This is a genomic window from Massilia glaciei (assembly GCF_003011895.2).
Lineage (GTDB): Bacteria > Pseudomonadota > Gammaproteobacteria > Burkholderiales > Burkholderiaceae_D > Telluria_A > Telluria_A glaciei.
In genome coordinates, this window is sequence record NZ_PXWF02000122.1 from 1 (window position 1) to 57,406 (window position 57,406).

53 protein-coding genes (1 of these 53 cut by a window edge) are annotated in these 57,406 nt (G+C 63.4%); 9 read left to right on the top strand and 44 right to left on the bottom strand.

The features are described from left to right. Positions 1–127: 127 nt before the first annotated feature. Entirely contained in the window at positions 128–1,135 is a 1,008-nt protein-coding gene (locus C7C56_RS09205) for a M35 family metalloendopeptidase (protein WP_229458466.1), read from the top strand. A gap of 60 nt (positions 1,136–1,195) precedes the next feature. Here the strand turns inward: C7C56_RS09205 and C7C56_RS09210 are convergent, their stop codons facing one another. From C7C56_RS09210 to flhF, 6 genes are all read right to left on the bottom strand, one after another. After that, the gene (locus tag C7C56_RS09210; RefSeq protein ID WP_106757141.1) at positions 1,196–1,690 is read right to left on the bottom strand and encodes a hypothetical protein; all 495 of its coding nucleotides are present in this window, start codon (positions 1,688–1,690) and stop codon (positions 1,196–1,198) included. A gap of 99 nt (positions 1,691–1,789) precedes the next feature. Further along, positions 1,790–2,557 carry a flagellar motor protein MotD gene (motD, locus tag C7C56_RS09215; protein ID WP_106757142.1) on the bottom strand — a complete coding sequence of 256 codons (768 nt, stop codon included), beginning with the start codon at positions 2,555–2,557 and terminating at the stop codon, positions 1,790–1,792. Between the two features lie 11 nt (positions 2,558–2,568). Beyond that, positions 2,569–3,315 (bottom strand): flagellar motor protein, encoded by a 747-nt coding sequence (locus tag C7C56_RS09220; RefSeq protein ID WP_106757143.1) that lies wholly within the window; start codon positions 3,313–3,315, stop codon positions 2,569–2,571. After that, positions 3,297–4,025, bottom strand: a complete 729-nt coding sequence (locus tag C7C56_RS09225) for an RNA polymerase sigma factor FliA (protein ID WP_106757144.1) — start codon at positions 4,023–4,025, stop codon at positions 3,297–3,299. The genes C7C56_RS09220 and C7C56_RS09225 overlap by 19 nt, the downstream gene beginning before the upstream one ends. A 52-nt stretch (positions 4,026–4,077) precedes the next feature. Then, positions 4,078–4,887, bottom strand: a complete 810-nt coding sequence (locus tag C7C56_RS09230) for a MinD/ParA family ATP-binding protein (RefSeq protein WP_106757145.1) — start codon at positions 4,885–4,887, stop codon at positions 4,078–4,080. Next, positions 4,880–6,358 carry a flagellar biosynthesis GTPase FlhF gene (flhF, locus tag C7C56_RS09235; RefSeq protein WP_106757190.1) on the bottom strand — a complete coding sequence of 493 codons (1,479 nt, stop codon included), beginning with the start codon at positions 6,356–6,358 and terminating at the stop codon, positions 4,880–4,882. The genes C7C56_RS09230 and flhF overlap by 8 nt, the downstream gene beginning before the upstream one ends. A 255-nt stretch (positions 6,359–6,613) precedes the next feature. Between flhF and C7C56_RS09240 the strand changes: the two genes are divergently transcribed. Then, positions 6,614–6,844, top strand: coding sequence for a hypothetical protein (locus tag C7C56_RS09240; protein WP_106757146.1), 231 nt, complete (start codon positions 6,614–6,616; stop codon positions 6,842–6,844). A 144-nt stretch (positions 6,845–6,988) separates the two neighbouring features. Here C7C56_RS09240 and flhA read toward each other — a convergent pair whose 3' ends face one another. Together flhA and flhB are read right to left on the bottom strand one after the other, a co-directional pair. Continuing rightward, positions 6,989–9,070, bottom strand: coding sequence for a flagellar biosynthesis protein FlhA (gene flhA, locus C7C56_RS09245; protein ID WP_106757147.1), 2,082 nt, complete (start codon positions 9,068–9,070; stop codon positions 6,989–6,991). 319 nt (positions 9,071–9,389) lie between these two features. Continuing rightward, on the bottom strand, positions 9,390–10,562 hold the full coding sequence (gene flhB, locus C7C56_RS09250) for a flagellar biosynthesis protein FlhB (RefSeq protein ID WP_106757148.1): 1,173 nt from the start codon (positions 10,560–10,562) through the stop codon (positions 9,390–9,392). Positions 10,563–11,118: 556 nt separating this feature from the next. Here flhB and C7C56_RS09255 point away from each other — a divergent pair. Next, a complete protein-coding gene (locus tag C7C56_RS09255; protein ID WP_106757149.1) occupies positions 11,119–13,065 on the top strand; it encodes a polysaccharide biosynthesis protein in 1,947 nt (648 codons plus the stop codon). Positions 13,066–13,259: 194 nt separating this feature from the next. On the opposite strand, the gene C7C56_RS09260 is transcribed toward C7C56_RS09255, so the two are convergent. From C7C56_RS09260 to C7C56_RS09360, 21 genes are all read right to left on the bottom strand, one after another. Next, on the bottom strand, positions 13,260–13,973 hold the full coding sequence (locus C7C56_RS09260) for a formyl transferase (protein WP_106757191.1): 714 nt from the start codon (positions 13,971–13,973) through the stop codon (positions 13,260–13,262). 49 nt (positions 13,974–14,022) lie between these two features. Then, the gene (locus C7C56_RS09265; protein ID WP_219933129.1) at positions 14,023–15,009 is read right to left on the bottom strand and encodes a polysaccharide deacetylase family protein; all 987 of its coding nucleotides are present in this window, start codon (positions 15,007–15,009) and stop codon (positions 14,023–14,025) included. Between the two features lie 113 nt (positions 15,010–15,122). After that, entirely contained in the window at positions 15,123–15,683 is a 561-nt protein-coding gene (locus C7C56_RS09270) for a sugar transferase (RefSeq protein WP_370660191.1), read from the bottom strand. After that, complete coding sequence (locus C7C56_RS09275; RefSeq protein WP_106757151.1) at positions 15,683–16,627, bottom strand: UDP-glucose 4-epimerase family protein; 945 nt, start codon at positions 16,625–16,627, stop codon at positions 15,683–15,685. The genes C7C56_RS09270 and C7C56_RS09275 overlap by 1 nt, the downstream gene beginning before the upstream one ends. Before the next feature lie 39 nt (positions 16,628–16,666). Further along, a complete protein-coding gene (locus C7C56_RS09280; protein ID WP_106757152.1) occupies positions 16,667–17,854 on the bottom strand; it encodes a glycosyltransferase family 4 protein in 1,188 nt (395 codons plus the stop codon). Between the two features lie 174 nt (positions 17,855–18,028). After that, positions 18,029–20,011 carry an asparagine synthase (glutamine-hydrolyzing) gene (gene asnB / locus C7C56_RS09285; RefSeq protein WP_106757153.1) on the bottom strand — a complete coding sequence of 661 codons (1,983 nt, stop codon included), beginning with the start codon at positions 20,009–20,011 and terminating at the stop codon, positions 18,029–18,031. Further along, a complete protein-coding gene (locus tag C7C56_RS09290; RefSeq protein WP_106757154.1) occupies positions 20,011–21,153 on the bottom strand; it encodes a glycosyltransferase family 4 protein in 1,143 nt (380 codons plus the stop codon). The genes asnB and C7C56_RS09290 overlap by 1 nt, the downstream gene beginning before the upstream one ends. Further along, complete coding sequence (locus C7C56_RS09295; RefSeq protein ID WP_106757155.1) at positions 21,150–22,253, bottom strand: glycosyltransferase family 4 protein; 1,104 nt, start codon at positions 22,251–22,253, stop codon at positions 21,150–21,152. Before C7C56_RS09295 ends, C7C56_RS09290 begins: the two co-directional genes overlap by 4 nt. Before the next feature lies 1 nt (position 22,254). After that, positions 22,255–23,481, bottom strand: coding sequence for a hypothetical protein (locus tag C7C56_RS09300; protein WP_146204372.1), 1,227 nt, complete (start codon positions 23,479–23,481; stop codon positions 22,255–22,257). Positions 23,482–23,494: 13 nt separating this feature from the next. Beyond that, entirely contained in the window at positions 23,495–23,767 is a 273-nt protein-coding gene (locus tag C7C56_RS09305; protein ID WP_106757157.1) for a hypothetical protein, read from the bottom strand. A 79-nt stretch (positions 23,768–23,846) separates the two neighbouring features. Beyond that, on the bottom strand, positions 23,847–24,788 hold the full coding sequence (locus tag C7C56_RS09310) for a glycosyltransferase family 2 protein (RefSeq protein ID WP_106757158.1): 942 nt from the start codon (positions 24,786–24,788) through the stop codon (positions 23,847–23,849). Next, positions 24,788–26,305 (bottom strand): oligosaccharide flippase family protein, encoded by a 1,518-nt coding sequence (locus tag C7C56_RS09315; protein WP_106757159.1) that lies wholly within the window; start codon positions 26,303–26,305, stop codon positions 24,788–24,790. The genes C7C56_RS09310 and C7C56_RS09315 overlap by 1 nt, the downstream gene beginning before the upstream one ends. Positions 26,306–26,307: 2 nt before the next feature. Beyond that, positions 26,308–26,847, bottom strand: coding sequence for a GNAT family N-acetyltransferase (locus C7C56_RS09320; RefSeq protein WP_106757160.1), 540 nt, complete (start codon positions 26,845–26,847; stop codon positions 26,308–26,310). A gap of 12 nt (positions 26,848–26,859) precedes the next feature. Further along, a complete protein-coding gene (locus C7C56_RS09325) occupies positions 26,860–27,834 on the bottom strand; it encodes a hypothetical protein (RefSeq protein WP_146204373.1) in 975 nt (324 codons plus the stop codon). Next, positions 27,827–28,528, bottom strand: a complete 702-nt coding sequence (locus tag C7C56_RS09330; RefSeq protein ID WP_106757162.1) for a WbqC family protein — start codon at positions 28,526–28,528, stop codon at positions 27,827–27,829. The genes C7C56_RS09325 and C7C56_RS09330 overlap by 8 nt, the downstream gene beginning before the upstream one ends. After that, positions 28,525–29,643, bottom strand: a complete 1,119-nt coding sequence (locus C7C56_RS09335; protein WP_106757163.1) for a DegT/DnrJ/EryC1/StrS family aminotransferase — start codon at positions 29,641–29,643, stop codon at positions 28,525–28,527. The genes C7C56_RS09330 and C7C56_RS09335 overlap by 4 nt, the downstream gene beginning before the upstream one ends. A 75-nt stretch (positions 29,644–29,718) precedes the next feature. Then, positions 29,719–30,738, bottom strand: coding sequence for an NAD-dependent epimerase/dehydratase family protein (locus tag C7C56_RS09340; RefSeq protein WP_106757193.1), 1,020 nt, complete (start codon positions 30,736–30,738; stop codon positions 29,719–29,721). A gap of 27 nt (positions 30,739–30,765) precedes the next feature. Beyond that, positions 30,766–32,043, bottom strand: a complete 1,278-nt coding sequence (gene tviB, locus C7C56_RS09345; protein ID WP_106757164.1) for a Vi polysaccharide biosynthesis UDP-N-acetylglucosamine C-6 dehydrogenase TviB — start codon at positions 32,041–32,043, stop codon at positions 30,766–30,768. A gap of 342 nt (positions 32,044–32,385) precedes the next feature. Next, on the bottom strand, positions 32,386–34,617 hold the full coding sequence (locus tag C7C56_RS09350; RefSeq protein WP_106757165.1) for a polysaccharide biosynthesis tyrosine autokinase: 2,232 nt from the start codon (positions 34,615–34,617) through the stop codon (positions 32,386–32,388). A 76-nt stretch (positions 34,618–34,693) separates the two neighbouring features. After that, positions 34,694–35,131, bottom strand: coding sequence for a low molecular weight protein-tyrosine-phosphatase (locus C7C56_RS09355; protein WP_181373097.1), 438 nt, complete (start codon positions 35,129–35,131; stop codon positions 34,694–34,696). Further along, positions 35,128–36,249 carry a polysaccharide biosynthesis/export family protein gene (locus C7C56_RS09360; RefSeq protein ID WP_106757166.1) on the bottom strand — a complete coding sequence of 374 codons (1,122 nt, stop codon included), beginning with the start codon at positions 36,247–36,249 and terminating at the stop codon, positions 35,128–35,130. The genes C7C56_RS09355 and C7C56_RS09360 overlap by 4 nt, the downstream gene beginning before the upstream one ends. A gap of 295 nt (positions 36,250–36,544) precedes the next feature. Here C7C56_RS09360 and C7C56_RS30285 point away from each other — a divergent pair, with 295 nt between their 5' ends. The 6 genes from C7C56_RS30285 to rfbD all read left to right on the top strand — a co-directional run bounded on the left by C7C56_RS30285 (position 36,545) and on the right by rfbD (position 41,215). Continuing rightward, positions 36,545–37,042 (top strand): ISAs1 family transposase, encoded by a 498-nt coding sequence (locus C7C56_RS30285; RefSeq protein WP_267874676.1) that lies wholly within the window; start codon positions 36,545–36,547, stop codon positions 37,040–37,042. Then, complete coding sequence (locus C7C56_RS30290; RefSeq protein ID WP_267874677.1) at positions 37,015–37,407, top strand: ISAs1 family transposase; 393 nt, start codon at positions 37,015–37,017, stop codon at positions 37,405–37,407. The genes C7C56_RS30285 and C7C56_RS30290 overlap by 28 nt, the downstream gene beginning before the upstream one ends. Before the next feature lie 293 nt (positions 37,408–37,700). Further along, positions 37,701–38,780: a dTDP-glucose 4,6-dehydratase gene (gene rfbB, locus C7C56_RS09370; protein ID WP_106757167.1), complete on the top strand. Its 1,080-nt coding sequence runs from the start codon at positions 37,701–37,703 to the stop codon at positions 38,778–38,780. Beyond that, positions 38,777–39,691 (top strand): glucose-1-phosphate thymidylyltransferase RfbA, encoded by a 915-nt coding sequence (gene rfbA, locus C7C56_RS09375; RefSeq protein WP_106757168.1) that lies wholly within the window; start codon positions 38,777–38,779, stop codon positions 39,689–39,691. The genes rfbB and rfbA overlap by 4 nt, the downstream gene beginning before the upstream one ends. A gap of 14 nt (positions 39,692–39,705) precedes the next feature. Beyond that, positions 39,706–40,251 (top strand): dTDP-4-dehydrorhamnose 3,5-epimerase, encoded by a 546-nt coding sequence (rfbC, locus tag C7C56_RS09380; RefSeq protein ID WP_106757169.1) that lies wholly within the window; start codon positions 39,706–39,708, stop codon positions 40,249–40,251. A gap of 37 nt (positions 40,252–40,288) precedes the next feature. After that, on the top strand, positions 40,289–41,215 hold the full coding sequence (gene rfbD / locus C7C56_RS09385) for a dTDP-4-dehydrorhamnose reductase (protein ID WP_106757170.1): 927 nt from the start codon (positions 40,289–40,291) through the stop codon (positions 41,213–41,215). Between the two features lie 49 nt (positions 41,216–41,264). Here the strand turns inward: rfbD and C7C56_RS09390 are convergent, their stop codons facing one another. The 15 genes from C7C56_RS09390 to C7C56_RS09460 all read right to left on the bottom strand — a co-directional run. Continuing rightward, the gene (locus tag C7C56_RS09390; RefSeq protein ID WP_106757171.1) at positions 41,265–42,515 is read right to left on the bottom strand and encodes a glycosyltransferase family 4 protein; all 1,251 of its coding nucleotides are present in this window, start codon (positions 42,513–42,515) and stop codon (positions 41,265–41,267) included. Between the two features lie 8 nt (positions 42,516–42,523). After that, a complete protein-coding gene (wecB, locus tag C7C56_RS09395; protein WP_106757172.1) occupies positions 42,524–43,654 on the bottom strand; it encodes a non-hydrolyzing UDP-N-acetylglucosamine 2-epimerase in 1,131 nt (376 codons plus the stop codon). 2 nt (positions 43,655–43,656) lie between these two features. Beyond that, positions 43,657–44,763 (bottom strand): UDP-2-acetamido-2,6-beta-L-arabino-hexul-4-ose reductase, encoded by a 1,107-nt coding sequence (gene wbjC, locus C7C56_RS09400; RefSeq protein ID WP_106757173.1) that lies wholly within the window; start codon positions 44,761–44,763, stop codon positions 43,657–43,659. A 4-nt stretch (positions 44,764–44,767) separates the two neighbouring features. Beyond that, entirely contained in the window at positions 44,768–45,802 is a 1,035-nt protein-coding gene (locus C7C56_RS09405; protein WP_106757174.1) for a polysaccharide biosynthesis protein, read from the bottom strand. A 22-nt stretch (positions 45,803–45,824) separates the two neighbouring features. Further along, positions 45,825–46,625, bottom strand: a complete 801-nt coding sequence (locus C7C56_RS09410) for an AglZ/HisF2 family acetamidino modification protein (RefSeq protein WP_106757175.1) — start codon at positions 46,623–46,625, stop codon at positions 45,825–45,827. A 1-nt stretch (position 46,626) separates the two neighbouring features. After that, positions 46,627–47,241, bottom strand: a complete 615-nt coding sequence (hisH, locus tag C7C56_RS09415) for an imidazole glycerol phosphate synthase subunit HisH (protein ID WP_106757176.1) — start codon at positions 47,239–47,241, stop codon at positions 46,627–46,629. Beyond that, positions 47,238–48,389, bottom strand: a complete 1,152-nt coding sequence (locus tag C7C56_RS09420) for an N-acetyl sugar amidotransferase (protein ID WP_106757177.1) — start codon at positions 48,387–48,389, stop codon at positions 47,238–47,240. Before C7C56_RS09420 ends, hisH begins: the two co-directional genes overlap by 4 nt. 251 nt (positions 48,390–48,640) lie before the next feature. Then, entirely contained in the window at positions 48,641–49,291 is a 651-nt protein-coding gene (locus C7C56_RS09425; protein ID WP_219933130.1) for a PIG-L deacetylase family protein, read from the bottom strand. Between the two features lie 51 nt (positions 49,292–49,342). Beyond that, a complete protein-coding gene (locus C7C56_RS09430; protein WP_106757179.1) occupies positions 49,343–50,278 on the bottom strand; it encodes a GNAT family N-acetyltransferase in 936 nt (311 codons plus the stop codon). Continuing rightward, the gene (neuC, locus tag C7C56_RS09435; RefSeq protein WP_106757180.1) at positions 50,275–51,453 is read right to left on the bottom strand and encodes a UDP-N-acetylglucosamine 2-epimerase; all 1,179 of its coding nucleotides are present in this window, start codon (positions 51,451–51,453) and stop codon (positions 50,275–50,277) included. Before neuC ends, C7C56_RS09430 begins: the two co-directional genes overlap by 4 nt. 164 nt (positions 51,454–51,617) lie before the next feature. Next, complete coding sequence (locus tag C7C56_RS09440; protein WP_106757181.1) at positions 51,618–53,036, bottom strand: hypothetical protein; 1,419 nt, start codon at positions 53,034–53,036, stop codon at positions 51,618–51,620. A 149-nt stretch (positions 53,037–53,185) separates the two neighbouring features. Then, positions 53,186–54,448 (bottom strand): RNA-binding protein, encoded by a 1,263-nt coding sequence (locus C7C56_RS09445; protein ID WP_146204374.1) that lies wholly within the window; start codon positions 54,446–54,448, stop codon positions 53,186–53,188. Between the two features lie 13 nt (positions 54,449–54,461). After that, positions 54,462–55,514, bottom strand: coding sequence for a nucleotidyltransferase family protein (locus tag C7C56_RS09450; protein ID WP_106757183.1), 1,053 nt, complete (start codon positions 55,512–55,514; stop codon positions 54,462–54,464). An 86-nt stretch (positions 55,515–55,600) separates the two neighbouring features. Next, positions 55,601–56,854 carry a lipopolysaccharide biosynthesis protein gene (locus C7C56_RS09455; RefSeq protein ID WP_106757184.1) on the bottom strand — a complete coding sequence of 418 codons (1,254 nt, stop codon included), beginning with the start codon at positions 56,852–56,854 and terminating at the stop codon, positions 55,601–55,603. Between the two features lie 239 nt (positions 56,855–57,093). After that, positions 57,094–57,406: the 3' portion of an oxidoreductase gene (locus C7C56_RS09460; RefSeq protein ID WP_106757185.1), read on the bottom strand. Its footprint extends 461 nt past the window's final position; only the last 313 of its 774 coding nucleotides appear in the window; the start codon falls outside the window, past its right edge; the stop codon is at positions 57,094–57,096.

Below are 57,406 nucleotides of genomic sequence, written 5' to 3' on the forward strand. Positions count from 1 at the left end.
CAAAATCTGAATTGAGAATTGCTGTAAAAAAACGGAGAAAACAATGAATTGGAATCACTTGGTAAAAGCGGGTGTCACAGCGGTTGCGGCAACGGTTTGTTTCGGCGCCCAGGCGGAGGCGAACGGCGTGAGCGTGAGCATCGCGGCGGAAAAGATCAAGCTCAACAAAAACGACGATGTCGTCCTGAAGGTTACCTTTACCAATACTTCCGCAACCCCCCAACTGGTGCTCAAATGGCACACGCCATTCGCGGGCGTCGAAGAATCCCTGTTCGACGTGACCCGCGACGGCACCGCCGTGCCTTACCTGGGCGCCCACTACAAGCGGCCGGCCCCGAAGGCGGGCGACTATTTCCTGCTCAAGCCGGGCGCGTCCCATTCGACCAAGGTAGAACTATCTGGCCTGTACGATATGAGCGTGACGGGTGATTACGCGGTGCGCTATCGGACCAGTTCGTTCAGCATGTTCACCCCGAACCCGCGTGCGCACAGCGCCGCCAGCACCCGCGCGGCGACGGAAATCAGCTCGGCGCCGGTGTCGCTGTGGATCGACGGACGCTTGCCGCGCGGTTCCGCGCCCGACCTGTCCGCGGCCAAGCGCCCCGGCGGCGGTGGCGGCGGCACGGCCGGGCTCAGCTTCACCGGCTGCACCTCGAGCCAGGCAAGCACGATCACCTCGGCCGTGAACGCGGCCAAGAACATGGCCTCGGGTTCGAGCAGCTACCTCGGCACCGGCAACGCGGGCGCGCGCTACACCAAATGGTTCGGCACCTATGACGCGTCGCGCTACGCCACCGTGCGCAGCAACTTCGCCGCCATCGGGGACGCGTTCGCGACCAAGCCGGTGGTCGTCGACTGCAGCTGCAACCAGTCGTACTACGCCTATGTGTATCCAACCCAGCCATACAAAATCTACGTCTGCAAGGCATTCTGGTCGGCCCCGCTGACGGGCACGGACTCGAAAGGCGGCACCATGATCCACGAGATGAGCCACTTCAACGCCGTCGCCGGCACCGACGACGTGGTCTATGGCCAGAGCGGCGCGGCCAGCCTGGCGATCAGCAATCCATCGAAGGCAATCACCAACGCCGACTCGCACGAGTACTTTGCCGAGAACACCCCATCGCTGCAGTGATAGCCGGGGAGGTGAAAAAGCGGGCCGCGGCCCGCTTTTTTCATGCGCCGGCGCCGCGCCTCACCTGCCCGTGTAGGTGAACTGCACCGGCGCGAGCGCGAGCGTGCTTAGCTTGCCGAGCTGGTGCGGGTCGCTCAGATAACTGCCCACGTAGGTGAGCTCGTAATGGTGGGTGCCCTTCTTGAAGTCGTAGCTGTCGGTGATGTCGATCTTGTTGCGGTGGCGCATGCGCGCCCTGATCTCGGTGAAATCGTCGGCGCCCAGGGCCTTGCGCTTGACGACGGGGCCGGTGTAGGCGACCGGGTCGCCGCCGCCGCTGCGGATCTCGAACACCTGCGCAGACAGCTCCTTGTCGCTGGCGACCGCTTTGGGCACGAACACATTGGCCTCGGTGCGGTTGTTGACGGTGAACTGCACCACCACTCGGCCGGCGCGCGTGTCGACGCTGACCGACTGGCTCACCAGTTTCATCGGTTTGCCCTGGGCCCAGGCGTTGTGGGAGAAGGCGAGCAGCAGGGCGGCGCCGGCGAGCGCGCCGGGAAGCGGTTTGAACATGGTCGGTCTCCATCTGGTCTGTGGGCCGATTTTGCTACTTTTTTGCCAATTTGCCTAGAGCAATATTTTTTCGGCGCGTGGGCGCTGTTGTTTTGGCGGTCACGGGATCGCGATTTCCTCGGCCGTCCCGGGCAGCTTCGAGACGATCGTGACGGCCACCCGGCGGTTGCGCGCGCGCCCCTCGGGCGCCCCGTTCGGGGCCACCGGCATGTTGGCGCCGTGCCCGAGCACGGTCAGGCGCCGTTCGTCGACGCCGCTGTCGATGAACAGGCGCACAACGCTGGCCGCGCGCACGGCCGACAATTCCCAGTTCGAGGCGAACTGGGCGTTGCTGATCGGGGTCGGGTCGGTGTGGCCCTCGACCTGCAGCAGGTGGGGGTCGTCGCGCAGCAGCAGCGCCACCGCGCCCAGCGCCTGGCGCGACCGCGCCGTCAGCGCCGCCTGGCCCGGCTCGAACAGGACGCTGGCGTTGATCTCGATGCTGACCCCGATGCCGCTCTGGGTGACCCTGACCTTACCCTCGCGCACGAGCGGGCCGAGCGTCGCCTTGAGCCCCTGGGCCAGCCTGGTGAGCGCCTCCCGTTCGCGCCGCAGCGCCTCCTGGCGGCGCTTGCGCACCAGGTCCGGCAGCGAGAACGCGGGCGGCGCGTTGGCCGCGCCGCCCGCGCCGGCCTCGGCGCCGTGCTTGCCGAAGGCGTCGCCGAGCGACGCCGACAGCACCTTGACCTTGCCCTCGTTGACCGAGGAGATCGCGTACATGACGACGAAAAAGGCGAACAACAGGGTGATGAAGTCGGCGTACGAGATCAGCCAGCGCTCGTGGTTCTCGGCGTTCTCGGCGTCCTCGGCGTAGCGTTTGCGGGCCATCCGGCAGGCGCCTAGGGGCGCGCCAGCATGCCGGCCACGCGCTCGTCGATCACGCGCGAATGGTCGCCGCTGGCGATGTCGTAGAACACCTCGACCAGGATGTCGTACTGGGCCACGGTCTCGGCGACGATGGTCTTGAGCTTGTTGGCGACCGGGTAGAAGAACATGTTGGCCAGCCCCACCCCGTACACGGTCGAGACGAACGCGACGGCGATGCCGCCGCCCAGCTTGGCCGGCTCGCTCAGGTTCTCCATCACGTGGATCAGGCCCAGAACAGCGCCCAGGATCCCGATCGTGGGCGAGTAGCCGGCCGCCGCCTCCCACACCTTGATCGCCTGGCGCTGGCCGAATTCGTAGGCGCTCACCTCGGCCTCGAGCAGGCCGCGCAGCTTGGCCGGCTCGATGCCGTCGACGATCAGGCGCAGCCCCTTCTTGATGAACGGGTCGGTGGCGCCGGCCATCTGGCGCTCGAGCGAGAGCAGGCCGTCGCGGCGCGCCTGCTGGCTCCACAGGCCGATCTCGCGCGCCAGCTTGGCGCGCTGGCTCGGCGGCGGCCGGAACACCCAGGCCAGCATGCGCAGGCCGCGCACGAAGGTCGGGCGCTCGGTCTGCAGCAGCACCGCGCCGGCGGTGCCGACGACGACGATCAGGAACGCGGCCGGCTGCAGCAGCGAATCGACCTTGCCGCCCTCGAGGCTGTGGCCGATGAACAGGCCGGCCAGCGCCAGCGCGACGCCCGCTACGCTGGACCAGTCCATGCCTGCTCCTTGAGTGTGGCGCGCAGGCGCACCACGGCCTGCGTGTGCAGCTGCGACACGCGCGATTCGGACACGCCCATGACGGCCCCGATCTCCTTGAGGTTGAGCTCCTCCTCGTAGTACAGGCCCATGAGCAGTTTCTCACGCGGCGGCAGCGCCTCGATGGCGTCGACCACTGCTTGGCGGAAGTCGCCGTCCATGAGCGTGCGCAGCGGGTCGGCGTCGTCGACCGCGTAGCGGTCAAGGAAGCTGTCGTTGCCCTCGGTGTCGTGGAAATCCTCGTAGTAGAGCAACTGGTGGCCGCCGCCGTCGCCCAGCATGTCCTGGTAGTCAGCCAGCGACAGCTTGAGCTGTTTGGCGACCTCGGACTCGCTCGGCGGGTGGCCCAGGCGCTGCTGCAGGGTGCTCATCGCGGTCTCGATCTTGCGCATGTTCTGGCGCATCGAGCGCGGCAGCCAGTCGCTGCTGCGCAGCTCGTCGAGCATGGCGCCGCGGATGCGCAGCACCGCGTAGGTCTCGAACTGGGCGCCGTGGGTCTCCTCGTAGCGGCTGATCGCGTCGAGCAGGCCCATCATGCCGGCCTGCACCAGGTCGTCGACCTCGACGCTGGCGGGCAGCTTGGCCTTCATGTGGTGGGCCAGGCGCTTGACCAACGGCATGTGCTCCGTCAGCAGGTGGTCCTTGTCCGTTTTGCCTTTGACCGTGTACATGGTTATTCTTGTCGTTGTTGGGCCAAAATGGCGGTTTTTCCCCAGCCCCCCTTCAGCGCGGGCCGAGCGCCACCTGTCCGTCCGAGAGGCGCCCGGCCAAGCGCCGGAACGCCACCGAGGCCCCGGCCAGCGGGAACGCGTCGACCACGGCGCGCCCCAGGCGCGCGGCGCGGTGCAGGTATTCGTCGGCCGGCACCGAGCCCATCGACGTCAACTGGACGGCCAGGTAGCGGCTTGCCGCCGAGCACATATTATCGTATACCATCTTTGCCTCGGTTTCGGAAGCCCCGGTCACGAGAATGCCGAACGGGCGCCGCCCCAGTTGCTGCGAGAGCCGCTTGACGAGGGTGTAGGCGGCCGTGATCGATTCGGCGCCGGTCGAAACCTGGACCACGATCTCGGCGCTGCCCATGACCGCCAGCGGGAACCGGTCGTCGGCGCCGAACTCGCCGTCGACGAGTACGATGCCGCTCTGGCGCGCCAGCACGTCGAACGCCTTGGCCAGGCGGCGCGCGTCGTCGGCGCCCGGGCGCTGCGCCGCGCCGGCCGGCGCCAGGCTGGCCACCCCGAAGCCCTGCGGCACCTGGCGCACCACCTGGTCGAGCGCGCACTGCTGGCGCGCCACCGCCAGCAGCGAGCGCTCCTGGTCGAGGCCGAGCCGGCGCGCCACCCCGTAGCCGCGTTCGCAGGCGTCGAGCACCAGCACCTCGTTGCCGGCGCGCGCGAGCGAGGCGCCCAGGTTGACCAGCATGGCGCCCTTGTCGTCGCGCTCGAGGGCCGACAGGAAGCTGACCACGCGCGGGCGCGGCCCGGCCAGCATGCGGCGCAGGCCCTCCGCCTGGTCGAAATCGAAACTAGCCAAGGGACACCTCGGCGGCGCGTGCCACGCGCCCGGCGCCGCGCGCCATCAGCAGCGACAGCTCGGCGTCCGCGTACTCGTTGGCGTCGTCGCGCTCGAGGCTGAAGGCGTGCTCGATCAGCGCCGCCGGGTCGGGCAACTGCAGGTCCTCGGGCACGCGCTGGCCGTTCGAGATGTAGTACAGCATGAGCTTGTGGCGGATCACGACGTCGAGCACGTTGCCGACCGAGGCCGCCTCGTCGAGCTTGGTCATGATGGCGCCGGCCAGGCCGCTGCCCTGGTAGGCCCGCACCACCTCGGCCAGCGTCTCGTTGGTCGAGGTCGCGTTCAGGCACAGCAGGCGGCGCACGTCGGCGCCCGACTGCGACAGCATCGCCACCTGCTCGCCGACCATCTGGTCGCGCTGGGACACGCCGACCGTGTCGATGAGCACGATGTGCTTGTTGCGCATCTCGCGCAGCGCGATGCGCAGGTCGGCCTCGTCCTTGACCGAATGGACCATCACGCCGAGGATCTTGCCGTAGATGCGCAGTTGCTCGTGGCCGCCGATACGATAGGCGTCGGTGGTGATCAGGGCGACCTTGTCGGCGCCGTGGCGCATGACGCAGCGCGCGGCCAGCTTGGCGGTGGTGGTGGTCTTGCCGACCCCGGTCGGGCCGACCAGCGCGAACACGCCGCCGCCGCCGAGCAGCGCGTCCTCGTCGGGCATGCAGGCGAGGTTGCGCGCCATCACGGTCTTGATCCATTGCCAGCCGGCCTCGCCGGTTTTGCCCTCGGGCAGCTTGTCGCTCAAAAAGCGCGCCAGGCTGGCGCTGAAGCCGGCCGCGAGCAGTTCGCGCAGCACCGCCGTGCGTGGCGCGTCGCGCCCTGGGGCGGCGCCCGCCGACGCGCTTGAGAGGCGGTCCTCCATCAGGCCGCGCATGGCGCGCATCTCGTCGCGCATGCCCGACATCTCGGCCGCGGCGCTGTCGCGCGCCTGGGCGATCGCGACCGCCATCAGGGCGCTCATCTCGGAGATCGGGAACGAGGCGGCCAGCGCCGGCTGGGGCGCGGACGCGCCCTGCCCTCCGACCGGGGCTGCGGCGGCGGCGACAGGCTCCGGGCGCCGGTCGAGGGGGGCATCAAGGCGCGCGTTCTGGAGAGCGTTCTGGCGCGCGTCCATGTCCGCGTCGAGCCGCGCGGCCATCAGCGCCTCGAGCGGGGGCGTCTGCGGGGCGGGCTGCTGCTGCGCGCCCAGGTTGGCGTAGGATTCGAGCGGATAATCAAGGTGCGCGAGGTCCAGGCGCGGCTGCGCCATCTCGGTGCCGGCCGCCGGCGCGGCGATCGAGGCGACGTCGTCGCCACCGAGCGCGAGCACCTCGACGGCGCCGTCGACCACCCGGTTCGACAGGATCACGGCGTCGGCGCCGAGCGCGTCGCGCACCTTGCGCAGGGCCTCGCGGGCGGTGCGGGCGGTAAATTTTTGGACATTCATCGTCGACTCCTGGGTTCGGCGTGCCGCGCGCGGGGCGGCGGCATTGATCACAGTGTCATTATTGACGACGGCCGGGCGCGGCCATCAAGGGAGAAGGCGGGCGTTTACCCCCTTTTCCTAAGTGCAAGAAACCGTTTGGATGCCGCGCCGGACCACCAAAAAACATGATATTTATTGCCTTGCAACATCAAAAAAATGGTACATGATACAGAAACACAAGCACAAGCCTGTATCAATAGATTGGAGGAAAATAAAATGAAAATGACCACAAACCTGCAATACTTTCAACACAATAAGCATAACTTACTCGCAAGCAGCAAGCATTTCCAGCGCTTCGACCGGTTGATCGCCCCGATCGGCAGCATCTGCCTCGTGCTCGGCGCCGGCGCCGCGCTTGCAGGTTCAAGCCAGGCAGCCACCTACGCAATCCCCGCCGGGCTGCTGCTGCACTTCGCGAATGCGTTCGCGCGATGGTGGCAGGACTAACAGTCCAGCCGGCGCAGGCAAGCGCCCAGAACGCCCGCGTGGCCGCACAACCGCCCGCTCCCTTGCCTTCCCCACCCTGCCGCCCCCACCCACGCCGGCATCTTTTCCCCAGCCCCTCCTTTTGCCCCCACGCAGCCGCGGGACTCATCCTGCACCAACCAGGCTGGTGACCCTGATCGTCTTAGTTTCCGGAATCTCCGCGTGCGACAGCACCTTTAGCTGCGGCAACGCGCGCCGCAAGAAGCGCGACAGCAGCGGGCGCAACGGCCCCGGCACCAGCAGCACCGGGGTCAGTCCCATCTGCTCCTGCAAGGCGGCGGCGGCGCCGGCTTGGCTGGCGATGGTGTCGGCCAGGCCCGGCTCGATGCCGGCGCCGTCGCCGCCGGCGCCGAGCGCCTGCATCAGCAGCCGCTCGAGGCGGTTGTCGAGCGTCATCACCGACAACTCGTTCGCGCCCGGGAACAACTGCTGCACGATGGCCCGCCCGAGCGCGATGCGCACCTGCGCCGTGAGCTCGTTCGGGTCCTGGCCATGCACCGCGTGCTCGGACAAGGTCTCGACCACCGAGCGCATGTCGCGGATGTGGACGCCCTCGACGAGCAGGTTCTGCAGCACCTTCTGCAGGGTCGACAGCGACACCAGCTTGGGCACCAGGTCCTCGACCAGCTTGGGGCTGTCCTTGACCAGGTGGTCGAGCAGCGCCTGCACCTCGGCGCGCCCGAGCAGCTCCGAGGCGTGGCTCGTGATCAGGTGGTTCAGGTGGGTCGCCACCACGGTGCCGGCGTCGACCACGGTGAAACCCATGTTCTGGGCCTCCTCGCGCAGGTTGGCGTCGATCCACGTGGCCGGCAGCCCGAACGCGGGGTCGGTGGTGGGCGCGCCCGGCAGCGTGCCGCTCGCCATGCCCGGGTTGATCGCCAGGAACTGGCCGTTGAAGGCCTCGCCCGCGCCCACCTCGACGCCCTTGAGCGTGATGCGGTAGGACGAGGGCTTGAGCTCGAGGTTGTCGCGGATGTGCACCGGCGGCGCCAAAAAGCCGACCTCCTGGGCGAACTTCTTGCGGATGCCCTTGATGCGCTTGAGCAGCTCGCCGCCCTGGGTCTTGTCGACCAGCGGGATCAGGCGGTAGCCGACCTCGAGCCCGAGCGTGTCGACCGGCAGCACGTCCTGCCAGCTGGCCTCCTCCTGCTCGGGCGCGGCGGGCGGCGCCGGCGGCGCGTCCTTCTCGGGGGCGGCGGCGCGGCGCCGGTCGACCGCGTAGGCGATCCCGGCCAGGCAGGCGGCCAGCAGCAGGAACACCAGGTTCGGCATGCCGGGGATCACGCCCATGGCGCCGATGATGGCGGCAGTGATGTAGAGCACCTGCGGCTTGGCGAACAACTGGTGCACCAGCTGGCCGCCGATGTCCTGGTCGCTCGAGACGCGCGAGACCACGATGCCGGCCGCCGTCGAGATGATCAGCGACGGGATCTGGGCCACCAGGCCGTCGCCGATGGCCAGCAGGGTGTAGGTCTCGAGCGCGGCGGCAAAGCCGAGCTCGTGCTGGAGCATGCCCACCAGCAGGCCGCCGACGATGTTGATGACGGTGATGATGATGCCGGCCACGGCGTCGCCGCGCACGTATTTGGAGGCGCCGTCCATGGCGCCGTAGAACTCGGCCTCCTGGCCGACCTCGGCGCGCCGCCGGCGCGCCTCGTCCTCGCCGATCAAGCCGGCGTTGAGGTCGGCGTCGATCGCCATTTGCTTGCCCGGCATGGCGTCGAGCGCGAAGCGCGCGCCGACCTCGGCGATGCGCCCGGCCCCCTTGGTCACGACGGTGAAGTTGATGATGGTGAGGATCACGAAGACGACGATGCCGACCGCGTAGTTGCCGCCGATGAGGAAGTGGCCGAAGGCCTCGATCACCTTGCCGGCGGCGGCGCCGCCGTTGTGTCCCTCGGTCAGCACCACGCGCGTCGAGGCCACGTTGAGCGACAGGCGCAGCATGGTCGACACCAGCAGGATGGTCGGGAAGGCCAGGAAGTCGAGCGGCTTGACCGTGTACAGGGCCGTGAGCAGCACGATGATCGACAGCGCGATGTTAAAGCTGAAGAACACGTCGAGCGCGAAGGCCGGCAGCGGCAGCACCATCATCGCCAGCAGCAGCACGATGATGACCGGCGCGGCCACCTGGCCGCCCTTGCCCCCGAGGTTGCTCAGCCATGCAGGCAGGCGCAGGTTGTCCATATGGTGCTTCCCTTATTATTCTGGCGGCCCGGCGCGCGTGTCGCGGCCCATGGCACCACCATTATCGGGCCCGGGGGCGGCGCGCGATCGGTCGAACAGCCGGCGAAAGGGGGCGCTGTTCGGAGCAGCCCCCAACCCGTCATCCCCGCCTCCACCAACCCGTCATCCCCGCGAAAGCGGGGACCCATGCTGAGCACGCCGCTATGCGAAGTAAGAATATTCGACCGCGTTGTTGACGGCTCTAAACGCTCGCGCCGGACGTACAGGCAAGTTCAGCATTGGAATCCGCCCGCCGCACGCCGGCGATATCGCGTCGGCTTTAGTGTGGCGTAGGCGGGTCGGGCTTTTTCTGCGAGGCCGGTTCAAGCGGATCGAGCTCTGGCGGCACCGGCAGCCGGCCCGGGCGCTCGGGATATGCCGCCCCGCCCTTGCCGTACGCACGCAGCTGGAACACATAGGCGAGCACCTCGGCCACCGCCGCGTACAAGGCCTCGGGGATCTCGTCGCCGATCTCGGTGTGCTGGTGCAGCGCGCGCGCCAGCGCCGGCGCCTCGAGCAGCGGCACCTTGTGCTCGGCGGCCAGCGCGCGGATCTTGGCGGCGACCGCGTCGCTGCCCTTGGCCACGACCTGGGGCGCGCCGCCCCCGCCGTCGGCGTATTTAAGCGCGACCGCGTAGTGGGTCGGGTTGGTGATGACAACGTCGGCCGTGGGCACCGCCGACATCATGCGCCGGCGCGACATCTCGCGCTGCATCTGGCGCACCTTGGCCTTGATCTCGGGGTTGCCGTCGGACTCCTTGGCCTCCTGCCTGACCTCCTGGCGCGTCATCTTGAGCTTGTGGGCGTAATGCCACATCTGGTACGGGCCGTCGATCGCGGCGATCAGGCCGAGACCGCCGACGATGAACAGGAAGGCGGCGCCGACCAGGTCGAGCATGTGCGCGCTGCCGGCGCGCAGCGGCTCGAGCGCGAGGCCGAACACGGCCTCCTTCTGGTACTGCACGACCTGCCAGGCCACGGCGCCGACCACGACCGTCTTGCCGACCGCCTTGAGCAGCTCGACCAGCGCGTTGGTCGAGAACATGCGGCCGATGCCGGCGACCGGGTCGAGCTTGGAGAATTTGGGCGCGAACGCCTTGGCGCTGAACAGCCAGCCGCCGATCAGCAGCGGCGATGCCAGCGCCACGAGCATGACCGCCAGCGCGAGCGGCAGGCAGGCCAGCATGACCATGCCGATGTCGTGGGCGATGCGCAGGATCAGCACGTCGGCGTTGAACGCCTGCTCGCGCGTGAGCGACAGGCCCGACACCATGGCCGCGTCGAGCTGGCGCACGATCGAGCCGCCCGTGAGCCACAGGCCGGCGCCGGCGGCCATGAGCACGGTGAAGGTGGCCAGCTCGCGCGAGCGCGCCACGTCGCCGTCCTCGCGCGCCTGCTCGATCCGCTTGGGTGAGGCCGGTTCCGTTTTTTCCGCGTCGCTGTCATTGGCCATGCCCGCCCCCTTGTTGCCGAGCGCCCTCGCGCAGGCCCGATGCGCCCATTATCGCCCGGTCCGCGCTTTTGCGATCGCACAAGCTAGGCGGCAAACCGGTCGCAGTTCCGGCAGCGTCCATCGGCGCGCGCTGGCCAAGCGCCCGACCGTTGCGGCCATACAACAACATTGCCGCCGACCCACCGCCGGCATCGGCGCATCCCCCCGCTCGAATCGCCTGAGAAAAAGGTTTCCTATCGAATCATACGTGCAATTTGGCCACTGATAAGTTACCATCAGGCTCAGGTCCTTCAACGCACTTCCCAAACACGCTTAGCTGATAACCATGTTGTTTGCGTCCGCTCGCTCAACGCATTGTGATATTTCGTTAGATTCACACCGCCTGTTTGCGTCCGCCCGCTCAACGCATTGTGATGTTTCGTTAGATTCACACCACCTTGCCCCCTGTCACCCCAAGGGGCGGCGGGGGCCGGCCCGCAAGAAAGCGGGCGGCAACGAACGGCCGCTCTAATTTGCGTCAACGCAAGCAAAAAAAACGATTCCGACTGCGATAACAATGAAGAACATCTTCCTCAATCTGCCACGCCAATCCAAACAACTCATCGCCACGGTCGCCGACGGCGTCTTCCTTCCGCTGGTATTTTGTGTCGCGATGGTGTTGCACCTCGACAGCAGCACGGCGACACTGCTGCATCCATCGCTGTGGATGGCGGTGCTGGCGCCGCTGTTTTGCATTCCCGTGTTTATCAAGGCGGGCTTGTACCGCGCCGTGATCCGCTACATCGACCAAAAAATCGTCACCACCGTTCTCGTCGGCGCCTCGGTGTCGATCCTAATGCTAGCGCTGACGGCCGTGCTCCTGCTGGGCAGCGAATTGACGCCAACCTTCTTCACCATCTTGTGGCTCAACACAATTTTGTACGTGCTGACCAGCCGCTTCCTCGCGCGCGGCCTGCTGCAGGGACCGCGCGAACGGAGCAGCAGGATCCGGGTCGCCATCTATGGCGCCGGCGATGCCGGCATGCAACTGGCCAACGCCTTGCGGCCGGGCTCCGAATATCTGCCGGTCATCTTTATCGACGACAACAAGCAGCTGCAGAAAGCGACCATCGCCGGCATCGCGGTCCACCCGTCGTCGGCGCTGCCGCGCCTGGTGGGCGAACTCGGCATCAACACCGTGCTGCTGGCGATGCCGCTCATCAGCCCGCAACAGCAGAAATTGATCATCGACAAGCTCGAGCCGCTCAAACTGGTCATCAAGATCACCCCCCAGATCAAGAACCTCGTCAACGGCATCGTCCGGGTCGAGGATGTGCGCCAGATCGAGATCGAGGACTTGCTCAGCCGCGAACAGGTGGCGCCGAACAACGCCCTGCTGTCGGTCTGCATCCGCAACAAATCGGTCTGCGTCAGCGGCGCGGGCGGCTCGATCGGCTCGGAGTTGTGCCGCCAGATCCTGAACCTGTCGCCGCGCACCCTCGTGCTGCTCGACATTTCAGAGTATTCGCTGTACGCGATCGAGCAGGAGTTGCGCTCCCACATCAACAGCCACGGCCTCGACATCGAATTGGTGCCCTTCCTGGGCTCGGTGCTCGACTACGAGAAGTGCAAGGACATTTTCGTCGCGTTCAAGGTCGATACCGTCTACCACGCGGCGGCCTACAAACACGTCCCCTTGGTCGAGCACAACCCGATCGAGGGGATCCGCAACAACGCCTTCGGCACGCTCAGCTTCGCGCGCGCGGCCAGTGCCGCCAAGGTCAAGTTCTTCGTCCTGATCTCGACCGACAAGGCGGTGCGGCCCACCAACGTGATGGGATCGACCAAGCGCCTGGCCGAGCTGATCTTGCAGGCGTTCGCGCGGCAGGGTTCCAACACCAAGTTCTGCATGGTCCGGTTCGGCAACGTGCTCGGCTCGTCCGGCTCGGTGGTGCCGCTGTTCCGGCGCCAGATCTCGTCCGGCGGCCCGATCACCCTGACCCACCCCGACATCACACGCTACTTCATGACCATCCCGGAAGCGGCCCAACTGGTGATACAGGCCGGCGCGATGGGGCAAGGCGGCGACGTGTTCGTGCTTGACATGGGCCAGCCCGTGCGCATCGCCGACCTGGCGGTGCGGATGGTGCATCTGAGCGGACAGGAGGTGAAGACCGCTGCGACCCCGAAAGGGACCATCGAAATCAAGTACGTGGGCTTGCGGCCGGGCGAGAAGCTCTACGAGGAGCTGCTCATAGGCACCAACGTGACAGGCACCGACCACCCCCTGATCATGCGCGCCGAGGAAAGCGAGATCAATTGGCCGTTTCTGGAAATCATGCTCAAGCACCTGGACGAGGCCTGCGTCCGCAAGGACCACGGGGCGATCCGCACCCATCTGCTCAAGATCGTGAGCGAGTACCAGCCATCATCGGAGATCGTCGATTTCATCTGGCTCGAGGGGCGCAAGAAATCGTCCGAGATGGTCGTCGACGAACAGGCGCTGACCGAGACCTCGGTCTAGGAGCCTGTCGGACTTAGGATCGTCGGCTGCAAAAAGTGCTGGACGGTCCATATTTCGCCGCTTTCCCGGCCAATAGCTCGCTATTGGCACTGCGAAATCGTCAAAATCTGTCCTCGCCCAGCACTTTTTTCGCTTCGACTCCCTAAGTCCGACAGGCTCCTGGCCCGGGGGGCGCCCTGCCCCCCTATCTGCCGTTATTTGACGCCCTTCCGCAGCCACTTGCCCAGATAGCCAATCAATGTCGGGTGGTGCCACAGGACCGAGGGCGCAACGCCGTTTTTGACACTGATCCGGCGCTGCCTCACATCCTCGAGGGCGGCGCGCATGAGCGGGATGGCCTTGGCCATCTGATGCAGCGGGTAGGTATTGAAATTGTCGTTGTCCTGCGGCCGGATGATGTCCTGGTACAGGACCCCGCCCGTGTCGATGCCCTGATCGACCAGATGGACCGTGACCCCGCAGTTTTCCGGATCGCCGTTGGCCAGCGCCCAGTAGGCACCGTGGACGCCCCTGTATTTCGGCGTAATCCCCATATGCGTATTGATGAACGGCGCATCGACGGCCGCCAGCACATCCTTCGAAATGATACGGGTGCCGTTGACCACGATCGCGTCGGGACCGATCTGGCGCAGCAGCGCGATCACCTCCGGGCTATTGACGGTCTCGACCTTTCTGGTGATCGCGTGCGGCGCTTCGCGGTCGACCAGCTGGTAGTCGGCGATGAGCTGTCGGACGCGCGGCTGGAACGCCGGTTTGAGCAGCCGGTTGGCGACCTGGAACAGCAATTGCCCGGCCACCTTGGCCAGTCCGAGGCGCTTGATGCGCCGCTCGATCAATGTCCTGCCCGACGGTTTGTTTTCCAGCACGACGCATGCCACCTCGACCTCCGCGGCGATGCCGTGGTACATGAAGCGCGCCGATTGTCCGTTCCCGCAAAGCATGACGACGCGTATCTTTCTATTGTCCATCGGCGCCCCCGGCAAGCTGGCACAGCTCGCCCATATTCAGCGACAGCATGCCGTGTTCCCGCCTTAGCACCGCCTGGTACGCGATGACGCGCTCGAGGAACGCCATATTGCTTTGCAAATTGACGCCGAAATTGTGCGGATGCCACCAGAGATGGAAGATGCGCTTGTTCACGGCCGCGTCGCGCATGGCGTTCTTGATCCGTCTCAAACGCAGCCCTTCGAGGACGCCGAGTTTTTCCGAATAGGGCCGCAGGAAGCGGCTCGCGGCGAAATTGTACGGCGCCTCCCTGGTGCAGTCGGCGAGCGCGTGCGTGTTGTGGCCCGACAGGTTGAAATAGGTGTCGACCAGGCGCGCCGCCCTTTGCAGCCGGCTTTGGCCGTCGCCGTTGGATGCCTTGTACATCCAATTGCTCTCGTTGCCCCTGTAGCATCGCACCCCCAGTTCCGCGAGCGCCGAAAGATATTGCCCATTCCACTGGTTTCTTGGGAACACGAGGCTCTTGACCGAAAACCCTTTTCGGGCGGCGACGCCGATGGCCGCGCCGATGTCGTCTTTGAACTGGGCAAGCGTCTGCCCGTCTTCGAGGCAATAATAATGGGAGAACGTGTGGGTCGCTATCTCCTGTCCTTCGGTCGCGGCGATCTGCTCGATCAGCGCCGGCGCAAAGTGGTAGTCGGCCTCGAGCCCGGGCGCGTCCGCCATGTAGTCGTACGGCGAAAGATTCGCGCTGCCGTAGGTGGGCAGCGACGCGGGCAGGTGCTGGCGCAACTCGTCGGCATCCTTGAAAAAGATGAATCCCACCGTGGCCCAGGTGGCGTGGATGCCGTTGGCGCCGAACAGGCGCAACATCGCGGGAATCGCGCGCGAAACGCCCAACAGGTTGTCCCGGTACTGTGCGATGCTGCGCTTGTCACGCACGCCCCAATACATCTCGAAGTCGAGGGACACGGTGAAAACGCCATGCTTGAGTGACATATACAATCCTTATTGTGGCGAGCGCATCGCCGCGGTTAATTGCAGCGAATCGTCCGCGGGGGCTGGTTCGCCGTTGCTCTGCACTACTCGGGGACGGCTGCCCGCGCCGTTCCCTAGTGCGTCACGCCGTCGCGCCGCACCACCTTGAGGATGGTCAGCAGGATCACTTTCATGTCGAACACGAGGGACTGCCGCTTGACGTAGTCCACGTCGAGCTTGACCTTCTCGGGTATCGGCAGCTCGTCGCGGCCATTGACCTGGGCCCAACCGGTGAGGCCAGGGCGGATCTTGTGCACGCCCTGCTCCGTCCGCATGGAAATGAGATTGTGCTGGTTGAACAAGGCGGGTCGGGGACCGACGACGCTCATGTCACCGCGCAGGATGCACCAAAGCTGCGGCAATTCATCTAGGCTGGATTTGCGCAGGAAGCCGCCGATCGGCGTCAGGAACTGGTCGGGGTCTTGCAGCAGGTGGGTGGCGACCACCGGCGTCTCGACCTGCATGGTGCGTAGCTTCGGCATCGAAAACAGCGCATTGTCGCGTCCGACCCGGTTCGACCAGTACAACACCGGCCCTTTGGAGGTCAGTTTGACGAGCAGGGATACCACGAGCAGCGGCAGCAGGAACAACATCGCCGCCAGCAGCGCCATGCAGAAGTCTAAAATACGTTTAATCATTTGTTTTGTGCGTCCGCCATCAAAAAATTGGAAACCGTTTGATCGATCGCCGCTTGCGTGCCGATCACCGGCGTCCATTCTAACGTAACTTGAGTGCTGGCAATATCGACTTGCAGCGATCCCAGCACCCGCTCCGCCACCGCGCCCTTGCCAAGCATGCGCGCGCCGGCGTCGAGCAGCGCAACCGGCAACGGGATCAGGCGCGGGCGCCGCCCCATCGCCTTCGCGATCATCCCGACCAGCTCCGCGACGCTCACATCATTGCCATCTGACACCATGAATATGCCGCCGGCGGCCCTGGGGTGGGTGCAGCAGACGATGAGCAGGTCGACCAGATTGTCGAGCGCGACCATGCTGCGCCGGTTGCGCACGCTGCCCAGCGGCAGCGGCAGGCCGCGCCGCACCAGCCGCATCAGGCTCAGGAAGTTGGCCTTCACCCCGGGGCCGTAGACCAGCGGCGGGCGCACGATCACCACCTCGAGCCCGGTTTCGCGCGCCAGCGCCAGCAGTGCGCGCTCGGCCTCCATCTTCGACTGGCCGTAGGGGTCGCAGGGGCCGGGCTCGTCGAGCGCGCTGAACGGGGCCGCGGCCGTCGCCTCGCCGTTGACCTTGACGCTGCTGACGAACACGAAGCGCTTGACGCCGGCCCGCACGGCCTGCCGCGCCAGGTTCATGGTCCCCTCGAGATTGACCTCGCGGTAGGCGCGCAGGGGATCGGCGTCCCGGTCCGACATGACGTGCACGCGCGCGGCGAGGTGGACCACGACCGAGCAGCCGGCCAGCGCCGCCCGCCAGTCGGTGGCCGGGCCGATGTCGCCGACGCTGACCTGCGCGCCGACGGCGCCGGTCCTGACCGCCGCCGTGTGGGCGCGGCCTTTCTCGCTTAAAGCCCGGCAAAGGGCCGTGCCCACAAAACCGGAAGCGCCTGTAACCAATACCATTCGATCATTCCCAAAAAAACAAGATACGGAGCGACCTTTTCAGATCGCCGCTGTGGACCGCGCGCCGAGCGCGAGCGTGGATCCGGGCAGGAGCGCGCGGTAGATGTCGAGCGTCTCCCTGACGACGCTCTCTTCCGAGAATTCCTGCAAGACCATTTCGCGCCCTTTGCTTCCCATGCTGCGCCGCAACTGGGGATCGTTGACCAGAATGGCGATGGCAGCCGCGAGCGCCTTGGCGTCGCGCGCCGGGACCAGCATGCCGTTCTCGCCGTGGCGCACGATTTCGCGGCAGCCGGGGACGTCGGTGGCGACGATCGCGCGCCCGCACGCGGCCGCTTCGAGCAGGGACTTGGGCAAGCCTTCGCGATAAGATGGCAAACACACGAGCGACGCCGCGGCGTAGACGGCCGGCATGTCCTCGCGCCGCCCCCACCACTCGACATCGCCGCTGTCGGCCCATGCCCGCAGGCTGTCCGCGGCGATCGAGTCCGGGTTGCACGCGTCGGGCTCGCCAACCAGGGCCATGCGCACCGCTAGGCCCGCCGACTTCAATATCCTGGCCGCCTCGACAAACTCCCTGACCCCCTTGTCGGCCAGCATGCGCGCCGGCAGCACGACCAGCGGCACGCCGTCCGGCTCCGCGCTGACGTCGAACTGGCGCACGTTCACGCCGGCCCCCCGGATCAGCCGGATGTTCGCCGGGTCGATACGCGCGCCTTCGACGAGCAGCGCGGCGTCGTCCGGGTTTTGCAGGATCAGCACGTTGGAGCGTCCGTTGATCAGCCACCGGAAGCCCATGCTCACCAGCGCGCGCAACGCGCGTTTGCGGCCGGACTCCGTGCTGAACAGCGAGCCCATGCCGCCGAGCGCGTTGACGACCCTGGTGGTCCCGGTCAGCTTCGCGGCCAGGCCGCCGTACAGGACCGGCTTGATCGCGACCTGGTGCACGATGTCGGGGCGCACGCGCCGATAGATGCGCCACAGGCCGAGGAGCGACTTGAATTCGGCCCACAGGCCGGTGGAGCCGCGCCGCAGGTTCCACGGGTGCACCTCGATCCCCGCCCGCGAGATCAGATCGCCGTGGCTGGAGACGTTGGTCGCGATCGCCACATCCATGCCGGCCGCGATCGCCCCCAGCGCGAGCGGGAGCCGGTGCGAGACGAAATACCAGTCCTCCGTCACGACGAGCAGGAGCTTGGGACGCGCGAGGGGGGGCGATCTTTTCATTTAGCTCCCCCCAGCGAGGGCGATTGCGCCGGCGCGCACCGCGCTGCCCGACTCCGCATGCTTCCCGCAACCCGGGTTTGCCATAATATCTTCCATGTTTTCGATTCTTCCGCCACTTAAACAGACTGTACTGCGACCACCGCCACCACCGGCAGCCCGGCCCAAGCGGCGGCGCTAGGCGGCCACCTTGAGATGGTGCTCCTCGTACCACGCCTGAAACATCAGAATGTCCCACAGGTGGTAGTGCCAATTGCGTTGGCCTGAGAGATGCTCTTCCCATTTCCTGCGCACCGGCTCCGGATGGAAAAAGCCCTCGCTGCGCAGGCGCGATTCGTCGAGCAGGGCTTCGGCCCAGTCGCGCAGCGGACCGCGCAGCCAGTCGCCGATCGGCACCCCGAAGCCCATCTTCGGGCGTTCGATCATCGCCTTGGGCACATGCCGGTACAACACCTGGCGCAGGGCCCATTTGGTCTGGCCGTCGCGCAGCTTCATCGATTGCGGCAGGCGCCAGGCGAACTCGGCGACCCGGTGGTCGAGGAAGGGCACGCGCGTTTCGAGCGAGACCCCCATCGCGGCACGGTCAACCTTGGTCAGGATGTCGTCCGGCAGATAGGTGAGCATGTCGAGCGCCATCATGCGCTCGATCTTGTCGAGGCCGGCCAGGGCCGGGGTGTCGCCGACCAGCACGGTCGGAGGCTGGTGTCCGCCGATGACCACCGACGCCGGGTCGTGCCAGTGCGACACAAGGTTCAGGTACAGGGCATCGAGCGAATTGCTCTCGAGCACAGCCGCACCCTTGTGCAGCTTGTCGCCGACGTTAACGTGCCGCAGCGAGTTTGGAAGAATGCCGCGGATGGCGCCGGCGGCGGCATTCCAGGCCTGCGGCGAAACGGCGCGCAAACCTTTGCCGGCCAGCTTGCGCACCACCATTGGCGCCCGGGTGATGTTGCGCCACATGTTCGCCGTCATCTGGTACCGGTTGTAACCGCAAAACAATTCGTCGCCGGCGTCACCGGACAGCGAGACCGTCACATGCTGGCGGGCCAGTTGCGACACCAGGAAGGTGGGGATCTGGGACGAGTCCGAGAACGGCTCGTCGTACAGCGTCGGCAGGCGCGGGATCACGTCCATCGCCTGTTGCGCCGTGACATAGAGTTCGGTGTGGTCGGTGCCGAGGTGCTCGGCCACCGCCTTGGCGTGCTCTGCCTCGTTGTAACCGTCCTCGTGGAAGCCGATCGTGAACGTCTTGACCGGGCGCGACGATTGGGTCTGCATCAGCGCCACCACCGCCGACGAATCGACGCCGCCCGACAGGAACGCCCCGAGCGGCACGTCGGCCATCATTTGCTGGCGCACCGCGTCCTTGAGCAGGATCTCGAGCTCGTCGACGGCCTGCTCGGCGGTTCCGGTGAACGGATTGGCGACCCCGGATTCGGCCACCTGCGCGGCCGACCAGTACGGCCAGACCCGCGCCTGCGGCGCGGCAAGCGAAACGCTGAGCAGGCAGCCGGGCGTAAGCTTGGCGATTCCCTCGTAGATCGAATACGGCGCCGGAATATAGTTGTTGCGCAACTGCAGGCTCAACGCCCCGCGGTCAATCTTGTTTTCGAAGGCGGGGTGGGCGCGCAGCGCCTTGAGCTCGGAGCCGAACAGGAACACCGCCGAACTGCCGCTGCCCTGCCAGCCGTAATACAGGGGCTTCTCGCCGAGCCGGTCGCGGCCAAGGGTGAGCAGCCCGGTTTCACGGTCCCAGACCGCGAAGGCGAACATGCCGATGGCGCGCCGGACCGTCTCCTCGATGCCCCAGGCGTCGAAACCGGCGAGCAGCGTCTCGGTGTCGGAATGGCCGCGCCAGCGCGGCGCCAGTCCGGCCGCCCCTAGCTCCTCGCGCAGCAGCAAATGGTTGTAGACCTCGCCGTTGAAGGCGAACATGAACCGACTGCTGGCCGACTCCATGGGCTGGTGGCCGGCGGCCGACAGGTCGACGATCGACAGGCGCCGGTGTCCCAGCCCGATCCGCCGCGCGCCGTCGAACCAGTGGCCTGCATCGTCGGGCCCGCGCGCGACGATGGTATCGGACATACGCACCAGCAAAGCGTGGCCATCGGCGTCACCGAGGGTCGCGCCGCCACCAAAAAAACCGACAAATCCACACATTAGAGACTACCTTTATTCTCGATTATTGTTCGCTGATACAACGCTTCGAAGCGCTCGCGCGCCCGCTCGATACTGAACTCTTCATTGACCCGCATCCGCCCCAGGCGCCCCAGTTGCGCGCGCGCTTCGGGCGCCATCGCGAGCATTTGCCCGACACCGCCGGCGAGCGCCTCCGAATCCTCCTTTGGCACCACGACGCCGGTGTCGGCGACCAGCATGCGGGCGTCGCCGACGTCGGTCACCACGCACGGCAGGCACATCGACATCGCCTCGCCGACGACGTTGGGGAAGCCCTCGGTGCGCGAGGACAGGCAGAAGATGTCCATCGCGGAAAGGCAGACCGGCACGTCGGTGCGCTCGCCGAGCAACACGAAGCGTTCGCCGTGGCCGGTGCGCGCTATCCAGTTCGCCAGCTCCGCGTTGGCCGCGTCGACATCGCGCCCGACCATTAGAAAGCGCAACTGCGGGTGGGAGGAGGCCAGCAGGCCGGCGGCGCGCACGAAATTCTGCTGGTCCTTGGCCAGGTTGAACCGCCCCAGGGTGCCCACCACCACGTGCTGCGCGCCGAAACCGCAGGCCTGGCGCAGTCCGGCTCGCTGCTCGGCGGACGCGGCCATGCGGGTGAAGTCGAACCCGTTCGGGATGACGACCATGCGCGCGTCGTCGTAGCCGATCGCCGCGTGCGAGCGCCGCGACGCCTGCGCCGCGCACACGATCATGTGCGGCACCCAGCGCGACAGGCGCGCGCACATCTGGCGCACCAGCGTGGTGGTCCGTTTGCCGCCGGCGTGGACATCGGTGGTGCGGATGCCCCATATGATGTTGCGGTTGCCGGCGATGCGCGCGGCCAGGCCGCCGATCAGGTCGGCGTGGTACATCCAGGTCTGCACAACGTCTGGCTTGCGCTCGCGCAGCAGGCGCACCAGGTGCAACAGCGCGCGCGGAATGCCGCGCGTGCCGCTCATCCCGACCGCGTGCACGTCGATGCCGCACTCGCGCAACTGGTGCCCGATGGTGCCGATGCCGGTGATCGAAATGACCGAATGCTCATAGCCCGAGCCGCGGTGCGATTCGATCAGGCGTTTGAGCATGAGCTCGGCGCCGCCCGTGTGGAGCGCGATGATGATGTGTTGGATTTTCACGTTGCGGCGCCCACCTCTTTGAACAGCTGGTCCCAGCGCGCGAGCACCGCCGCCAGGCTGAACTTGTCCAACACCGATTTGCGCGCCCCCTGCCCCAGCGTATGCCGCAATTGTTCGTCGCCCATCAGACGCGCCAGCGCCGCCGCCAGGGCGGGCTGGTCGTTCAGGGGGACCAGGATCGCATGCTCGCCATCGCCCGAAATCTCGCGCGGCCCACTCGGGCAATCGAAGGCCACGCACGGCAGGCCGACGCCCATCGCCTCGAGCAACGCGTTGGGAAACCCCTCGTATTCGGAGGCCATCACGAAAGCGTCGGCGCCGGCCATGACCTGCCACGGTTCGCTGGTGCGCCCCTTGATGAAAACGCGCTCCTGCAATTGGAGCGCGTCGATTTGCGCGCGCAAGGCCGGCTCCTGCGGCCCTTCGCCATACAGGTGCAGTTCCCATTGATCGAACTGGCCAGCGGCGGCGGCGAATGCATCGACGATCCGGTCCACCTGCTTCTCCGACGACAGCCGGCCAAGCGAAAGCAGGACCTTGCGGCCCGCGCCGTGCCTCTTGTGGTTAAGTCCGACTGCGGCGGGAACCGGATTGGCGACCACACCGACCCTCTTCAAGCCGGGAAAGAGCGCCGGCACCTTGGCTGCGACGCCCTCGGTCTGGACCGCGAGCATGTCGGCCAGGCGGTAGGTCAGCCGGCATGCGGTTTTCCAGAACGACGACAGCGGCTGCGCGGCCGGATCGGAGCGCTCGCAGATGATCAACGGCTGCGGCAAAAACGCGGTCGAGAGGATGGTCGCGACATTCACATTGGGCAGGAACGAAACGATCACGTCCGGCGCATGGCCGACGATCAGACCGCGCAAGGCCAGCAGCCGGCGCGCATACGCTAACGGGCCCTTGCTGCGCGAGCCGACAGCGTCGGCCAGATAGACCACGCGCAAGCCCTCTCCGATCGCGTAGAACGGCTTGCCGCCGCCCGAGAACGTCGGAATCAACATCACCTCGTCGCCGCGCGCGATCCAGGAATTGCACAGGGTGGTGGCGACCCGTTCGGCCCCGCCGGCGCCGAGCGAACTGGTGATCATGACTATTTTCATCTCATAATCTCCGGACACTTCTGTATTGCCGGAGATACTCCCGCCGATGCGCGAAATGAAGCGCCATGATGACCATCATCGTCGAATACTTGAACAAAAACGGCTCTTTTAACTCGATCGCAAACAGGATAATGCATACCGCGACGCGCGGTTTGAATGGAAGCCATTTCAAAACATGATACAGCGCGGCAAGGTAGGCGACATAATGTAGCACGGCAAACGGCAGCCCCATTGAATAATAGCCCTGGACAAAGCCGGAATCGTTTCCGCTAGGGTTCACGCCGTCGACGATATTGGACAAACCGGTCCCGAAAAACGTCTCACTGGTCAAACTTGGAATGGCCTGGCCCGACAGCGTGGTAAGGGTGTCGTCTTCGCCGGAAAACATGCCGAACGCCCATGTGGTGAAATAGTCCGACGAAAAATCGTTGGCCAGCAGCCCGGATACGGAATCGCCGAAGAACGCGAAGCCGCTGACAAGGAACAGCGACGCGAATATGCCGAAATGCATTCGAGATTCGACTGAGAATATAAAAATGATCAGGAACGCGCAGCACATCAACAGGCCCGTCCGCCCCACTACGATGCAGGATGCGGTCGCCATTATCATCGCCAGGAATATTAAATAGCGGGAATTGCCAATTACGCGCTCATAAAACAGGTTCTTCCTGAGCAGCAGCCAGCCTACAAGCATGCCAAACGACTGAATCACAGACAAACTGGCACCACCAGCGCTGGAAAATCCCGGGGCGCGATAGACATAGGACGCGTCGAAATTTGATCCAGAAAACACAATCGAATCGAACCAAAACCTGTATTCTGTACTGAAAAACGAGAAGAACAATAGCAGTGATTGAACCGATACCGCTAGCAGGGTCGCCCGCAATACAATCCCGATATCCCGTGCGAGCGTGGCGACAAGTGCGCCTCCAAGAAATGAATAAATGGCGAGATGCAGGAAACGGCTTAACTGACCAAAATCTGGAACAAAAATGTACTGCAGGATCACGGCCGGCAAAGGCAAAAATATTATCCACGCCTTGGTTCTGAACACGCTCATGTAATCGCGCCCTTCCCACAGTGCCCAAACCAGCAGCAGCACGACGGCTACGCGACCGGTCGTCAGCGACACCATTCCAATGAATGAGATATTGTACAAAATGAAAAATATTGCAGCGGACAACAGCAGGAGCCGCGCTGTCGATGTCTTGGGTGATTGGCCGATCATAAATTGTTTCTATCTACAGTAAGACAAGCGCTTGCTTGTTGAAAAGCGGGGCACACAGCCGGACGCGCTCCTCGGTGAAGAATTTCTTAACGCACAGTAAGGTGTAAATCATCAGGAAAAAGCTGGCCCGCACCATCGAGATGCAAGCGAGCAGGGTCTTGAAACCGACATCCAATCGAACGGATTTCAGGCCGCCAAGAATGTACCAGAACAGCAAAGTAATCGGAATGCAGTAACCCGCTAACGCAGGAAACCACAATTCCAACTCAATATATTTTTTCCTCATAAACCCGCCTTTACCCGCATCTAATGGATCTGGACATCACGCCAGGCCAATGATTCAATAAAGTAATCCCTAAAACAATTCAACCTCGATTACTTTGGGCATTCCTCACACGCATGTAAATTTGCATAAGGACCGGAACCGAACGCGACCAATGAAGCGCGCGGTGCTTGCCAGTTGCGTAAGGATAGTCGTTATCAGAAAGAAAAACTTTTCGCTTGTATGCGCCTTTCTCACCCATCATAAAAGCCGATATCGCAAATGCCATGCGCCGCTTGAGGCGCGCTGACTGGACCACCGCGAAATCGATCCCGAAAGACAATGCTCTATCAAAAGCGTTCTCGTAGCATACCTCAAGCATTTCGCGATCCTTCAAACTCTTCGATATTCCGCCTTCGTGAATCCGGTAACCGCCCAAAATCCGATCATCAAAATAGATGTCGCCCCAACTGGCGCGTTCAATGTGAAAAAAATAGTCCACTATCTCACCGGCAGCCGGGTCATGCACAAACTCGTTGCACTTCCTGTACATCACGCTGCTGTGCACGAAATAGGTCCCGAGATTCAAAAGGTCATGCAAAGAACCTTGAATCGGAAAATTCTTGCTTCGCTCGATTTTTTTATCAGTGTCGATGACCTTTACAGCGTGCACTGTGAACGATATATCCATGCGTTGATCCAGCAGATCCGCCTGCGCCTGCAATTTCCCCGGCATCGCGCAATCATCACCATCGATATGCGAAACATAATCACCCATGGCCATCTGGTGGACCGCTAGGTAATTTCTGGTGGGGCCAACATTGGTTTTGTGCCGGATCAGTTTGACCAGTCCAGGATAAGCGTCCGCGAACTCCTGCGCGATGTCTCCCGTGTTGTCGGTCGAGGCGTCATCGCCAACGATGACTTCGAAGAAGAAATTGGTTTTTTGATCGACCAGGCTCTGGAGACACTCCCGGATGAATCCCGCCTGGTTGTAGGTGACCACGCAGACCGACACCTTTGGCTTTGACGAAGGCAATTCCATTATCTGGTCCTCTTCAACGAGCGCACGTTCCAGCGCGCAGTTATCGAATCACGCACCCACGAAGAGCCCGCAGCGGAGAGCCCAAGCAGCGTCAGCCCCGCGATGACCAATACGACGGCTGCCGACAGGCGTTGCTCTGGCCAGTGGACGAAGCGGTGCAAAAGCATTGCGCCAGCGAGCGGCAATCCCACGGTCGGAAGCAAATCCTGCAACAACCATTTGGCGTGCAATCCTTTTACAAAACGGGAATGTACCCGCGGGACCCAGCAAATGAAATAGACCGTATTTGCGCCCAGCCAGGCGTATCCAGCGCCTCTGACGCCATATTGGATCGTCGCTAGTATCAAAACGGGGATCAACAAGACCACGAACAAGATATTGCCGATCAAATGCAGTTTCAGATCGCCTTTCGCGAACTGAAGGTAATACGGAAAAGCGCCCAGCACAAGAATCCCATTGCCGAGCGCGTACAGCGCCAAAATCGGGGCCGCTTCGCGTGCGATGACGGCATTGCCGGTCCAAGCCCACAGCACCGATTCGGAAAAAAAGGCCAACACCAATGCGGCCGGAGTGGCGATGACTGCGACCAACTGCGTGGCGGCGCGATATAGTCTGACCATGCCCGTGTCATTGCCCGCTGCCGACAGGCGGGTCAATCGGGGTAGCAATGCCAGGCTGATCGGTCCGCTGATCACCATTACACCGCCCGCGACCAGCACCGCCAGAGTGAAATAAGCGTATTCCGCCAACGGCAGCAATTTGGACAGTACCAGCTTGTCCGTCTGCGTCACCAGCACCCATACCGAACCGGTGAAAGCTATGGTCAGCGAGAATTTGAGCACGCCGCGAAGCTGCGCAAACTGAAATGGCGAACCGGCGCGCGCTTCGGTCTTCGGCAGAAGAACGTAGGTTTTGCACACGAGCACGAGAACCTCAACGAACGCCAACAACAGCTGGTATGCGAAGAAAACGGAAATGCTGGTGTCAACGTATTTGAAGAGTGGAATCACAAGCACAAAGCGTGCAGTAGCAATCGCAACGTTGAACGTGTTGAGCCAAACTAGACGCTCGAATCCGTTGATCACGCCGCGGTAAAGTCCACAGACCCAACGTAGAGCAATAATCCCCCCCATCAGCATGATTGCTTCGGTTACCGTTTCCAGTGGCAGTTGCTCCACCTTGAGCCAGCTACGCGCGATCGCCCCTGCCCCGGCCAAAATGACCGCGGCGCTGACCACCGCGACAGCGACAAATATGACTTCAAGCGCGCGCAATAGACTGCGCAAGGCGCGCGCATCGATCGCCCCACCATTGAACCGCGCAGTCTCACGCGCCATGGTCGGGGTCAATCCCATGTCCAGCAGCATGAACCATGCTTGGAGCATGGCGAAAAATCCAACCAAGCCATATGCCTCGGCGCCCATGTAGCGCACGTACAACGGCACCATCACGATGCTGATCAAGGTAACGTATATTTGCCCGACGTAGTTGGCAACGACATTGCGTTTAAGGGACAAGACTAGCTCCGATCAATCGTGCCGGAACTGTAGAATTCATCGGAAAGGATCGCCATCTGGATCAGATCAAAGTACGCACCCCGCTTGGCAACCGCCTGCCGCAAGCGCCCCTCATCGACAAAGCCGTTTTTTCGATAGAGGTGCAAAGCCCGCGCATTATTCTCCAGCACGTTCAGAGCGACCCGGCGCAGATTAAGGTCCTCAAAGGCATGTCGCAGAACATGTTGTATCGCGAATTCACCCACGCCCTTTCCGCGTGAGTGAACGTCACCTATGAATATTGAAAATTCACAGCTTCTACTGACCCAGTCGATGCTGAGCAGGTAGGCCGCGCCAATAATGCTGCCGGAGTCGCGCTGACAAATCGCCAAGCGCACATTGTTCGCACGGCTCGCCATATAACTTTCGAACCACTTGGTATCGACTTCGAGATCGATGAAGCGGAAGGGCGAGGCGAGGTTTTCGATCAGGCCCGGATCATTGCGCCAGCTCGATATCTGTGGCAAGTCGCTCCTGCTGATCTCTCTCAAAAAATATGACATCTTCTTGCTTTCCTATTTTCTAAAAAAACCGGAGACTATATCGCCGATTTTCTCCATCTCCGCGACGCCATACCGCTGGTCGCAGGGCAGCGGAATCAGGTTATTCACCAGCTCGTATTCGCAACTAGAAGGCGCGGACGTGTTCAAAACGTCGGGCCAATAGGTTGGCACGAAGACTCTGTTGCGAATCAGGATTTCACGGATCGCATTCCCCTCGGCCAGAAACGGATAACACAAGGGTCCTTCGACCGCGTCGAGCTCGAGCGGCAAGCGGTTCAAGCAACCGAGCCGGGCGTGAAGTAGCCGGAAATTGCGTACACGGGCTTCTCGCACGTCTTCAAAGGCAACCGAGCTCAACAGACGCTCAGTCAGAGCAGACATCCTGCGCGGCTTACAATCTGTCAGCGCGTACTCTGCCCGCTGGTAATCCGCATACCCGAGCTCTGCCGGACCGATCAGACGCTTCAACAAATGCGTGGCGCGCTCTAGGGTGGTCTCGTCAATCTCGGCAGGCACACTCACCGGCAGCTTTGTGACCAGCAAGCCGCCATCGGCAACGCCGAAAAATTTCCGCGCAGAGAAAATGGTGGCGAGACAATCGCGCGGCGGGGAGAAAAATGCCTGCGAGTGGTCGAGGACGACCTGATCGGGATTAAAGGTTCGGAGAATCTGATCTACATTGGTCGAACAGACGCCGAAATAGTCCACATAAAACAGCCAATCATCGGGCCCGAGCGCCACCTCATCAGCGATCTCGAACCGCGCGTTGAGCGAGTAATGCTTAACGCCGATTCCCGCCAGTTCCAGCGGCGCGCGCATAGAGTCGCACAGAAACCTTGGCATCCAAACCTGCCGCGGCTTACCTGCCCCCAGCAAAGCCGCGAACGCAGCGCGGCCCGATTGAAGCCGAATAGCCTGCGGATACGGAAGCGCATGCCCTGGTGGCAACTCCAGTTCGAAATACCCGCCGATCGCACGCTCAACCACCGCAAACGCTCCCGGCCACCATCTCTTTTGCTTCTTGCGTATCAGCAAACATCAGCACGTCGATTATCGAAAGGCCAGGGATGAATTCCTTTGAAAACTGCCGGTATTGCGGAAGCTGCGGCGTGACAAAATGCAGTCCGAGCCCGGCCGATGTGAATTCGTCCGCATCGTAAAGTTCCTTACCGCCCGGGGGATTGTAATAATCGGTAGCATTTTCCTTGATGCAAATATCAATTACCCTGGCCGCGCCGCTGAGGCCCGTATTCCCATAGGCCGCAGACGTCATCACGAATTCCGTTTGAAGGCCGAGATAGTCGGAGACGGCGCGCACACTGTTTTTTGCGAGGCAGGCCATGCTCGGCTCGTCGGCGGTCAGCACCTCGGAAAAGAGCTCAAACACTCCGCGAAAATTGGGCGCCTTCGAATAGGTGTGGCGCATGCCCTCGAGCATTTTCTTGCGCCACAACTCGCCCGGCTGTACCATGATCTGGTTGATTTTCTGAAAAGGACTCGCTGCCGACAAAGGGACTGTGATGTAGCGGGGCGCACCAGCGGCGCAAACCCGATTCCGGTTGATCCAGCCGTTTTTAATAAAATTGACATCATCATAAAACACGAACTTATTGACACTGGCAATCAGCTGGAAGTACCCTAAATATGGAAAAAAATAGGGCTGCATAATCGCAAGCCTCATTTTGAAAATCCTGCGATGACACCGGCAATCGTATCGACTTGCTCGCCCGTCAGACTCGGATAGATCGGTAGGCACATGACTTTGCGGGCCGCCTCGCTCGCCACTGGCAGATTGCCCGCGTGCGCCGATGGCAAACCGCGGTACATCGGGAAATCGGTGATCAGCGGATAGAAGTAGCGTCGCGCAAAGATGTTTTGATCCTTTAACGCCTGATACAGCGCATCGCGCGTCACCGGGTAGTCGTTCTCGACCAAGATTGGGAAGTACGAATAATTGGCCACCTTCTCGCCTGCGTCGCCAAGACAGCGGATTCCCTTAACGCCGCTTAGCAGCTTCCGGTAACGATGATCGATCTCCTTGCGCGCCGCAATCACGTCGGCCACCCCCTCGAGCTGCAGCATGCCGAAAGCGGCATTGATCTCGCTCATTTTGCCATTGATGCCCGGCGCCACTACCGTCACCTCGTCGACGAAACCGAAATTCTTAAGTTGGTCGATGCGCAGCTTGGTCTTCGCATCGGGACAGATAATAGCCCCGCCTTCAAAGGTGTTGAACACCTTGGTGGCGTGGAAACTGAGCACCGACAGGTCGCCATGCCGAAGCACGCTGCCCGAGTCGTTCTGCACCCCAAAAGCGTGGGCGGCGTCGTAGATCACTTTGAGATTGTAGTTGTCAGCGATTTTCTGAATGGCCTCGACATCGCAAGGATGTCCATAGCAATGTACCGGCATGATGGCGGTCGTTTGCGGGGTGATGGCGGCCTCGATTTTCGCCGGATCCAGATTGAGCGTGTCCGGGTCGATGTCCACAAAGACTGGCTTGATCCCGTTCCATAACAATGAATGCGCCGTTGCGACAAACGAGTAGGGCGTCGTGATGACCTCGCCAGTAATCCTGAGCGCCTGCAAGGCGGTGACAAGCGCGATCGTCCCGTTGGTGAACAAGGCTAGATGCTCAACCCCCAAATACTCGCACAAGGCACTTTCCAACTGCCGGTGGAAGGGCCCGCCATTGGTCAGTATCTTATTGTCCCAAATCTTCTTCAAATACGGAATGAACTCCTCAAGGGGAGGAAGGTGGGGTTGGGTAACATAAATGGGATTGTTATTGCTCATATTTGCCTAGTTGCACCGATTCTCCGCCTGGGTGCGGCCTTGGTGTACGAAAATTCTCGGAGGAACTCGCAAGTCCTAGTGGTTTGCCAGATACCACGGCATTGCCGCTTCGAGGCCTTGGCCAATGCGATAGGCCGGCGCATAGCCGAGCCGCTTGGAAGACTTTCCGATGTCGGCCTGCGAATGACGCACGTCGCCGTCGCGGAAACCTCGATAGACGAGTTCCTTGCCATACTCTACGCCGTGCGTTCCCAGGATCCGCTTCAGGTTCGCCGCGAGAACGTTGAGACTCGTCGCGTCGCTCACGGCCACGTTGTAGACTTCGTTCTTGTTCTCGTCCCCGGTCGTGGCCGCGAGCAAGTTGGCCTGCACCGCGTTCTCGACATAACAGAAGTCGCGGCTGGTCTCGCCGTCGCCATTGATGAACACGTCGTCGCCAGCGATCATAGCTGCGATCCATTTGGGGATGACGGCAGCGTACGCGCCATTCGGATCCTGGCGCTTCCCGAATACATTGAAATAGCGCAACCCGATCGTTTTGAATCCGTAGCTGCGCGCGAAAACCTCAGCATACAATTCGTTGACGTATTTCGTGACGGCGTAAGGGGACAACGGCTTTCCGATGCGGTCCTCGACCTTTGGCAAGCCGGGATGATCGCCATAGGTCGAGCTCGAGGCCGCGTAGACGAATGAGGTGACCGCAGCATCCCTGGCCGCCGTCAGCATATTGAGAAAACCGCTTACATTGACATCGTTGCTGGTCAGCGGATCTTTGAGTGAACGGGGGACCGACCCCAGGGCGGCCTGGTGCAGCACATAATCGACACCTTCGACCGCTCGCTGGCAAGCGGCCAGATCGCGGATGTCCCCTGTCACCAGGGTAAAGCGCGCCCACCGCTCCGGCCCGACCAATTCCCTGACCTCATCCAGATTGCGCTGGTGGCCGGTCGCGAAATTATCGAGTCCGACAACGGTTTGCTCCAGTTGGAGCAGGGTTTCGAGAAGATTTGAGCCGATGAAACCGGCACACCCCGTGATCAGCCATTTTTTCGGCTGTGCGCGCAATTGTTGTTGAATATTTTCAAATTGGGTCATGTTGTGGTCCTTGGTCAACTGTCCGTGTTACAAGCGTATGTCCGCCTCACCCTTCGGCAGCATACATTTCAAGTCGAACAGGACGTGAGTTTCCTTCCCGAAGCTGCGCAGGGCGGCGGCACCGAACTCCTTGAATTCGCGGTGGGCCACGGCCAAGATCACCGCATCGTATTTGCCAACTTCTGGCGCGGCTATCGGCGTAATGCCGTATTCATGCTCCGCGCCCTCCTTGCTGACCCATGGGTCGTAGACATCGACGTTGACGTTGTAATCAACCAGTTCGTTAATGATGTCAATGACCTTGGTGTTACGCAGGTCGGGGCAATTTTCCTTGAATGACAGGCCCATCACCAGCACATTGGCGCCGTCAACATGGATGCGGCGTTTCAGCATTTTTTTGACGAGCTCGCCAACAACATACGCGCCCATGCTGTCATTGATACGCCGGCCTGCAAGTATCACCTGCGGGTGGTACCCAATCGACTCGGCCTTGTGGGTAAGATAGTATGGATCGACACCGATGCAATGACCGCCGACCAGACCCGGGCGGAACGGAAGGAAGTTCCATTTGGTACCAGCCGCCGTGAGAACGTCCTCCGTATCGATGCCCATTTTATTGAAAATGATCGCGAGTTCGTTCATAAGGGCGATGTTCAGGTCGCGCTGTGTGTTCTCGATCACCTTAGCCGCCTCTGCGACGCGGATCGACGACGCCTTATGGGTGCCGGCCACGATGATGCTGCGATAAAGCGCGTCGACAAAATCTGCCGCCTGCGGGGTGGAGCCGGAGGTCACCTTAGTGATAGTTGTGAGACGGTGCTCCTTGTCGCCGGGATTGATTCGTTCCGGGCTGTATCCGACAAAAAAATCCTCATTGAATTTGAGTCCCGAGACCCGCTCGATGACGGGTACGCAATAATCCTCGGTCGCACCAGGGTATACGGTGGACTCATAAACGACCACGTCGCCTTTTCTGACCACCTTTCCGAGAGTCTCCGAGGCCTTCAGCAACGGCGTCAAATCCGGCTGCTTATGCTCGTCGATTGGGGTGGGCACGGTAACGATATAGACATTCGCCTGGCGCAGGTCCTCGATATCTGTCGTATAGGCCAGGTGCTTCGCCTCGACTAATTCATGGGTATCGACTTCCAATGTATGATCAACTCCGCTGCGCAATTCTTGAACACGCCCCTGGTTGATATCAAAACCAATGGTCGGGTATTTTTTCCCGAACTCGACAGCCAATGGCAGACCTACATACCCTAGGCCGATGATTGCGATTTGTGTTTTAGATGTTAAATTCATGACGTGTCCGTGAGTATTGTGATCAGTTTGTACTGGTTGCGACTCTCACAATGCGAGCGCGCCCAGGTTTTCCATTTTTAGAGGGTTGCCCCAACGAACGACCTGCGCCGCACCGCGCGGAAAGCACTCATGCTGCCAGGCGGTTTATTTGACAAACAGGTGGTGCCGCGATGTGCAGAAGGCGGCCAGCTAGTCCGATAACACGACGATGCCAGCGATTCCGAATGCCAATAGCAGGCCGAGAATGAACATGCCACGTTTGGCTCTATGAGTCCAGCGAGTCGCCCGCCGCAAGCTCATCTTTTTGCTTCTCATTGTTCAATTCCCCTAATCATGTTGTTGTCAATATTTATACTGGGCGTAGCGGTATTTTCCGTATTTGGACCCGTAGCCATAACGTCCCATGCGTGGCTTGAGATCATTGAACACAATCCCGGTGATTGAGGTGCCGGCCTGCCTAAACCGCTTAACCGATTCCTCGATCTCGCCCATGGTGGTCACGCCGCCGCGGACGATGTTGAAGATTGTGCCCGAGTGCGTGCCGATGACCAGCGCGTCCGCCACAGCCAGGACCGGCGCGCTGTCGATGATGACGATATCGTAAAGAGCGGACACCCTGCGAAGGCATTCGGCGAAGTGCTCATGGGCCAACAGCTCGGCCGGCCGCGGCGGCAGCACGCCGGTCGAAATAAAGTCCAGATTCTCGACCACGTTTCTATGAATCGCTTGCTCGAGCGTATGCTGACCGGCGATGAGCTCGGACAGGCCGTCCTTGCGCTTGAGTCCAAAATAACGCTGCAAATATCCTTTGCGCAAGTCGGCATCAATAAGCAAGACCTTCTTGCCGGTCGATGCCAGAACGGCGGCAAAATTGACTGAGACGAACGACTTACCGACCGTCGGCGTCGGACCGCTGATCATGACGATATTATTCTTTGCGCTCAACATTGAGAATTGCAGCGAAGTGCGGAAGCTGCGCAGGCTTTCAATCGCCGGGTCAGACGGATCGTCGTGGGCCAGCACAGAAACCTTCTTCGGGTCGCTCTGCATCAGCTCGTACAGCAATTCCTGTTTTTCGCTGTGTGCCACGGCGGCGCTGACTGGCAAGCCGAGTCGATGTTCGATTTCGTGGGGATCGTCGATCCCTCCGAACAGATTCTTGCGGATAAACGCGCCCACTACACCAAGAAACAGTCCAACCAGGGCCGCCAGTGCGATCACAATAGCACGCTTCGGGCGCACCGGATTTAACGGGATCTCAGCAACATCGAGCAGACGGGCATTGCCGACTTTACTCGCCTTGACCAGCCTTAATTGCTGGGCACTGTTGAGCAGAGCCGTGTACAGGTCCGTGTTCACCTTGACGTCTCGGGTCAACCTGAACACATCCTGTTCGACCGACGGCAAGCGCTTGATCTTGCTGTTGACCGAATCGAGTTCGGCGCTCAGCGTGCGCATTTGCTGGGTGACCGCCTCCACCAGGGGATTGGAGCTTTGAAACCGCGTGAGCAATTCATCACGCTTTTGCTTGAGCTCGACCATCCTCGTTTGTGACATCACCGACTGCTGCAGGACGGTCTTGGCCTCTTCGCTCAAATCGATTGTGCCGCGACTGTTGCGCAGCGTGTTGTATTTGACCTCGGCCTCCTCCAGATTGGCTTTCATTTCCGGCAGTTGCTTATCGAGGAAGGCGAGCGATTTTTCGGCCTCCTCGGACTTGCGGTCCACGTTCTGGCGGATATATTCAAGCCCGATGTGGTTGAGGATGCCCGCCGTTTTCCTGGGATCTGGCCCCTGCATGGAAACGCCGATGATGCCTGACTGCTTGCCCTTTTCGGCGATGTTCAAGGAGCCTTGCAGTTTTTCGACGGTGCCAAGAATCGGCGAGCGGAGCAGCTTGAACCGCGCGCCGGGCAACCCGCTCAGCGCATCGACACGCAACTCGACCGTACCATTGCCCACCTTGCTCGAGGCGATTTGCCCCAGTTTGCCGCTAAATTCGCCGGCGCCGCCTGGCAGGGTCACGCGATACGAATCGTTTCCCATCGCGGTCAGCACAAAGGTCAACCCTTCGAGTTTGACCGGCACATTGAACAGTGTTACTTCGATGCGCTCGGGGCCCCACACGTATCCGCCAATTCCGAACAGGCCGGGCTCGGTCAACTCCTTGTTCGAGCGCGCAATCCAGCGCCCCACCACCGGGAAATATTTTGGCTCGGCGCGAATGTAGAGCAACGCGTTGTTAACTGCGCGTGTCACAACGAAGCGTGAGCGCAGGATTTCCATTTCCGCAGTGGCGGCGGTTTTCAGATCGAAAACACTGGAGAGGTCCCCCAGGATATTCTTGGACGACGACGCACTGTCCTCAACCTGCACCAAGATGTTGGCTTGGTACACTGGCGTGCTCATGTATGCATACGCCGTGCCCAGCACGGTGACCACAAATGCGATCACGGCGATCAACCACCGGTTGTCGAATAACAGATCGAGATACGAGGCGAGATTGATGGCATCGTCGTCTTGGTCGAAAGCTTTCCCGGCGATGAGGGCGTTTTGTGAAGCGGATTCGTTCATTATAAAACCAAAAAAAATTTGTATGATACAGATCGAGCAACCGATTAAGATCGAAAGCGCCAAGGCGCCCTCGCCGCTAACCCATTTTTACGATCTGCTCGGACCACACCTTAACACCCGCCTCGATGAGCTTGTGCGCCAACCTGAAACTGTCGATACCCTCCCGATAAGGATCGGGAATATCCACCTTTGCCGCCTCGCCCAATCGGAACACTTTTCCGCGGGCACCCATGTACTGCGTTTCGACGTGCCTTTTCTGGTCGAGGTCCATCACCAGGATCACCTCGGCCTGGGAGACCAGCGCGGACGATATTTGTTGCGCGCGGTGCGTGTCGATATCGATGCCGTGCTCGGCCATCAACTGCAGCGCGTGTGGATCGGCCGGTTTGCCGATCATGGCGCCCAGTCCGGCCGACACGACGGCCCTGCCCGGCAGGGCCTGCCTGAGCATCCCCTCCGCCATCGGACTGCGGCAAATGTTGCCGATACAAAGCACCAGAATCCGCTGGATCACTTGATTTGGCCGATCGAGGTTGCGGCGGTCGCTGCGGTCGGCAGGATCAGGTTGATGATGCGGTTGTAGCGGGCAAGGCCGGATGCGTCGACGAACACGACATCGCGCGCGCTAAGCTCGAACCCTCCGGCGAGCGCGAGCGCGACCGGCGAGGCGGCGTCGAGGTTGTAGACCACCGGCTCGGCGTCGCCGGCATTGCGCACCACGTACACTTGGCGCGCGGAACTGCTCAACTGGCTCAAGCCGCCGGCTTCTCCTAGGGCGTCGGCCAGCGTCAACCTTCCGTGGTGCATGGCCAAGGCCTTGGGCGTGTTCACCTCACCCAGCACATACACCTTGCTCTCCTCGCGGCTCGGCACCCGCACCGCGTCACCGGGGGCGAGCATCAGCCGAGAAGTGTCGACCCCGCGCTGAAGCAGCGCGGGCAGATTGACTGGATGGGAAATACCGGCGCGCGACACGATGATGCGGCTCTGGTCCGAACTGGGCAGGAATCCGCCGGCCCGGCTCACCGCCTCCAGCAGCGTCATCGGAACGTCGTCGATCGCCTGGTTGCCCGGCGACTTGACTTCGCCGTCGATGTAGATCCGCTTGCTGCGGTAGGACAGCACCCTGAGCGTGATGTCGGGGCGCTTGATCGACTTGACTAGCTTTTCAGCCAGAAGATTACGCGCCTGCAATTCAGTCAGGCCGGACAACTTGATCGGCCCGACGTACGGAAACTGGACGATGCCGTCCTGGTCAACGACGAACACGGCCGGCGTCTGGGCGCCGGTGTTCGTCAACGCCTGGGCGCCGGAAGATGCGATATTGAGCTCGGGATGGTCCCACACCAGGATCGACAGCATATCCCCCTTGCCGATCAGGTACGAGCGCGGCGCACCGATCAGGGCGTGGGTTGCCTCGCCCGCAGCCTCGGCGCGCGCCGCCTTTTCGGCCTGCAGCAACGCCGGCGTGATGAGCCTGATCGCAGGCGCCTGCTGGACCCGCGTATCCGTGCTCGGAACATCACGCACGTCGATCCGCATTCCCGGCTCCATGTTGGAACAGGCCACAACAACGGGCACAAGCGCCAGCAAACGGCAGCGCTTGACAGCCACAGAAAAGGAAAAAGGCATAATTATCGCTTATCGGGATTCAAAATCTGGCAGTGGTTGACTGCGGAATGTTTGCAATTTACATGCACGATCCGGCGCAGTATACAACAATTTTCCACCTCGATCCATTGCCGTTTGATTTGAGTCAATGGAAATGCATTCGAATTAAGCTAGCCAACACGGCAAAATAGATGACATTATCACCAGCAACGCCGCTCGCCGCGCATCGACGAAACCTTCAAGCCGGTAGGTGGTGAATTGGGCGCCGGCACCTGCCCTACGCGAACGGCACGCCCGACGCGAGGCAATTCGAGTCGTGCTTCGTTCGGTGGACGAGCTCATGTGCCCTTCGCTAGTTGGCCAGCACATTGCCATTGATTGCAAATCGGTGCGTGGCTCGCACGACGGCAAGCAGAGCGCGATTCATCTTGTGTCGGAATGGAGTAGCGCCAGTGGTTTGACGCTTGGACAAGTCCAGACTGCGGACAAGGGTAACGAAATCACCGCGATACCGGAATTATTGGCCACGCTCGATGTCAAAGGCGCCATCATCACGATTGACGCGATGGACTGCCAACGCGGCATCGCGGCCGAGATCGTGGCAGGCGGCGCCGACTATGTGCTGGCCGTGAAGGACAATCAGCCCGGGCCGGCCGAGGCCGTCAAGCTGTGGTTCGATGCCGCCGATGGCGGCAAGATGGATCGTCCGTTCTGGGACGACATCCAGACCGAAAAGGATCACGGACGGATGGAAACCCGGCGCTGCCTGGTGACGAACGACGTCGCTTGGCTCGGTCAACACGATCAGAATTAGGCCGCGCTACAGAGCCTGATAATGATCGGTTCGACGAGGGAAATCATCGGCGGGAATGGCGGCGGGGCACTGCCAGTGTCGAACGCAGGTTTTACATCAGCAGCCTGCCGGCCAGGGCGGCGCGACTGGCTCAGCCTGTGCGTGCGCACTGGGGCATCGGGAACGGCATGCATTGGGTCTTGGACGTTGCATTTCGCGAGGATGACTGCCGCATCCGGGTTGGGGAGGCGGCGCAGAATTTCGCCATCCTGCGCCGAATCGCACTCAACCTTTCAAAAAAGGAGAAGACCACCGAGCTAGGTGTCGGCTCCAAACGACTGAAGGCGGGCTGGAACTGCGACTACCTGAGCAAGGTGCTGGGCTAGCAATCTGATCCTTCATGCGATCGCCCTGGCGCCGCCTTGTGCCGCCCTCCCCTCATTGGCGCATGTCAACGTTTTGACGTATGATGCCGGAGCGTCGAGCATTTCTCCCATCGGTTGCGTATTTCCGGGACGCATCGCTTTTGACCCGCGGCGGAAAAACGCGCTCAGCGCGCGTTTCGCTCGCGCATGCGGCCGCATCGCGGCCGGGCCGCATTCATCCCCAGCATCGTGAATGCCATCGCTTCGGATTTGGCGAAGCAAACCACAATTGTAGAATAGCGAAGGAGTTCATAATGATTTTTGTAACTGGGGGTGCTGGCTTCATCGGCTCCAATTTCGTGCTCGACTGGCTGGCCCAAAGCGACGAGCCCGTCGTCAATTTCGACAAGCTCACCTACGCCGGCAATGTGAACAACCTCGCGGCCTTGCGCGAGGATCCGCGCCACCTGTTCGTGCTGGGCGACATCTGCGACGGCGCCCATGTGGCGTCACTGCTGGCGCTGCACAAGCCGCGCGCGATCGTCCATTTCGCCGCCGAAAGCCACGTCGACCGCTCGATCCACAGCCCCGGCGCGTTCATCACGACCAACGTCAACGGCACCTTCAGCCTGCTCGAGGCGGCCCGCGCCCATTGGTCCGGCCTGCCCGGCGCCGAGAAAAGCGCGTTCCGCTTCCTGCACGTGTCAACCGACGAGGTGTACGGCACGCTCGGGCCGCACGACGCGCCGTTCACCGAAACGACCACCTACGCCCCCAACAGCCCGTACTCAGCCTCGAAGGCGGCCTCGGACCATCTGGTGCGCTCCTACCACCACACCTACGGCATGCCGACCCTGACCACCAATTGCTCGAACAATTACGGTCCCTACCATTTCCCCGAAAAGCTCATCCCGCTGGTCATCACCAACGCGCGCGCGGGCAAGGCGCTTCCGATCTACGGCGACGGCCAGCAGGTGCGCGACTGGCTCTACGTGAGCGACCACTGCGCCGCGATCCGCGCGGTGCTGGCGGGCGGGCGCGTCGGCCAAGTCTACAACATCGGCGGCTGGAACGAGAAAGCCAACCTCGACGTCGTGCTGGCCCTGTGCGACATCCTCGACCAGCTCGACCCGAAGCAAACCGGCTCCTACCGCGCGCAAATCAGCTATGTCGACGACCGCCCCGGGCACGACCGGCGCTACGCCGTCGACGCGCGCAAACTCGAACGCGAACTCGGCTGGCGCCCGGCCGAGACGTTCGAGACCGGCATCCGCAAGACGGTCCAATGGTACCTCGACAACGAAGCATGGGTCAGCGACGTGCAATCGGGCAATTACCAGAACTGGGTCGAGCAGAACTACGCACGGCGCAAGCCGGCGGCGGAGGCGGCATGAGCGCGCCCGCCATCGAACGCAAGGGCATCATCCTGGCCGGCGGCTCAGGCACGCGCCTGTATCCGGTCACCATGACCGTGTCCAAGCAATTGTTGCCGGTCTACGACAAGCCGATGATCTACTATCCGCTCACCACGCTGATGCTGGCGGGGATACGCGAGATCCTGATCATCTCGACGCCCCAGGACACGCCGCGCTTCCGGGAGTTGCTCGGCGACGGCAGCCAATGGGGGATCGCGCTAAGCTACGCGGCCCAACCCAGCCCGGACGGGCTGGCCCAGGCCTTCATCATCGGGAGCGACTTCATCGGCGACTCCCCGAGCGCGCTCATCCTTGGAGACAACATCTATTACGGCACGGAGTTCGAGGCGCAGCTGCGCAGGGCCTCGGCGCACGAGCGCGGCGCGACCGTTTTCGGCTACCATGTGACGGATCCCGAGCGTTATGGCGTGGTCGAGTTCGACAAGGACTGGCGCGCGGTCAGCATCGAGGAGAAGCCGCTCCAACCGAAGTCCAACTACGCCGTCACGGGCCTGTATTTCTACGACAACCAGGTGTGCGAGATCGCCAGGGCGGTGCGCCCCTCCGCGCGCGGCGAGCTCGAAATCACCGACGTCAACCGGGTCTACCTCGAACGCGACGAACTGAACGTGCAACTGATGGGGCGCGGCATGGCCTGGCTCGACACCGGCACCCACGATTCGCTGCTGCAGGCGGGGCAATTCATCGCCACGATCGAGAACCGGCAGGGGCTCAAGGTCGCCTGTCCCGAGGAGATCGCCTACCGGAAGGGCTACATTGACGCCGCCAAGCTCGAGAGCCTGGCGCAGCCACTCAGCAAGACCGGCTACGGACAGTACCTGCTGCGCCTCCTGAATGAGCAGATATTTTTCAAGGCCGACCGGCCATAGCCAGCGGGCAATCTATGCGAACCATGGGCACCGCCATCCCCGACGTCCTCATCTTCGAACCGGAACTGTTTGGCGACGAGCACAATTTTTTTTACGAAAGCTTCCACCAGCGCCGGTTCGAGCAGGCGGTCGGCGCGCCGACCACCTTCGTCCAGGACAACCACTCGAAGTACGCGCGCAACGCGCTGCGCGGATTGCATTACCAGATCGAGCAGACGCAAGGCAAACTGGTGCGGGTGGTGGCCGGCGAGGTGTTCGATGTCTCGGTCGACCTGCGGCGCAGCTCGCCGTCCTTCGGAAAATGGATGGGGGTGTCGCTGTCGGCCGAGAACCGGCGCCAGCTGTGGATCCCGCCGGGATTCGCGCACGGCTTCGTCGTCACCAGCGAGTCGGCCGAGTTCCTCTACAAAATGACCGATTATTATGCTCCCCAGCACGAGCGAATCATTCGCTGGGACGACCCGACGCTAGCGATCGGCTGGCCGCCCGGCCTGCTGCCCATCCTGTCGGCCAAGGACAGCTTCGGGCAACTGCTGGCCGACGCCGACACATTCCCCTGAGGCCGGCGCAGCCGCCCGCCTTTCGCCACCGCACGCGATGAAACGCATTCTATTGACCGGCAAGCACGGCCAGGTTGGCTACGAGCTCGAACGCTGCCTGCGCGGCCTCGGCGACATCGTCGCCGTCGGCCGCGGCCAGATGGACCTGTCCGACCTGGACCAGGTGCGCCAAGTCATCCGCGCCGTCAGGCCGGACCTGATCATCAACCCCGCGGCCTACACCGCCGTCGACAAGGCCGAGAACGAGGCGACGCTGGCCATGCGCATCAACGCCGAGGCGCCGCGCGTGATGGCCGAGGAGGCCGCGTGGCTCGGCGCGGGCATGATCCACTTCAGCACCGATTATGTGTTCGACGGCAGCAAGGACACGCCGTACACAGAGGACGACCCGTGCGCGCCGATCAACGTCTACGGCCGCTCCAAGCTGGCCGGCGAGCGCGCCGTGGCGGCGGTCGGCCTGCCGCACCTGATCCTGCGCACGAGCTGGGTCTACGGCAGGCGCGGCAACAATTTCCTGTTGACCGTGCAGCGCCTCGCGCGCGAGCGCGCCGGCTTAAGCATCGTCGCCGACCAGTTCGGCGCGCCGACCTGGAGCCGCACCGTCGCCGAGGCCACCGCCCGCATCGTGGCCGCCAACGGCGGCGCCATCGGGCCGGCGCAAACGGGACTCTACCATTTGACGGCGCAGGGCGAGACCTCGTGGCACGGCTTCGCCGCGGCGATCGTGGCCCATCGGTCGAGCCCGAAGAAGCCGGCGCTCGCCGCAATCGAGGCCAGCCGGTATCCGACCGCGGCGCGCCGGCCGCAGAACTCGCGCCTGTCGTCGCAACGCTTCATCGAGCGCTTCGGCCCGCTGCCGCGCTGGGATGAGGCGCTCGCGCTGTGCCTGGACTGCGCCGTGACCGATGGCGGCGCGGACCCGCCAGCAGGCCTGGCTGGTGGCGCCGCGCGGCCCTGCCGGTGAACCCTGGAGGGGCCGGCGCCCATGGCGCGCGCATACTACGCGGACCAGACTATTGCGTGCTGCCGCTCATGGCCCGGGTCGGCACCCGCGCGAAGTCGCCCAGCCACTGCTCGAGTTGGCTGACCAGTTTATCTCGGCAGAATTCGGCCGCGCTCACGGCCAGGCCGTTCCCGCCCATCTCGGCGCGCTGCTCGCGGCTCATCGCCGCCAGCGCGAGCACCGCCGCCGCCAGGCCCTCATGGTCGCCCGCATCACAGGTCAGTCCGGCCCGCGCCGACTTGACCAGGGCCGCGCCTTCGCCGTTGAGCATGGCCAGCAACGGGATGCCGGCCGCCAGATAGGACTGCACCTTGCCCGGGATCGTCATGGAAAAAATGGCTTCGTCCTTGAGCGAGACGAGCAGCGCGTCGGCATGCTTGAAGAAGGACGGCATGCGCTCGACCGGATGCCGGCCCAGCAGGAAGAAGCAGTGCCCCAGGCCGCGCGCGGCGACCTGCGCGGCGAGCCAGGCGCTGTACCTGCCGTCGCCGATGATGAGCCAGCGGACGCGGGGCTGGTCCTTGAGCAGCTCGGCGGCGGCGAGGATCGCGGGGAAATCCTGGGCCTCGCCGACATTGCCGGCGAACATGACCGTGAACAGGTCCGGCCGCGCCTGCACCTCCGGCGCCGGGCCCGCCTGCGCCATGTCGAACACCCCTTCGGCCCAGCTCGGAAAATAGGCGATCCGGCTGCCGGCGCCGGCGTATTTTTCGATCTGCGGGACGAAACTGCGCGACTGGGCCAGGATCAGGTCGCAGCGCCGGTAGACGAACGAGACCAGCCTGCCGACCGCCGCCAGCAGCGCCGGCGACCTGACCACGCCGACCGCGTGCAGCGTTTCGGGCCACAGGTCGAGCACCCAGAATGTCAGCGGCGCGCGCTTGCTCGCCCTCAACGCCACCGCCGGCAGGCCCACGGTGATGGGCGAAGGCTCGTAGCACAGGATCGCGTCGAACGGTTTGCCGCGCAATTTCCACAAGCCCAGGACGGTCGCGCTGACGGCGAAACTGGCGTAATTGAGCATCAGGCGCAGCCCGCCCTTGCCGCGCGCCAGATGCGGCACGCGCACCACCTCGGCGCCGGCGTAGCGCGTGAATTTTCCGGGCGCGGCCACGAATTCCGGATAGAACTCGCCGGCCGGATAATTAGGCTGACCGCACAGCACCGTCACTTCGTGGCCGCGCGCGACCATCTCGGCGACCAGGTCGTTGATGCGGAAGTTTTCTGGCCAAAAATATTGTGTTACTACAAGCAGGCGCACAGCGTCCCCTATTCCTTCTTCCAGACCACGCGGTTGACGTAATCGGTGTAGCTGTGGATGATCCGCACCACCTTGTCGGACACATTGGGCACGCTGTAGTCGTCGACCAGGCGCATGCTGCGCAGCGCTCCGCGCCCCTGGTCGGCCAGGATCGCCAGGCCCTGCAGGATGCGCCCGGTCTCGAGGCCGGTCATCATCACGGCCGCCTCCTCCATCCCCTCGGGCCGCTCGTGGGCCTCGCGCAGGTTCAGCGCCGGGAAGTTCAGGATCGACGACTCCTCGTTGATCGTGCCGCTGTCGGACAGCACCGCGCGCGCCCCAATCTGCAGCCTCACATAGTCCTTGAATCCGAGCGGCTTGAGCAGGCGCACCAGCGGGTGGAAGCTCACCGCATTGGCGTCGACCTTCTTCTGGGTGCGCGGATGGGTCGACACGATCACCGGCAGCTGGTGGGTTTCGGCGACCGCGTTCAGGGCCGCGACCAGCTTGCCGAAATTGACGGGCGAGTCGATGTTCTCCTCGCGGTGGGCGCTGACCACGAAATAACCGCCCTCGGCCAGCCCCAGGCGCGCGACGGCGTCGGAGGCGTCGATCCCGGCCTTGTAGTGGCTGAGCACTTCGAACATCGGGCTGCCGGTCTTGATCACGCGGTCGGGCAGCAGCCCCTCGCGCAGCAGGTACTCGCGCGCGATGGCGCTGTAGGTCAGGTTGATGTCGGCGGTGTGATCGACGATCTTGCGGTTGGTCTCCTCCGGCACGCGCTGGTCGAAACAGCGGTTGCCGGCCTCCATGTGGAAAATCGGGATCTTGCGCCGCTTGGCCGGGATCGCGGCCAGGCAGCTGTTGGTGTCGCCCAGGATCAGCAAGGCGTCGGGCCGGACCGATTCGAACACGGCGTCGACGGCGATGATGATCCGGCCGATCGTCTCGGCGGCGTTGCCGCCGGCCGCGTTGAGGAAATGGTCGGGCTTGCGCAGCGCGAGGTCGTGGAAGAAGATCTCGTTGAGCTCGTAGTCGTAGTTCTGGCCGGTGTGCACGATCACATGCTCGCAGTAGGCGTCCAGCTTGGCCATTACGCGCGACAGGCGGATGATCTCCGGGCGCGTGCCGACCACCGTCATTACCTTCAATTTTTTCATTGTCAAACCTTGTGCGTGATGGTGTCCGGATGTTCGCGGTCGAAGATCTCGTTGGCCCACAGCATGACGATCATCTCGTCGGCGCCGATGTTGGTGATGTCGTGCGACCAGCCGGGGATGGTCTCGACCACCTCGGGCCTGGCCGCGCTGGTGCACAGCACGTGGGTCTGGCCGGTGTCCACGTGGCGGAAGCCGAAGCGCGCCTCGCCCTTGATGACCAGAAATTTCTCGTTCTTGGTGTGGTGGTAGTGGCCGCCGCGGGTGACGCCCGGATGGGCCGTGAAGAACGAGAACTGGCCGGCGTCGGGCGTCTTGAGCATTTCGACGAAGACGCCGCGCGGATCCTCGTGCTTGACCAGCGGGTAGGCGAACTGCTCGGGCGTGAAATACGAGATGTAGGTCGCATACAGCGCGCGCGTGAGGCCGCTGCCGACGGCCTCGGTCACGAGCGAGGCGCGGCTGCGCCGGAACGCGTGGAGCTGCTCGGCGAGCGCGCCGACGGTGGTCTGGTAGACCGGCGCGACCTGCTGCTCGATCGCGCCGCCGGGTTCGGCGCCTAGCACGCCCAGGAACGCCTTGACGACGTCGTCGATGTACACCAGGCGCAGTGCGGCGTCGGGGTTGTTGATCTGGATCGGCAGGTCGTGGGCGATGTTGTGGCAGAACGTGGCCACCGCCGAGTTGTACCCGGGGCGGCACCATTTGCCGAACACATTGGGCAGGCGGTAGATCCGCACCGGCACGGCGTGTTCCAAGGCGAGCGCGCGCAGGGCGTCCTCGGCCGCGCGCTTGCTCGCCCCGTAGGCGTTATCGAGCTCGGCCTGGACCGACGAGGCGTACACGATCGGGATCGCGCGCCCGCTCGCCCGAACGGCCTGGCACAGGCTGCGCGTCAGGTCGGCGTTGCCCTGCGCAAATTCGGCCTCGTGCAGGGGACGGTTGACGCCGGCCAGGTGGAAAATGACATCGGCCTGTTCCACCTTCGCGTCCAGCGCCCCGGGCGCGTCGCCGCGCACGAAGGTGGCGATCTCGACGCCGGCGCGTTCGCGCAGGTGCACCAGCAGGTTCCTGCCGATGAAGCCGTTGGCCCCGGTGACCAGTACTTTCATGTGCTCAACCCTCCCCGACCGGGGTCTCGCCGCGCGCGACCGCCTTCATGAAATCGAGCTTCATGAGCAGCGCCTGCATCCCGGCGCGGTCGAGCCGTTCGGTGTTGTGCGAGTTGTAGTCGTCGTAGGACGAGATCTTCTGCTCGCCCTGCTCGACGAACTTGCCGTAGTTGAGGTCGCGCAGGTCGGGCGGGATCCGGAAGTAGCCGCCCAGGTCGGTCGCGGCCGCCATCTCCTCGCGGCTGAGCAAGGTCTCGTACAACTTTTCGCCGTGCCGGGTGCCGATCACCTCGACTGCGTGCGCGGGCCGGTCCATGAGCGCGAGCAGCGCCGCCACCAGCGTCTCGACGGTTGCGGCCGGCGCCTTCTGGACGAACATGTCGCCGTTGGTGCCGTGCTCGAAGGCGTACAGCACCAGGTCGACCGCGTCCTCGAGCGTCATCATGAAGCGCGTCATCGCCGGATCGGTGATCGTGATCGGTTTGCCCGCCAGCACCTGCTCGACGAACAGCGGGATGACCGAGCCGCGCGAGGCCATCACGTTGCCGTAGCGGGTGCCGCAGATGACGGTCCTGGCGTCGTCGAGGCCGCGCGACTTGGCGACCATGACCTTCTCCATCATCGCCTTGGAGATGCCCATGGCGTTGATCGGATAGGCCGCCTTGTCGGTGCTCAGGCACACCACGCGGCGCACGCTGTTCTGGATCGCCGCCTCGAGCAGGTTGTCGGTGCCGAGGATGTTGGTCTTGACCGCCTCCATCGGGTGGAACTCGCACGAGGGCACCTGCTTGAGGGCGGCCGCGTGGAAAATATAGTCGACCCCGCGCGTGGCGTTGAGCACGCTGGAGAAATCGCGCACGTCGCCGATGTAGAACTTCAACTTGGGGTTGAGGTACTTCTTGCGCATGTCGTCCTGCTTTTTCTCGTCGCGGCTGAAAATGCGGATCTCCGCGATGCCCGAGTCGAGGAAACGCTTCAACACCGCGTTGCCGAACGATCCGGTGCCGCCCGTGATCAGTAGTACTTTGCCTTCAAACATGAAAATTCCTTGTTATTGCTTGTTATTGCTTGTTGCCTTCGGGGCCCCAGCCCAGCGCGCGCCCGACCAGCGCGTCGCGCGCGGCCACGTTTGGATAATTGATCAGCACCGCCTTGTACACGCCCTTGAACACGAACAGGCTGCCGGCGGCCGCGCCGACGACGCCGCAGGCGCCCACCAGCGCCTCGATGTCGCCCAGCGAGCCGGCGCCGCCGAGGATCGTGATCGGGATCTTGACCGCGGCGCGCATGCGGCGCGCCAGCGCGAGGTCGAAGCCCTTCATCTGGCCGTCGTTGTCGATGGAGTTGATCACGATTTCGCCCGCGCCGAGCGCGGCCATCCGGACCGCCGTCTCGAGCGCGCCCTGCTTGGTGTTCTTGCGCCCGTTGTGGACGAACACGTCGTATTCCTTGCTCAGCAGGCGCTTTTTGACGTCGAGCACCACCACCACGCTCTGGCTGCCGAGCTCGTCGGCGATGCGCGTGACCAGCCCCGGGTCGGCCATCGCGGCCGAGCTGAGCGCGACCTTCTCGACCCCGAGGCTGATGATGCGCTTGGCCTGCTCGACGCTGCGGATGCCGCCGCCGTAGCACAGCGGCATGCGGCACTCGGAGGCCAGGTCGGCGATGAGCTTGTAATCGGGCTCGGCGCCGTCGACCGAGGCGTCGATGTCGAGCACAATCAACTCGTCGGCCTCCTTCTCGTTGAAGATCTTGACCGCGTTGAGCGGGTCGCCGACATATTTCGGGCTCTTGAACGAAACGGTCTTGACCAGGCCTTTCTCGTGCACCAGCAAACAGGGGATGATTCTCGGTCTGAGCATATTACAATTCGGCAAAATTTTTCAGGAGCAAAGCACCGTAATGGTGGCTCTTCTCCGGGTGGAATTGGACCCCGTACACGTTCCCCGAGCGCACCGCGCAGGCGAAATCGACCCCGTAGGTCGATCGCGCGACGGCATCGGCGTCGTTCTGGCATTCGAAGAAATACGAATGCAGGAAATAAAAGCGCGCCTCCTCCTCGAGCCCTTTGAACAGGGCCAGACCGGCGGCCGGGGCCACGTCGTTCCAGCCCATGTGCGGGGTCGGCAGGCCGGCCGCCTGCGGCGCGTCCTTGAAATGGCGCACGCGCCCCGGAATCCAGCCCAGCCCGGGGAGCTTGCCCTCGTCGCTGCCGCCGGCCAGGATCTGCATGCCCACGCAGATGCCCAGCACCGGCACCCGGTCCCGGCGCACCATTTGCTCGAGCATGGGGCGCATGCCCGATGCCTCGAGCAGCTCCATCGCATGGTCGAACGCGCCCACGCCGGGCAGGATGATCTTGGTGGCGCCCTCGAGCCCGGCCGCATCTCTGACCGCCATGGCCGGGATGTTCATGCGCTTGTACATGTTCGAAAAAGCGCTGATGTTGCCCAGGCCGTAGTCGACGATCTTGATCATCTGCTCAACGCCTTCTGCACGCCGAGCGCGCGCAGCACGCGCGTGCCCAGGTCGATGATCGGCATGTTCGATTTATAGTCTTTATAACTCTTCGCCTCGCCGCCCATGTAGCCCTTGAGCTCGTCGATGCCAATGCCCAGCTTGGTCGCGATGTACTCGAAATCCTCGGCGATGGTGGCGTCGTCATAGGCGTTGACGGCGATTTTTTCGAGCGCCTCGGCGCGCGTGAGCTGGCCCGTCAGGATCAGGCTCGAGAAATGCGCGCGCCGCTTGTCGAAGCCGAATTTGGTCGGCAGCCAGTAGCCTTCGTAAAACCGCGTGAAGCGCGATTCGTAGTGCTTGTGCTTGTATCGTTGCCAGCCGTAAGTGTCGACCAGCTTCTGCATCGCCTCCTCCTTGATGAAGGGCACGCAGTTGAGCGGCTTGACGACCTTGATCCCCTTGACGAAGCGGTAGTACAGCTTGAAGGTGAGGATGTCGCACATCGGGAACGTCTTGAGCGGACGGGTGCCGAAGCGGCGGTGGATGTCCTTGAGCTGGACCAGGTCGGACGCGTGGTAATGCCACTCGAGCGGCTCGCGCACGCATTCGGTCGAATAGTTGGCGCCGGTGAGGATGTACTTGTGGCCCGACCTGGCCGCGAAGTTGTACAGGCAGGCGAAGAAGGCGTGGTCCTGCGGCGTGTCGATATGCGGCACCTGGGCCTTGAAGTAGGCCAGCTGCAAGTCCTGCATTTCGCGCCAGTTCACCACCTCCGTGTGCAGGTCGAAGCCGAGGCCGTCGACCATCTTCTCGATGTTGTTGACCGCCTGCTGGGAATTCCAGCCGGCGTCGACGTGGAACAGGAGCGGACGCAAGCCATACTCCTTGGCCAGGTAGGCGACGTAGGAGCTGTCCACGCCGCCGGACAGGCCGATCAGGCAGTCGTGCGCCTTGCCCTTGCCGTCGGCCTTAATGCGCGCCACGTCGGCGAGCAACTGCTTGTGGCCGCGCTCGTCGGGGTGCCAGCTTGGCAGAATCTCGGCGTGATAATTATTACAGTAATCACACCACCCTTTTTCGTCGAACGTGATTTTGGAGTCCGACGTATCCATGATGCAATTGCTGCAGATGGCATATGCGCGCCGTGAGTGGATAGATTGATTCATTAAAAGCAGTCCAATAAGATTTTTAATACCTGCATAGCGGCGCCACGGCTGTGCGCAAAGGGGGGGATTATATATGGGAAACTTGCAAGAGACATAAATGTGGCGTGCGGTTACAACGTCGCGACAAACACAGTGAACCCCGCACGGCCGGCTGGTTTGGCGTCCGGGCAACTATAATTAATATTTTAATAATATTTTCGCCGGCAGGTTACGCCCCCCCGCCGCGCGGCCGCCGCGGGCCCACCCGCCGTCTATGAGCGCTCGCGCAACAGCTGAAACGCCTCGGCCGCATGGAAGCCCGACGCCGCGCCGCGCAGGGTCGCCAGCGCCCGCAGCGCCTCATAGCTGCGCGGAAAGGGAAATTCGCCCACCTCCGACGCGTAGAAGGACATTGCGCGCAACTTCCCTTCAAGGTAGGGCGCGATATCGACATACACGTTCGGCGCGAAAGCCGGCGTCACCCCCATGCTGAAATCGGTCTCCGACAGTGTTTCATAGGCCAGCACGCGCCTGACCGAGGGATAGCGGAACCACTTGGTGCAGCCGGCGGCGGCGTCGAAGCTGAGGCGGTGGTCGGTGTGGATGTCGGACGGGTGCGGAAGGAACACCTCTTCCGGCGCAAATGCCTTGAATGCCGCCGACACACCGCCCACCAGGTCGCTGACCGACTGTTGATCGAGCGCGGTGGTGGGGAAATCGAGCATGAACACCTCGTCGAAACCGAACAGCTCGGTGACGCGCGCGATTTCATCGGCGCGCCGCCTGACCGTTTCCTCGGGCCAGCCCGTCTTGACGGAAATGGAGGTCATGATGAGCCAGGCCAGTTTGGCGCCTTCGGCCTTGCGCCGCAACAGCGTGCCGCCGACCCCGAGCACTTCGTCATCAGGGTGCGGAGCGACCACCAGCGTCCTCATCGGGCAGCCCGGGGCGTTAATTGCACATAGAAAACGTATTTAGAAGACATCCGAATCACCCATCTGGACATACCAGTTCTTGTAATCGGACCAGCCGTCGGGCAGGGCCGCGGCGATCAGCCGGCGCGCCCCGAAGTAGGTGACCGGCGCGGTGTTTTCGAAACCGAGGCGCGCCAGCAACAGGTGCACCGCGTGGTGCGCCGGCGCCCAGCAAGACAATTGCCGCATCCCCGCCGCGTGGCTGCTTTTGACTATGTGCGACAACAACAGCGCGGTTTCGCGCGGATCGCGCCCCTGGATGTCGACCAGGTCGACGCCGTCGCCGTATTTCTTGGTCACGACGAAGGAACTGACGATGCCGTTCGGCGCGAGCACGTAGGTCTGGTAGTCGTTGACCGGATTTCGCGCGTAGCGCCAGCGCAGGTAGGCCGGCGTGCGGCGCACCCGGATCAGGCCATCGCTGGGCAGGTCCGTGTAGTCGAGGCTGAACTGGTCGTCCCTGGCGACGGCCCCGTCGAGCGCGAATTGCTGCGCGTCGATGGCGCCGAGCGCCAGCGCCATGGTGGGGATCTCGTAGATGTCACTCCAGCCGAGCTTGCCGACGAAGGCGGGATGGCTGCTATTGTTGGGAAAGCCCCAGATCGCGGCCACGCCCTGGCGCGCCGCCTCCGCATACAATTCGCCCGCCAGTTTCGGGAACAGGCCCTTGCCGCGCCAGGCCGGATGGGTCATGGTGGTCATCGACATCGCGCTGCTGTAGCGCTTCCCGTTCCACTCGAGCTCGACCGGGAAGGCCGAGTAGCTGGCGGCCAGTCCGGCGCCGCCCCGCTCGAGCGCGAACAACTGCCGCTCCTGGTCGTTGTCGCAATAACGCCAGTCGAGATAGCCGGGCGCGATGGCCCTGCCGAACGAGGTCAGAAACAGCGCCTCGAGTTGTTCACGCGCGGCCGGCCAGCCCGCCCTGTCAAGTATCATCGCGTCGCCCCTGTTTCAATGTCAATGAATTGTTTGATGTTCAAGTCCGGCGTGTTGATCAATTCCTTGATCTTGGCCAGCACCAGCTTGGAGGTTTCGCCCCCGCCATAAATGAGCTCGAGCCCGTCGAAGCTGAATGCGAGCGCGGCGCCGATCGCGGCGGCGATCGATCGCTCCTCGGCCTCGCAGCGCAGCACCGACGCGGGCGCGGCGCGCCCGCGCTGGCGGCTGCCGATGTCGACCGTCGGCGTGTCCAGGTAGGGCGCCTCGTAGATGCCGCTCGACGAATTGCCCACCACCGCCGCCGCGTGCTTCATCATGCTCAGGTAGCGCACCAGGCCGAGGGAATCGAACAGGTGGCTGCGCGGGTGCCGCGCCACGTACGCCTCGAGCATCGCGTTGAGCGCGCGTCCGCCATTGTCGGCGTTGGCCTTGGTGAAGATGAGCGACAAAGGCCGCGCCCGCTGCTCGCGCTCGAGCACGTCCAACAATGTCCGCAACTGCGTCTCGGCCGAGGCGCCATCCATCGTCAGCGGATGGAACGTGACGAGGAAAATCGTCGGCGCCAGCGCGATGCCGAGGTCCTGCTCGAGCGCCCCGCGCGACCAGAGCGGCGTGCGCGCGATGTTTTCGACGCAGGTCGAGCCGTACGAGAACACGCGGTCGGCGCGCTCGCCGAGCTGGAGCACCCGGCGCCGCGCCTCCTCGTGGGTCACGAAATGGAGCGCCGCGATCTTGGTGATGCAGTGGCGGATCGTGTTGTCGTAGGTGCCGCCGCCGTTGTCGCCCCCGCTCAGGTGCGCCAGCGGGATCTGCAGCACCATCGCCGCCTGCGCGGCGGCCAGGATCTCGTAGCGGTCGCCCAGCACCACGATCATGTCCGGCCGCAACTGGTCCAGCGCGCCGGCGATCCCGGCCACGCCCAGCCCGATCGCCCTGGCCACGCCGAGCGGCGTGTCGGACTGCGAGAGGATCTCGACCTTGTGGTCGATCGTGAAACCGTCACCCACTATCTCGCGGTAGGTCAGCCCGAACTCGGGCGACAGGTGGGCCCCGGTGGCGACCACCTGCAGCAGCAGGTCCGGATCGTCCCTGATCGCCTGCATCACGCAGCGCAACAGGCCGTACTCGGCGCGCGTGCCGGTGACCACGCATATTTTCCTCGGTTCGCTCATGGGCGGCGCTGCGCCGGCGCGGACCCAGGCGCGTCATTCATCAATCTTTGCATATCTGGCGCTTCTCAAGTTTCTTAAAAATGGATTGGGCGAGGCCGGCCCCGGCATTATATAGCGCGTGCGGAGCGTACAGAGCCGGCGCCGGGCCGGAACCGGCCAGCCCGTCACGCTCTTTGTTGATCGGCATATTGTTTCGGTTCGCCTGCGGGGATCACCTTGATTGCCAAACGACAAAATAGATAATACGCCGTGTACTGGCCGACGAAGAAAAAAACTTCCCACGGCACGATCGTGCCGCGCATGGTCGCGAAGATGCGGATGAATTCGACCATGAATATCGGCACCAGGTGGTAATTGCGCTTGAGAACGGCGTATCTGAACAATATGGATATCGCGTAGGCGTAGCACACCAGCGGCAGCCAGCCGAGCCACATCCCGTAGTAGTTCAGATAGAGTTCGGTGTCGAGCGGCCATTGCTGGGTCGCGTGTTCGAGGTACCACTGATCGGGAAAAAACTCCTTGGTCAGCATGACGCTGATGTCGAAGTTCGCATCCATGTCGGTGACGAAGCCGAGCGTCTGCAGCGGCTTGATGAAAATCATGAACACGGTTTGCAGCCCCGCCGGGTCGCGCGTCGCCACCACGCTGTCGTGCAACTGGAACGAATTGAAGTAGCCGATCATCATTTCAAGGAAGAACGGCGCCGAGGCGTAGAAGCCCTCGGTGCGCAGCAGCGTGCCCAGATACAGCAGGACGAAGAACAGCGCCGCGAATGTCGCCACCGTCCTCAGGCTGAACGCCATTTGCATCAAATACGGTGAAAAGAACAGGATCAGCAGGAAGATCGCGCGGCCCTTGATGCCCCCTATCATCGAAAGCGGAATCATGATCAGCAGGGCGGCCAGCACCGGCCAGGTCTTGCTCCTGGAGTGGTAGCTCTGCACCCCGAGCAGGAACACCGTGATGTTGCCGAACGCAATGGCCACGATGTTCAACAAGCCGTGCCCCTCCCGCATCGAGAGGTAGGTGACGCTGTAATCGGTCAGCCAGGCCTGCAATCCGGCCGTGGCCTGGATGAACCAGAAGGTCAGCGCGCACGAGGCCAGGTACAGCACCTGGAGCACGACCGGGCGCACCACGACCGCCGGCGGTGGCGCCGCCCGCGCCATCGACGCCGTGGGCCGGGCGAAGCGGTGGAAGGCAAAATACAACACCAGGAACGTCGATTCGGCCTGGAACAGCGTGTACCTCGACAGTTGGTCCCAGTAGATCATCTGGCCCCATGGCAGCACGTACTCCCAGTCGATCATATGCAAGATGAAGTTCAAGGTGCTCGACAACACCACATACATCCCGTAGAACGCGAAAATCATGTTGTTCGGATGCAGCACCTGCGCCGGCCGGAAGGTCAGATAGGTGATGATGATGATCAGGGAGAGGTAGATGCTGCCCCACGGCATGGTCGCCATCAGGACATTCAACACCAGCAGCAGCAGCCAATAATACGCGCGCATCACGTCGCCGCCCGGCCTTGCGCAATGCCCCTGCCCGGCCGCCGGCGCGTCGATCGATAATGTTTGCATATCTGGCGTTTCTAAAAATGGGGGTGTCAGGGCGAACGGGACCGCTCATTATACAGGCCGGACCGGCCCGTATCGGGCGGCGCGGCCGCGGTCGGCAATCGGCAAGGGGTTGCAGGTTTTTTCCGCGGCCGAACCGGTGCCAACGACACTCAAACGTGCCCCGGCAGTCTCCGGCGGACCCGCTCCACGTAATCGCCGGCCCGCTCGGGCGGCATGTTAATGGGATGGACCTCGGCCGGGACGCCCTCCCCGGCATATTCAACGACGAGCGTCGACTCGTAGGACACCAGCAGGTCGACCGCCGGAAAGCTGCCCGAATCGTCGACGATGGTCCAGCCCACGTGGCGCATCGCGTCCGACATCGGCGCCATCGGGTGGGGCTTGTAGTAGGCCGTGAACGGGCGCGTTTGACGCAGCAGGCCATAGACCGCCACATGCAACGGCTCGGCAAGCGGGTGGCCGACGAACAGGATGGCAAGGCCGGCCGCGGCGTCGCGCGCGGCCAGCCTGATGGCGGGCTTGAAGTAGGTGACGCGCAGGCCGGGCAGCCGGTGGGGCGGGCCGAGAATGCCGGCGCGGAAGGCCCGTTCGGCCGCGGCGCCGTAGGCGTACAGCGACGTCACGCTGCGCAACCGGCGGTGCAGTCCGAGGGCGGGCGCGGCCTGCGCGCCATCGCCGCCGAGGCCGCCAAGCGAGCCGTGCTGCACCAGCGTCAACGCGCTGGCGTCGCGGTCGGCGCGCCGCCGCGCGCCGACCGCGTCGTCGGCGAGGATGGCCCAGCGGTCATAGTGTTCGGTCATGACGAGGTGGCCCGGCAGCAGCTTGTCGACGGCGCGGCGCACGCAAAACCAGCGGAACGCCGTGTAGCTCTGCAACACCCACGGCCGGGTCGAGGGACGCCGCAGCATCAGCCCGGTCGCCCGCAGGGCGTCCACGAAGCAGGCCCGCAGCTCGGCGCGCGACAGCAGGGCGTGGACATCGATGGCGCAGGCGCCGGCGGGCAGGCCGCGCAGGGGCGCCCATGGCATCGTGATCCACAGTCGAGGCAAGTGCGCGAACTGCGGCGCCGCCAGGATGTCGCCGGTCCGGGACGACAATGCCAGCACGGCGCCGGCGCCGCGCGCCGCCGGCGCCGCCACGGCGGGGGTGCGCCCGCGGCATTGCAGGTACTGCCGGAGAAACAGCAGCGGCGCGCCGCCGGCGATCCACAAGAGCGCGCCCGCCAGCGAGCACAGCTTGGTCAAGCCCGGCGATTTCCTCCCGAGCGTTATCCATTTCGGCACCCGCGGCAGATAACCGACGCGCGCGGGACTTAGGGACACCAGCTTCAGGAACATCTCGTCGGTGGCGATTTCGTTGCGCGTCGCGGCGAGGAAACCGGCCATGCGCGTGCCGTGCTTACTGAGTTTCATGAACGGCGGCACATCAGAGCAGGTCCTCGAACTCGACCTGGGCGCGCTTGAAATCTTCGAGCCGCCCGATGTCGAGCCAGTACTCGTGCAGGGGGAACATGCTCACCGGCTCGCCGCCGGCCATGGTCTGTTCGAGCAGGGCGGGCATGTCGATCCGGCTGCCCGGCGCGACCCGGCGCACGAACTCGGGCGAAAGGACGTAGATGCCGGCATTGATGAAGAAGTTATGGACCGGCTTTTCGACGATCGAGGTGATCCGGTGGCCGTCGAGCTTGACGACGCCGTACGGCACCTGGTGCTCGTACTCGCGCCCGCACATGGTCGCCACGCCGCCTTGCAGGCGGTGGAAATCGAGCAGGCTGCGGTAGTTGACGCGCGTGAGCAGGTCGCCGTTCATCATGATCAAAGGCAGATCGATCTCCTCGCGCGGCAGCAGACCAAGCGCGCCGCCGGTTCCGAGCGGCGTTTCCTCGTGCACATAGCGGATCGTGACGCCCCAGCGGCTGCCGTCGCCGAAGTGGTCGCGGATCATGCCCGGCAGGAAGTGGGTCGAAATGAAGAAGCGGTGGAAGCCGGCGTCGATAAAGCCTTGCAAGATCAGCTCGAGAATCGGTTTGTCGCCGACATTGAGCAGCGGCTTCGGGCAGTCGTGGGTCAGCGGGTGCAGGCGCGTGCCGAAGCCGCCGGCCATCAGGAACACCGGATTATGCATCGGGGCGCTCTCGACCAACTCCTCGAGCGTTTCAATGCCGATCACCCTGCGCGCGGCGTCGACTATGGGCAGTTGCAACACGCCGAAGCGCGCCATCACGCCGAGACTGTGTTCGCGGCTCCAGTTGGCCTGGGCCACCTGGGGCGTGACGCACATGATCGCCGCCACCGGCTCTTGCATGGGGACGTGGCGCAGCAGCGCGCGCCGCACGTCGCCGTCGGTCAGCGTGCCAAGCAGGACGCCATGCACGTCGACCACGACGGCGATCCGCAGCCCCCCCTTGTCGAGAACCACGATGGCCTCCTCGAGCGCGAGCTCCGGCCCGATCAGGACCGATTTCCATTTACTATTCATCCATCGCTTTCAAAATTCGCGCGCCAGCACAGGCCACTTACAAAAAATTATCTTCAACAACACCTTAACCGAAGGCGGCCCGCGCGTCAGACCGACGCGGTGGCCGCCAGCGCGCGGTAGCGGGAGCGGAAAACCAGCGTTTTCCACCCCAGCAGCACCGCATTCCCCGCGCACAAGGCCAGCACGACCGGCAACACGCCGCCGGCCGGCCAGGCCAGATAGACGAGCAGGAACACGAGGAAGCCGCAGCCCTGGCTGTACAGGATGTGCCGGTCCACGCCGAGCGCATACAGACCCAGGTGCGGCACGGCGCCGCAGGCGCTGATCGCGGTGGCCAGCAGCAACCAGTATAAAATGAAAATGTTGTCGGCGTAGACTGGATTGGCGAGATAGCCGACAAACACGGTCCCCGTCAGCGCGCAGGCCAGCGACAGCAGCGCGCCGAACACGAGGACATTGCGCCCGACCAGCAGCAGCTCGGCGCGCAGCAGCGCGGCGTCGCGCGCGCGCCCGGCGGCGATCAGTTTCGGGTAGGCGAAGTCGACCACGGCGGCGTCAAGGAAGGAAATGACGGCGGCGGCCATGCCGGCGTACAACACGTACGCGCCGAGCACCTCAAGCCCGGCCAGGTGCTCGACGAAGTAGCGGTCGAAGGTGGAGATGCCGCGCAGCGCGATCGAGGCCAGCAACAGCGGAAACGCCACCCGCAGGCCGCGCCCGATCCAGCGCCGGTCCGGCGCCGGGCCGGCCGCCAGCGGCACCAGCGCGCCGATGCGCCACAACGACAACCCGCACGCCAGAACCACCCCGGCCAGCCAGGCGCCGAGCACGAAATCGAGGGTGCGCGTGTGCGGCGCCAGCGCCTGGACCCCGATAACGATCAGCCCCCACGCGCCCATCCGGACAAACAGCACCACGCCGGCGAAGAGCTGCTGCGAGAGCGCGATCAGGACCCGGTTCGCCTCCTGGGCGATATGCTCGGCGATGAGCAGGCCGACGATCCAGGCGGCGTGGGCGCCGGGCAGCAGGCCGCGCCACGAGAGCAGCAGGACGACCGGGATCGCCAGCGCGTAACACAGCAGGTAAAGATAGCACTGGTTGGCGACGATGGTGGCCTGGGCCGCCGGCGCGGCGCCGACCAGCTCGCGCGAGGCGAAGGTGTAGAACTCCAGCCCGACGAGGTAGATGCCGTAACCGACGGTGGCCGCGACCAGGCCGTAGCTGCCGAGCTGGTCGGCGGGAATGAACTTGGCGAGAAAAAACACCAGCAGGAACTTGCTGCCGAGCGTGAGGGCCCGCAAGCCAGTGCCGATGAGGCGTTTATGGGATTCTTTGTGCATTGCTCATTGTGGTGGCGCCCCGCTTGCGCGGGACTGATGCCGGGCGCGTCGCGCGCGCGATCCGCGCCCCGGCGCGATAGCGCGATAGCGCGATATTGTATGCTAATTGCAACAACCAAGGGTCGCTTGCGCCGCGCGCCCGCGGCGGCCTTCAATCCGCCCGATCGGGCCGGTCGTGCGCCTGCGGTCGCGCCGGCGCCATGCCATCGCCTGGTCGTGTCGTCAACCGGCGCCGCGCCCTACAGCGAAAAACCGTCGTCGACGGTGATGTTCTGGCCGTTGATGAAGGCCGACGCGTCCGACAGCAGGAACAGCAGCGTGCCGGCCACGTCCTGCTTGTCGAGCATGCCCTTGCCCGAGCACAGCGCGTTGTATTTCTCCAAGAAGCTCTCCGGCTGCCCGTCGAAGATCCCGCCCGGGCTGATCGCGTTGACCCGGATCCCCGTCCCCTTGAGGTATTTGGCCATGTAGCGCGTCAGGTGCAGCACGCCCGACTTGATGACCGCGTATTCGACCGGCATCGTCATGGTGGTGCCGTCATAGACGGAAAAA

What these genes read in the sequence shown, in the direction of transcription:
- C7C56_RS09210 (WP_106757141.1), bottom strand. Translation starts at nt 1,690, where the DNA reads ATGTTCAAACCGCTTCCCGGCGCGCTCGCCGGCGCCGCCCTGCTGCTC.
- motD (WP_106757142.1), bottom strand. Translation starts at nt 2,557, where the DNA reads ATGGCCCGCAAACGCTACGCCGAGGACGCCGAGAACGCCGAGAACCAC.
- C7C56_RS09220 (WP_106757143.1), bottom strand. Translation starts at nt 3,315, where the DNA reads ATGGACTGGTCCAGCGTAGCGGGCGTCGCGCTGGCGCTGGCCGGCCTG.
- C7C56_RS09225 (WP_106757144.1), bottom strand. Translation starts at nt 4,025, where the DNA reads ATGTACACGGTCAAAGGCAAAACGGACAAGGACCACCTGCTGACGGAG.
- flhF (WP_106757190.1), bottom strand. Translation starts at nt 6,358, where the DNA reads ATGAATGTCCAAAAATTTACCGCCCGCACCGCCCGCGAGGCCCTGCGC.
- C7C56_RS09240 (WP_106757146.1), top strand. Translation starts at nt 6,614, where the DNA reads ATGAAAATGACCACAAACCTGCAATACTTTCAACACAATAAGCATAAC.
- flhA (WP_106757147.1), bottom strand. Translation starts at nt 9,070, where the DNA reads ATGGACAACCTGCGCCTGCCTGCATGGCTGAGCAACCTCGGGGGCAAG.
- flhB (WP_106757148.1), bottom strand. Translation starts at nt 10,562, where the DNA reads ATGGCCAATGACAGCGACGCGGAAAAAACGGAACCGGCCTCACCCAAG.
- C7C56_RS09255 (WP_106757149.1), top strand. Translation starts at nt 11,119, where the DNA reads ATGAAGAACATCTTCCTCAATCTGCCACGCCAATCCAAACAACTCATC.
- C7C56_RS09260 (WP_106757191.1), bottom strand. Translation starts at nt 13,973, where the DNA reads ATGTACCACGGCATCGCCGCGGAGGTCGAGGTGGCATGCGTCGTGCTG.
- C7C56_RS09265 (WP_219933129.1), bottom strand. Translation starts at nt 15,009, where the DNA reads ATGTCACTCAAGCATGGCGTTTTCACCGTGTCCCTCGACTTCGAGATG.
- C7C56_RS09275 (WP_106757151.1), bottom strand. Translation starts at nt 16,627, where the DNA reads ATGGTATTGGTTACAGGCGCTTCCGGTTTTGTGGGCACGGCCCTTTGC.
- C7C56_RS09280 (WP_106757152.1), bottom strand. Translation starts at nt 17,854, where the DNA reads ATGAAAAGATCGCCCCCCCTCGCGCGTCCCAAGCTCCTGCTCGTCGTG.
- asnB (WP_106757153.1), bottom strand. Translation starts at nt 20,011, where the DNA reads ATGTGTGGATTTGTCGGTTTTTTTGGTGGCGGCGCGACCCTCGGTGAC.
- C7C56_RS09295 (WP_106757155.1), bottom strand. Translation starts at nt 22,253, where the DNA reads ATGAAAATAGTCATGATCACCAGTTCGCTCGGCGCCGGCGGGGCCGAA.
- C7C56_RS09300 (WP_146204372.1), bottom strand. Translation starts at nt 23,481, where the DNA reads ATGATCGGCCAATCACCCAAGACATCGACAGCGCGGCTCCTGCTGTTG.
- C7C56_RS09305 (WP_106757157.1), bottom strand. Translation starts at nt 23,767, where the DNA reads ATGAGGAAAAAATATATTGAGTTGGAATTGTGGTTTCCTGCGTTAGCG.
- C7C56_RS09310 (WP_106757158.1), bottom strand. Translation starts at nt 24,788, where the DNA reads ATGGAATTGCCTTCGTCAAAGCCAAAGGTGTCGGTCTGCGTGGTCACC.
- C7C56_RS09320 (WP_106757160.1), bottom strand. Translation starts at nt 26,847, where the DNA reads ATGTCATATTTTTTGAGAGAGATCAGCAGGAGCGACTTGCCACAGATA.
- C7C56_RS09330 (WP_106757162.1), bottom strand. Translation starts at nt 28,528, where the DNA reads ATGAGGCTTGCGATTATGCAGCCCTATTTTTTTCCATATTTAGGGTAC.
- C7C56_RS09335 (WP_106757163.1), bottom strand. Translation starts at nt 29,643, where the DNA reads ATGAGCAATAACAATCCCATTTATGTTACCCAACCCCACCTTCCTCCC.
- C7C56_RS09340 (WP_106757193.1), bottom strand. Translation starts at nt 30,738, where the DNA reads ATGACCCAATTTGAAAATATTCAACAACAATTGCGCGCACAGCCGAAA.
- tviB (WP_106757164.1), bottom strand. Translation starts at nt 32,043, where the DNA reads ATGAATTTAACATCTAAAACACAAATCGCAATCATCGGCCTAGGGTAT.
- C7C56_RS09350 (WP_106757165.1), bottom strand. Translation starts at nt 34,617, where the DNA reads ATGAACGAATCCGCTTCACAAAACGCCCTCATCGCCGGGAAAGCTTTC.
- C7C56_RS09360 (WP_106757166.1), bottom strand. Translation starts at nt 36,249, where the DNA reads ATGCCTTTTTCCTTTTCTGTGGCTGTCAAGCGCTGCCGTTTGCTGGCG.
- rfbB (WP_106757167.1), top strand. Translation starts at nt 37,701, where the DNA reads ATGATTTTTGTAACTGGGGGTGCTGGCTTCATCGGCTCCAATTTCGTG.
- rfbA (WP_106757168.1), top strand. Translation starts at nt 38,777, where the DNA reads ATGAGCGCGCCCGCCATCGAACGCAAGGGCATCATCCTGGCCGGCGGC.
- rfbC (WP_106757169.1), top strand. Translation starts at nt 39,706, where the DNA reads ATGCGAACCATGGGCACCGCCATCCCCGACGTCCTCATCTTCGAACCG.
- rfbD (WP_106757170.1), top strand. Translation starts at nt 40,289, where the DNA reads ATGAAACGCATTCTATTGACCGGCAAGCACGGCCAGGTTGGCTACGAG.
- wecB (WP_106757172.1), bottom strand. Translation starts at nt 43,654, where the DNA reads ATGAAAAAATTGAAGGTAATGACGGTGGTCGGCACGCGCCCGGAGATC.
- wbjC (WP_106757173.1), bottom strand. Translation starts at nt 44,763, where the DNA reads ATGAAAGTACTGGTCACCGGGGCCAACGGCTTCATCGGCAGGAACCTG.
- C7C56_RS09405 (WP_106757174.1), bottom strand. Translation starts at nt 45,802, where the DNA reads ATGTTTGAAGGCAAAGTACTACTGATCACGGGCGGCACCGGATCGTTC.
- C7C56_RS09410 (WP_106757175.1), bottom strand. Translation starts at nt 46,625, where the DNA reads ATGCTCAGACCGAGAATCATCCCCTGTTTGCTGGTGCACGAGAAAGGC.
- hisH (WP_106757176.1), bottom strand. Translation starts at nt 47,241, where the DNA reads ATGATCAAGATCGTCGACTACGGCCTGGGCAACATCAGCGCTTTTTCG.
- C7C56_RS09420 (WP_106757177.1), bottom strand. Translation starts at nt 48,389, where the DNA reads ATGAATCAATCTATCCACTCACGGCGCGCATATGCCATCTGCAGCAAT.
- C7C56_RS09430 (WP_106757179.1), bottom strand. Translation starts at nt 50,278, where the DNA reads ATGATACTTGACAGGGCGGGCTGGCCGGCCGCGCGTGAACAACTCGAG.
- neuC (WP_106757180.1), bottom strand. Translation starts at nt 51,453, where the DNA reads ATGAGCGAACCGAGGAAAATATGCGTGGTCACCGGCACGCGCGCCGAG.
- C7C56_RS09440 (WP_106757181.1), bottom strand. Translation starts at nt 53,036, where the DNA reads ATGCAAACATTATCGATCGACGCGCCGGCGGCCGGGCAGGGGCATTGC.
- C7C56_RS09445 (WP_146204374.1), bottom strand. Translation starts at nt 54,448, where the DNA reads ATGAAACTCAGTAAGCACGGCACGCGCATGGCCGGTTTCCTCGCCGCG.
- C7C56_RS09450 (WP_106757183.1), bottom strand. Translation starts at nt 55,514, where the DNA reads ATGAATAGTAAATGGAAATCGGTCCTGATCGGGCCGGAGCTCGCGCTC.
- C7C56_RS09455 (WP_106757184.1), bottom strand. Translation starts at nt 56,854, where the DNA reads ATGCACAAAGAATCCCATAAACGCCTCATCGGCACTGGCTTGCGGGCC.